Source organism: Micromonospora sp. NPDC005203 (genome assembly GCF_042872705.1).
In the GTDB taxonomy this organism is placed as follows: Bacteria; Actinomycetota; Actinomycetes; order Mycobacteriales; family Micromonosporaceae; genus Micromonospora.
In genome coordinates, this window is record NZ_JBIAKV010000001.1 from 763,189 (window position 1) to 819,520 (window position 56,332).

At 72.0% G+C, this 56,332-nt stretch carries 54 protein-coding genes and 1 tRNA gene (2 of these 55 running past the window's edge); 36 read left to right on the plus strand and 19 right to left on the minus strand.

Annotated features, from left to right (window positions below; all coding sequences use genetic code 11):
- Positions 1-217 carry the 3' portion of a hypothetical protein gene (locus ACFYPM_RS03745; protein WP_387190917.1) on the plus strand. 1,454 nt of this gene lie to the left of the window's left edge, so the window shows 217 of its 1,671 coding nt (coding positions 1,455-1,671); the start codon falls outside the window, past its left edge; it ends in the stop codon at positions 215-217.
- 31 nt (positions 218-248) lie between these two features.
- Here ACFYPM_RS03745 and ACFYPM_RS03750 read toward each other — a convergent pair whose 3' ends face one another.
- Complete coding sequence (locus ACFYPM_RS03750; RefSeq protein WP_387191462.1) at positions 249-1,187, minus strand: DMT family transporter; 939 nt, start codon at positions 1,185-1,187, stop codon at positions 249-251.
- Positions 1,188-1,216: 29 nt separating this feature from the next.
- Positions 1,217-2,248 (minus strand): class II fructose-bisphosphatase, encoded by a 1,032-nt coding sequence (glpX, locus tag ACFYPM_RS03755; protein ID WP_387190919.1) that lies wholly within the window; start codon positions 2,246-2,248, stop codon positions 1,217-1,219.
- 159 nt (positions 2,249-2,407) lie between these two features.
- On the opposite strand from glpX, the gene ACFYPM_RS03760 reads away from it, so the two are divergent.
- Entirely contained in the window at positions 2,408-3,070 is a 663-nt protein-coding gene (locus ACFYPM_RS03760) for a DUF4245 family protein (protein ID WP_387190921.1), read from the plus strand.
- A gap of 163 nt (positions 3,071-3,233) precedes the next feature.
- Positions 3,234-4,082 carry a hypothetical protein gene (locus ACFYPM_RS03765; protein ID WP_387190923.1) on the plus strand — a complete coding sequence of 283 codons (849 nt, stop codon included), beginning with the start codon at positions 3,234-3,236 and terminating at the stop codon, positions 4,080-4,082.
- A gap of 43 nt (positions 4,083-4,125) precedes the next feature.
- On the opposite strand, the gene ACFYPM_RS03770 is transcribed toward ACFYPM_RS03765, so the two are convergent.
- Both ACFYPM_RS03770 and xseA read right to left on the minus strand, forming a co-directional pair.
- Positions 4,126-4,347 carry an exodeoxyribonuclease VII small subunit gene (locus ACFYPM_RS03770; protein ID WP_357572502.1) on the minus strand — a complete coding sequence of 74 codons (222 nt, stop codon included), beginning with the start codon at positions 4,345-4,347 and terminating at the stop codon, positions 4,126-4,128.
- 30 nt (positions 4,348-4,377) lie between these two features.
- The gene (gene xseA, locus ACFYPM_RS03775; RefSeq protein WP_387190926.1) at positions 4,378-5,607 is read right to left on the minus strand and encodes an exodeoxyribonuclease VII large subunit; all 1,230 of its coding nucleotides are present in this window, start codon (positions 5,605-5,607) and stop codon (positions 4,378-4,380) included.
- A 150-nt stretch (positions 5,608-5,757) separates the two neighbouring features.
- Here xseA and ACFYPM_RS03780 point away from each other — a divergent pair, with 150 nt between their 5' ends.
- Positions 5,758-6,744, plus strand: a complete 987-nt coding sequence (locus ACFYPM_RS03780; protein ID WP_387190928.1) for a 4-hydroxy-3-methylbut-2-enyl diphosphate reductase — start codon at positions 5,758-5,760, stop codon at positions 6,742-6,744.
- Positions 6,745-6,784: 40 nt separating this feature from the next.
- The gene (locus ACFYPM_RS03785; RefSeq protein ID WP_387190931.1) at positions 6,785-7,219 is read left to right on the plus strand and encodes a hypothetical protein; all 435 of its coding nucleotides are present in this window, start codon (positions 6,785-6,787) and stop codon (positions 7,217-7,219) included.
- A 9-nt stretch (positions 7,220-7,228) separates the two neighbouring features.
- Here the strand turns inward: ACFYPM_RS03785 and ACFYPM_RS03790 are convergent, their stop codons facing one another.
- Positions 7,229-8,392, minus strand: a complete 1,164-nt coding sequence (locus ACFYPM_RS03790) for a DNA recombination protein RmuC (RefSeq protein WP_387190933.1) — start codon at positions 8,390-8,392, stop codon at positions 7,229-7,231.
- A 54-nt stretch (positions 8,393-8,446) separates the two neighbouring features.
- On the opposite strand from ACFYPM_RS03790, the gene ACFYPM_RS03795 reads away from it, so the two are divergent.
- Positions 8,447-9,277, plus strand: a complete 831-nt coding sequence (locus tag ACFYPM_RS03795; protein WP_387190936.1) for a hypothetical protein — start codon at positions 8,447-8,449, stop codon at positions 9,275-9,277.
- Positions 9,278-9,345: 68 nt separating this feature from the next.
- On the opposite strand, the gene ppc is transcribed toward ACFYPM_RS03795, so the two are convergent.
- Entirely contained in the window at positions 9,346-12,132 is a 2,787-nt protein-coding gene (gene ppc / locus ACFYPM_RS03800; RefSeq protein ID WP_387190938.1) for a phosphoenolpyruvate carboxylase, read from the minus strand.
- A 454-nt stretch (positions 12,133-12,586) separates the two neighbouring features.
- Positions 12,587-13,747 carry a serine hydrolase domain-containing protein gene (locus ACFYPM_RS03805; protein WP_387190941.1) on the minus strand — a complete coding sequence of 387 codons (1,161 nt, stop codon included), beginning with the start codon at positions 13,745-13,747 and terminating at the stop codon, positions 12,587-12,589.
- A 237-nt stretch (positions 13,748-13,984) separates the two neighbouring features.
- On the opposite strand from ACFYPM_RS03805, the gene ACFYPM_RS03810 reads away from it, so the two are divergent.
- Positions 13,985-15,259, plus strand: a complete 1,275-nt coding sequence (locus ACFYPM_RS03810) for a sensor histidine kinase (RefSeq protein WP_387190943.1) — start codon at positions 13,985-13,987, stop codon at positions 15,257-15,259.
- Between the two features lie 5 nt (positions 15,260-15,264).
- Positions 15,265-15,915 carry a response regulator transcription factor gene (locus ACFYPM_RS03815; RefSeq protein ID WP_387191464.1) on the plus strand — a complete coding sequence of 217 codons (651 nt, stop codon included), beginning with the start codon at positions 15,265-15,267 and terminating at the stop codon, positions 15,913-15,915.
- Positions 15,916-16,041: 126 nt separating this feature from the next.
- On the opposite strand, the gene ACFYPM_RS03820 is transcribed toward ACFYPM_RS03815, so the two are convergent.
- Positions 16,042-16,953 carry a cyclase family protein gene (locus ACFYPM_RS03820; protein ID WP_387191466.1) on the minus strand — a complete coding sequence of 304 codons (912 nt, stop codon included), beginning with the start codon at positions 16,951-16,953 and terminating at the stop codon, positions 16,042-16,044.
- 564 nt (positions 16,954-17,517) lie between these two features.
- Here ACFYPM_RS03820 and mfd point away from each other — a divergent pair.
- From mfd to ACFYPM_RS03840, 4 genes are all read left to right on the plus strand, one after another.
- Positions 17,518-21,204 (plus strand): transcription-repair coupling factor, encoded by a 3,687-nt coding sequence (gene mfd, locus ACFYPM_RS03825; RefSeq protein ID WP_387190945.1) that lies wholly within the window; start codon positions 17,518-17,520, stop codon positions 21,202-21,204.
- Positions 21,205-21,270: 66 nt separating this feature from the next.
- A complete protein-coding gene (locus ACFYPM_RS03830) occupies positions 21,271-22,077 on the plus strand; it encodes a hypothetical protein (RefSeq protein ID WP_387190948.1) in 807 nt (268 codons plus the stop codon).
- 2 nt (positions 22,078-22,079) lie between these two features.
- Positions 22,080-23,066, plus strand: a complete 987-nt coding sequence (locus ACFYPM_RS03835) for a nucleoside triphosphate pyrophosphohydrolase (protein WP_387190950.1) — start codon at positions 22,080-22,082, stop codon at positions 23,064-23,066.
- Between the two features lie 99 nt (positions 23,067-23,165).
- Positions 23,166-24,785, plus strand: a complete 1,620-nt coding sequence (locus ACFYPM_RS03840) for a DUF885 domain-containing protein (RefSeq protein WP_387190952.1) — start codon at positions 23,166-23,168, stop codon at positions 24,783-24,785.
- A gap of 23 nt (positions 24,786-24,808) precedes the next feature.
- Here the strand turns inward: ACFYPM_RS03840 and nudC are convergent, their stop codons facing one another.
- Entirely contained in the window at positions 24,809-25,675 is an 867-nt protein-coding gene (nudC, locus tag ACFYPM_RS03845; RefSeq protein ID WP_387190954.1) for an NAD(+) diphosphatase, read from the minus strand.
- Entirely contained in the window at positions 25,672-26,367 is a 696-nt protein-coding gene (locus ACFYPM_RS03850) for a hypothetical protein (protein WP_387190956.1), read from the minus strand. Before ACFYPM_RS03850 ends, nudC begins: the two co-directional genes overlap by 4 nt.
- A gap of 213 nt (positions 26,368-26,580) precedes the next feature.
- Here ACFYPM_RS03850 and eno point away from each other — a divergent pair, with 213 nt between their 5' ends.
- The 4 genes from eno to ACFYPM_RS03870 are packed head-to-tail and all read left to right on the plus strand — an operon-like array spanning position 26,581 to position 29,656.
- Complete coding sequence (eno, locus tag ACFYPM_RS03855; RefSeq protein WP_184181511.1) at positions 26,581-27,864, plus strand: phosphopyruvate hydratase; 1,284 nt, start codon at positions 26,581-26,583, stop codon at positions 27,862-27,864.
- A gap of 31 nt (positions 27,865-27,895) precedes the next feature.
- Positions 27,896-28,537: a septum formation initiator family protein gene (locus tag ACFYPM_RS03860; RefSeq protein WP_387190960.1), complete on the plus strand. Its 642-nt coding sequence runs from the start codon at positions 27,896-27,898 to the stop codon at positions 28,535-28,537.
- Between the two features lie 28 nt (positions 28,538-28,565).
- Positions 28,566-29,123: a DUF501 domain-containing protein gene (locus ACFYPM_RS03865; protein ID WP_387190962.1), complete on the plus strand. Its 558-nt coding sequence runs from the start codon at positions 28,566-28,568 to the stop codon at positions 29,121-29,123.
- Between the two features lie 35 nt (positions 29,124-29,158).
- Entirely contained in the window at positions 29,159-29,656 is a 498-nt protein-coding gene (locus ACFYPM_RS03870) for an amino-acid N-acetyltransferase (RefSeq protein ID WP_357242399.1), read from the plus strand.
- A 1-nt stretch (position 29,657) separates the two neighbouring features.
- Here ACFYPM_RS03870 and ACFYPM_RS03875 read toward each other — a convergent pair whose 3' ends face one another.
- Positions 29,658-30,530 (minus strand): alpha/beta hydrolase family esterase, encoded by an 873-nt coding sequence (locus tag ACFYPM_RS03875; protein ID WP_387191468.1) that lies wholly within the window; start codon positions 30,528-30,530, stop codon positions 29,658-29,660.
- 109 nt (positions 30,531-30,639) lie between these two features.
- Between ACFYPM_RS03875 and ACFYPM_RS03880 the strand changes: the two genes are divergently transcribed.
- The 13 genes from ACFYPM_RS03880 (at position 30,640) to ACFYPM_RS03940 (ending at position 42,640) form a co-directional block, all read left to right on the plus strand.
- Entirely contained in the window at positions 30,640-31,665 is a 1,026-nt protein-coding gene (locus ACFYPM_RS03880) for an ArsR/SmtB family transcription factor (RefSeq protein ID WP_387190964.1), read from the plus strand.
- Positions 31,666-31,687: 22 nt separating this feature from the next.
- Entirely contained in the window at positions 31,688-32,626 is a 939-nt protein-coding gene (locus ACFYPM_RS03885) for an exopolyphosphatase (RefSeq protein ID WP_387191470.1), read from the plus strand.
- Between the two features lie 211 nt (positions 32,627-32,837).
- Positions 32,838-33,170 carry a PadR family transcriptional regulator gene (locus ACFYPM_RS03890; RefSeq protein ID WP_030328782.1) on the plus strand — a complete coding sequence of 111 codons (333 nt, stop codon included), beginning with the start codon at positions 32,838-32,840 and terminating at the stop codon, positions 33,168-33,170.
- The gene (locus ACFYPM_RS03895; RefSeq protein ID WP_387190966.1) at positions 33,167-34,234 is read left to right on the plus strand and encodes an HAAS signaling domain-containing protein; all 1,068 of its coding nucleotides are present in this window, start codon (positions 33,167-33,169) and stop codon (positions 34,232-34,234) included. Before ACFYPM_RS03890 ends, ACFYPM_RS03895 begins: the two co-directional genes overlap by 4 nt.
- 293 nt (positions 34,235-34,527) lie before the next feature.
- Positions 34,528-35,133 carry a hypothetical protein gene (locus ACFYPM_RS03900; RefSeq protein ID WP_387190968.1) on the plus strand — a complete coding sequence of 202 codons (606 nt, stop codon included), beginning with the start codon at positions 34,528-34,530 and terminating at the stop codon, positions 35,131-35,133.
- A gap of 241 nt (positions 35,134-35,374) precedes the next feature.
- The gene (locus ACFYPM_RS03905) at positions 35,375-36,061 is read left to right on the plus strand and encodes a dienelactone hydrolase family protein (protein ID WP_357572514.1); all 687 of its coding nucleotides are present in this window, start codon (positions 35,375-35,377) and stop codon (positions 36,059-36,061) included.
- Positions 36,054-36,794 carry a uracil-DNA glycosylase gene (locus tag ACFYPM_RS03910; RefSeq protein ID WP_387190970.1) on the plus strand — a complete coding sequence of 247 codons (741 nt, stop codon included), beginning with the start codon at positions 36,054-36,056 and terminating at the stop codon, positions 36,792-36,794. Before ACFYPM_RS03905 ends, ACFYPM_RS03910 begins: the two co-directional genes overlap by 8 nt.
- Before the next feature lie 21 nt (positions 36,795-36,815).
- Positions 36,816-37,598 carry a DUF4129 domain-containing protein gene (locus ACFYPM_RS03915; protein ID WP_387190972.1) on the plus strand — a complete coding sequence of 261 codons (783 nt, stop codon included), beginning with the start codon at positions 36,816-36,818 and terminating at the stop codon, positions 37,596-37,598.
- A complete protein-coding gene (locus ACFYPM_RS03920) occupies positions 37,595-38,179 on the plus strand; it encodes a hypothetical protein (protein ID WP_387190974.1) in 585 nt (194 codons plus the stop codon). The genes ACFYPM_RS03915 and ACFYPM_RS03920 overlap by 4 nt, the downstream gene beginning before the upstream one ends.
- Positions 38,179-39,186: an AAA family ATPase gene (locus ACFYPM_RS03925; protein ID WP_387190976.1), complete on the plus strand. Its 1,008-nt coding sequence runs from the start codon at positions 38,179-38,181 to the stop codon at positions 39,184-39,186. Before ACFYPM_RS03920 ends, ACFYPM_RS03925 begins: the two co-directional genes overlap by 1 nt.
- On the plus strand, positions 39,186-40,646 hold the full coding sequence (locus ACFYPM_RS03930; protein WP_387190978.1) for a DUF58 domain-containing protein: 1,461 nt from the start codon (positions 39,186-39,188) through the stop codon (positions 40,644-40,646). The genes ACFYPM_RS03925 and ACFYPM_RS03930 overlap by 1 nt, the downstream gene beginning before the upstream one ends.
- Positions 40,646-41,206: a hypothetical protein gene (locus ACFYPM_RS03935; protein WP_387191472.1), complete on the plus strand. Its 561-nt coding sequence runs from the start codon at positions 40,646-40,648 to the stop codon at positions 41,204-41,206. The genes ACFYPM_RS03930 and ACFYPM_RS03935 overlap by 1 nt, the downstream gene beginning before the upstream one ends.
- Positions 41,207-41,308: 102 nt before the next feature.
- On the plus strand, positions 41,309-42,640 hold the full coding sequence (locus ACFYPM_RS03940) for an NAD(P)/FAD-dependent oxidoreductase (protein ID WP_357241758.1): 1,332 nt from the start codon (positions 41,309-41,311) through the stop codon (positions 42,638-42,640).
- A gap of 72 nt (positions 42,641-42,712) precedes the next feature.
- Here ACFYPM_RS03940 and ACFYPM_RS03945 read toward each other — a convergent pair whose 3' ends face one another.
- A complete protein-coding gene (locus tag ACFYPM_RS03945; RefSeq protein ID WP_387190980.1) occupies positions 42,713-44,563 on the minus strand; it encodes a hypothetical protein in 1,851 nt (616 codons plus the stop codon).
- 101 nt (positions 44,564-44,664) lie between these two features.
- Between ACFYPM_RS03945 and ACFYPM_RS03950 the strand changes: the two genes are divergently transcribed.
- The 4 genes from ACFYPM_RS03950 to ACFYPM_RS03965 all read left to right on the plus strand — a co-directional run bounded on the left by ACFYPM_RS03950 (position 44,665) and on the right by ACFYPM_RS03965 (position 46,965).
- Positions 44,665-44,745: transfer RNA gene (locus ACFYPM_RS03950), tRNA-Leu, on the plus strand.
- A gap of 107 nt (positions 44,746-44,852) precedes the next feature.
- A complete protein-coding gene (locus tag ACFYPM_RS03955) occupies positions 44,853-45,668 on the plus strand; it encodes a Bax inhibitor-1/YccA family protein (protein WP_357241764.1) in 816 nt (271 codons plus the stop codon).
- A 184-nt stretch (positions 45,669-45,852) separates the two neighbouring features.
- Positions 45,853-46,611, plus strand: a complete 759-nt coding sequence (locus ACFYPM_RS03960) for a Bax inhibitor-1/YccA family protein (RefSeq protein WP_387190982.1) — start codon at positions 45,853-45,855, stop codon at positions 46,609-46,611.
- A gap of 33 nt (positions 46,612-46,644) precedes the next feature.
- A complete protein-coding gene (locus tag ACFYPM_RS03965; protein ID WP_387190984.1) occupies positions 46,645-46,965 on the plus strand; it encodes a hypothetical protein in 321 nt (106 codons plus the stop codon).
- A 38-nt stretch (positions 46,966-47,003) separates the two neighbouring features.
- Here the strand turns inward: ACFYPM_RS03965 and ACFYPM_RS03970 are convergent, their stop codons facing one another.
- The 3 genes from ACFYPM_RS03970 to ACFYPM_RS03980 all read right to left on the minus strand — a co-directional run bounded on the left by ACFYPM_RS03970 (position 47,004) and on the right by ACFYPM_RS03980 (position 50,203).
- Positions 47,004-48,266 (minus strand): acetyl-CoA C-acetyltransferase, encoded by a 1,263-nt coding sequence (locus ACFYPM_RS03970; protein ID WP_387190986.1) that lies wholly within the window; start codon positions 48,264-48,266, stop codon positions 47,004-47,006.
- A gap of 78 nt (positions 48,267-48,344) precedes the next feature.
- Positions 48,345-49,157, minus strand: coding sequence for an SGNH/GDSL hydrolase family protein (locus ACFYPM_RS03975; RefSeq protein WP_387190988.1), 813 nt, complete (start codon positions 49,155-49,157; stop codon positions 48,345-48,347).
- Positions 49,154-50,203, minus strand: coding sequence for an SGNH/GDSL hydrolase family protein (locus ACFYPM_RS03980; protein ID WP_387190990.1), 1,050 nt, complete (start codon positions 50,201-50,203; stop codon positions 49,154-49,156). Before ACFYPM_RS03980 ends, ACFYPM_RS03975 begins: the two co-directional genes overlap by 4 nt.
- A gap of 150 nt (positions 50,204-50,353) precedes the next feature.
- On the opposite strand from ACFYPM_RS03980, the gene ACFYPM_RS03985 reads away from it, so the two are divergent.
- Positions 50,354-50,710, plus strand: a complete 357-nt coding sequence (locus ACFYPM_RS03985; RefSeq protein ID WP_357241782.1) for a YkvA family protein — start codon at positions 50,354-50,356, stop codon at positions 50,708-50,710.
- 72 nt (positions 50,711-50,782) lie between these two features.
- Positions 50,783-52,153, plus strand: coding sequence for a cystathionine beta-synthase (locus tag ACFYPM_RS03990; protein WP_179782191.1), 1,371 nt, complete (start codon positions 50,783-50,785; stop codon positions 52,151-52,153).
- Between the two features lie 134 nt (positions 52,154-52,287).
- On the opposite strand, the gene ACFYPM_RS03995 is transcribed toward ACFYPM_RS03990, so the two are convergent.
- The 4 genes from ACFYPM_RS03995 to ACFYPM_RS04010 all read right to left on the minus strand — a co-directional run bounded on the left by ACFYPM_RS03995 (position 52,288) and on the right by ACFYPM_RS04010 (position 55,252).
- Complete coding sequence (locus tag ACFYPM_RS03995) at positions 52,288-52,797, minus strand: GNAT family N-acetyltransferase (RefSeq protein ID WP_387190993.1); 510 nt, start codon at positions 52,795-52,797, stop codon at positions 52,288-52,290.
- Complete coding sequence (locus ACFYPM_RS04000) at positions 52,794-53,723, minus strand: ribonuclease Z (protein ID WP_387190995.1); 930 nt, start codon at positions 53,721-53,723, stop codon at positions 52,794-52,796. Before ACFYPM_RS04000 ends, ACFYPM_RS03995 begins: the two co-directional genes overlap by 4 nt.
- A gap of 368 nt (positions 53,724-54,091) precedes the next feature.
- On the minus strand, positions 54,092-54,754 hold the full coding sequence (msrA, locus tag ACFYPM_RS04005; RefSeq protein ID WP_387190997.1) for a peptide-methionine (S)-S-oxide reductase MsrA: 663 nt from the start codon (positions 54,752-54,754) through the stop codon (positions 54,092-54,094).
- Between the two features lie 75 nt (positions 54,755-54,829).
- Complete coding sequence (locus tag ACFYPM_RS04010) at positions 54,830-55,252, minus strand: HIT family protein (protein WP_387190999.1); 423 nt, start codon at positions 55,250-55,252, stop codon at positions 54,830-54,832.
- Positions 55,253-55,515: 263 nt separating this feature from the next.
- Here ACFYPM_RS04010 and ACFYPM_RS04015 point away from each other — a divergent pair, with 263 nt between their 5' ends.
- Positions 55,516-56,332, plus strand: the 5' portion of a protein-coding gene (locus ACFYPM_RS04015) for a hypothetical protein (RefSeq protein ID WP_387191001.1). 233 nt of this gene lie beyond the right edge of the window; the window shows 817 of its 1,050 coding nt (coding positions 1-817); the start codon lies at positions 55,516-55,518; the stop codon falls past the right edge of the window.

Below are 56,332 nucleotides of genomic sequence, written 5' to 3' on the forward strand. Positions count from 1 at the left end.
CCGGTTCGCGGTGGCGCTCGCCCTGCTGGCCACGGTGCCGGGCGTGCTGCTGGCCACCCGGATCGCGCGGCTGGTGGACCCGGCCCGTGGGTTCGAGCGCCGGTACCCACCGCGCCCGCCCTATCCGCCGCACGTGCCCTATCCGCCCGCGCCCTACCCTGCGCACCCAGCGAGGGTCCCTGATCCGCCGTACCCGTCGCAATCGCCGCCGCAGTGAACCTCCGACGGGCGGCTTGCGCGAGGTTGGGTCAGCGGCGGGCGGGTGGCGCCAAGGCGGCGATCAGCACCGCCACCATGGTCAGCGCTGCCCCGAGCAGGGTGTTCACACCGGGGTGGGAGGCCGCGGTGGGCAGCACCAGGTCCAGGAGGACCGCCCCCACGATCTGGCCGGCGATGGTGGCCAGACCGAGCAGCAGCACACCGGTGAAGCGGACGATCGCGGCGGCGATCGCGATGAACACGATGCCGATCGGGCCGCCCAGGTAGAGCCACGGCTCGCTCGGCGGGTCACCGTTCGGCCAGCCGCGTACGCCGATGTCGATGGCGAACGCGACGAGCAGGGTGACGGTGCCGACGGCGAAGTTGACGAGGGTGGCGGTCAACGCGCTGTCGGACGCCGCCCGGACCCGGCCGTTGACCGCCTGCTGCCAGGCGATGCCCACCCCGGCGAGCAGCGGCAGTAGGGCCAGCACCAACGCGCCCGGGTCGCCGAGTCGGTCGCCGACCGCCAGGCCGACCGCGAGCACGGTGAGCGCCGCGCCGGCCAACCGCTGCCGGGTGACCGGCTGCCGGCCGGTCGGCCCGATCCCGGCCCGGTCCACGACGAGGCTGCTGCCGGTCTGGCCGGCCACCACCGCCACGGTGAAGAGCGCCACGCCGAGCGTGCCGATGGTGAGCCCCTGGGTGGCCACGAGGAAAGCCCCGCACATCCCGCCGAGGCACTGCCACGGCCGCAGCGTTCCCGTCGCCAGGGCACGCCGCGTCGCGGCCAGCCCACGCCGCCCGCCGGGGGTGGCAGGCACCAGCACCAGGAGTACCAGCAGGCCGATGCCGAACGAGACGACCGCGGCGGCGAAGCCGTCGGCGAGGCGTACCCCCAGTTCGCCGTTGATCCGGGACTGCACCGCCACCGCGACCCCGGAGACGGACGCCAGCGCGACGCCGGTGATCCGGCGGGCGGCCGACAGGGTCTGCGGTGTCTCCGTGTTGGTGGCTGTCACTCCTGCTCGGCCAGCGGACGACCGTCGAAGTCGACAGCGGAGTAGAGCGCCAGCTTCTCCAGCCGGTGGTACGAGTCGATCACCCGGATGGTGCCGCTCTTCGACCGCATCACGATCGACTGGGTGTACGCGCCGCCGGCCCGGTACCGCACCCCGCGCAGCAGATCGCCGGAGGTGACCCCGGTCGCCACGAAGAAGCAGTTGTCACCGGTGACCAGGTCGTCGGTGCCCAGCACCCGGTCCAGGTCGTGCCCGGCGGCGAGCGCCTTCTCCCGCTCCTGCTCGTCGCGCGGCCAGAGTTTGGCCTGCATCGCACCGCCCATGCACTTCAGGGCGCACGCGGAGATGATGCCCTCCGGGGTGCCGCCGATGCCCATCAGCACGTCGACCTCCGACTCGCCACGGGCGGCCGCGATGGTGCCGGCGATGTCGCCGTCGGAGATGAACCGGATGCCCGCCCCGGTCCGCCGGATCTGGGCGACCAGGTCGTCGTGGCGGCTGCGGTCCAGCACACAGACCGTCACCTCGGAGACGTCGGTGCCCTTGACCTTGGCGATCCGGCGCACGTTCTCGGCCACCCCGGCGTTGATGTCGATCACGTCGGCGTACGCCGGCCCGACGGCGAGCTTCTCCATGTAGAAGACGGCACTGGGGTCGAACATCGCGCCCCGCTCGGAGACGGCGAGCACCGCGACGGCGTTCGGCATGCCCTTGCTCATCAGCGTGGTGCCGTCGACCGGGTCGACGGCGACGTCCACCTCCGGGCCGGTGCCGTCGCCGACGTGTTCGCCGTTGAAGAGCATCGGGGCGTTGTCCTTCTCGCCCTCGCCGATCACCACCACGCCACGCATCTGGATCGAGTTGATCAGCTTGCGCATGGCGTCGACGGCCGCACCGTCGCCACCCTCCTTGTCGCCCCGGCCCACCCACCGACCGGCCGCCATCGCGGCGGCCTCGGTGACCCGGACCAGGTCGAGGGCGAGGTTGCGGTCGAGATCCTGTGGGATCCGCGTCCTGGTGTTGGTCATGACGGCTGCTCCTCCTCGCGACGGTGCGGGGACGACCGGCGGCGGGGCGGTCCTCGCTGCCGGCTCTGTCGCTGATCCTCACACGATGGCCGACCGGGCGTTGGCGCGGGGCGGTGATGGCCTGGATACCGCCGGTCGGGCGGCTGCGAAGATAACGGGGTGGAGCCCGCACAGCCAGCCGACCGCGTACCCGCCGACCGCGTACCCGCCGACCGCACGCCACCCGACGGTCAGCCGCCGGTCGACGTCCCCGTCGCCCCCGGTGGCGAGAGTGCCGGCGACGACCCGACGCCACCGCCGCGGGCGGTGTCCGCCAAATCCGAGCGGTCGCCGAAGGACATGGCGATCTCGTTGCTGGTGCTGCTCGTTCCGATCGCGCTGCTGCTGGCGTTCTATCGGGGCTTTCTGGGTGGTGATCAGGCCACGACCGTCGATCCGGCCCCGGCCATCGAACAGGCCCGCTCGGCGAACGTGTTCCCGGTGAGCCAGCCGGAGGGGCTCGGCTCCGACTGGTCGACGGTCAGCGCCCGCTACCAGAGCGTCGACGGCGGTGCGAACCTGCGGATCGGCTACGTCACCCCGGAGGGGCGGGGCGTCCAACTCCTGCAGAGCAGTGTGCCGGCCGAGCGGCTGCTCCCCGCCGAGCTGACCGACCAGGGCCAGCCCCAGGGGCCGACCGAGCTGGCCGGGCGGACCTGGCAGCTCTACGCGGCCCGGGGCAACCAGCAGGCGCTGGTCCTGCTGGAACCGACCCGCACGGTGATCGTCATCGGCGATGCCGGGAACAACGAACTACGCGAGCTGGCCGGTTCGCTGCACTGATCGGACACCAGGGCGATTGTCCGACCCGTCGACAGGGAACAGAGAGGGAGTGATCCGGGCGCGCTGACTCGACCCGGATCGCGCGTCGCGGCAGACGGTGCTGCCGCGTCGCCCGGTTTCCGACGCCGTTCAGGTCGTCGGGTGACCCCCTTGGGAGACACGTATGACTGTTCGACGACTCGGCGCCGGTCTGGTAGCCGCCGCTCTGCTCACGCCCGCCCTGGCCGCCTGCGCCAGCGGTACGACCGGCAGCGCCGGATCGACCGCCACTCCGACGGCGACCGCCTCCGGTACGGCGAGCCCGTCCGGTGCCCCGGCGGCGGGCGACGCCAAGCAGGCCCTGCTCGACTCCACCAAGGAGATCAGCAACGGGAACTTCCGATTCACCCTCGCCGGTGCCGGCTCGACGGCGGAGGGCCAGGTGCACCAGCCGAGCCAGAGCGCGACGATGAAGGTTGCAATCGGTGGACCCTCGTCCGACCTGGCAATGAAGCTCGACGTGATCCACTACAAGCCGGACAGCTGGGTCAAGCTGGAGCTGAGCGGCCCCACCGCCAACAGCCTGCCCACCATCAAGCAGCTCAACCTCGGCAAGTACCAGCACCTGGACCAGTCCCGGATCAAGGACAACCGCAGCCTCGGGTTCGACTTCGAGAAGGTCGACCCGGCCGGTAGCGCGGTGCTCACCCAGGGCATCACCGAGGTCCGCGGCACCGGCACCGGCGCGTACGCGGGCACCATCGACGTGACCAAGGCCGCCGAGGCGGGCTCGCTGAACGCCGCCACGATCGCCGCGCTGGGCACCCAGGCGAAGACGGTCCCGTTCACCGCGAAGGTGGACCCGCAGGGCCGGCTCAGCGAGCTGGTGCTGCAGTTGCCGGCCGCCGGGCAGACCGCCGCCCAGGAGGTCAAGATGACGTACTCCGACTACGGCGCCGCCACCGCTGCCCAGAAGCCGCCGGCCGCCGAGGTCGTCGAGGCGCCGGCCGAGCTGTACAACCTGTTCAACTGACGCGTCCGCGTGGGGCGGCTCCGGCCGCCCCACCGGCGGTCGGTCAGGAAGCGGGCTCCTGCCGGACGGCGTCGATCCGCGCCCGCGCCCCATCCAGCCAGCGTTGGCAGATGACCGCCAGCGCCTCGCCGCGCTCCCACAGCGCCAGCGACTCCTCCAGGGACGTGCCGCCGGCCTCCAGCCGCTCGACCACCGAGGCCAGCTCGGCGCGGGCCTGCTCGTAACTGAGCCGTTCGTCCGGCCCGGCCTTCGTGTCGTCAGTCATCGCACCCATCTCAGCACACCGCTCGCCGGGTCACCGCGTCGCCACTGCGCCGTCGACCGTGGCGGCCAGTTCACCGTCGGCCAGCCGTACCCGTAACGGGTCGCCCTTGCCGACCTCCGCCGCCGCGCGCACCACGTGGCCGTCCGCGCGCTGCACGATCGCGTACCCCCGCTCCAGGGTGGCGGCGGGGGAGAGCGCGCGCAGCCGGGCGAGGGTGTGGCGCAGGTCGTCGTCGGCGGCGACGAGCCGGTGCTCCAGGCAGCGGCCGGCCCGCTGGCGCAACGCGGTCAGCTCGGTCGCCCGATGGTCCACCATCACCTGCGGTCGGGCCAGCACCGGCCGGGACCGCAGCCCGTCGAGCCGGTGGGTCTCCCGATCGACGAGGTTGCGCACCGCCCGTTCCAGGCGGTGCCGGGCCTGACCGATGAGGCGTACCTCCTCGGTGAGGTCGGGGACGACCCGCTTGGCCGCGTCGGTCGGGGTGGAGGCGCGGACGTCGGCGACGTAGTCGATCAGCGGCGCGTCCGTCTCGTGACCGATGGCGCTGACCACCGGAGTACGGCAGCCGAACACGGCGCGGCAGAGCGCCTCGTCGGAGAAGGGCAGCAGATCCTCGATGCCGCCGCCGCCCCGGGCAATGATGATCACGTCGATGCTCGGGTCGGCGTCCAGCACCCGGAGCGCGTCGACGATCTGCGGCACCGCGGACGGCCCCTGCACGGCCACGTTGACCGTGCGGAACTCCACCGCCGGCCAGCGTCGCCGGGCGTTTGTCAGCACGTCCCGCTCCGCCGCGGACGCCCGACCGGTGATGAGCCCGATCCGGCCGGGCAGGAACGGCAGTCGGCGCTTGCGGGCGCGGTCGAAGAGCCCTTCGGCGGCGAGCAGCTTCTTGAGCTTCTCCAGCCGGGCCAGCAGCTCCCCGAGCCCCACCTGACGGATCTCGTCGGCGCGCAGGCTCAACGTGCCCCGGGCGGCGTAGAACTCCGGCTTCGCGTGCAGCACCACCCGGGCGCCCTCGCGCAGCTCCGGTGCGCCGGCGTCGAGCACGTCGCGGTTGGTGGTGACGGTCAGGCTCAGGTCGGCCGACGGGTCACGCAGGGTGAGGAAGACAGTGCTGGCCCCGGGGCGGCGGCTGATCTGCGCCACCTGCCCGTCCACCCACACCCAGCCCAGCTTGGCGATCCAGGCCCCCACCTTCTGGCTGACCACCCGAACCGGCCAGGGCTCCTCCGCGCTGCTACGCGCCCCCTCAGTCACAAGCCCACCCTACGGATACTCGCGGTGATCAAGAAGTTTGCGTCAGCCCAGGGCGCGTTTCTGACGCAAACCTCTTGATCACCGGGGTGGGCCGCGCGGTCGCTGGCGCGGGCGGATGGTCTTGGAGACGCTGGCACGTACGATGGGTTCGTGACTGAGGCTGAGGCGACTCCCCGGACCGGTAAGCGCGTGCTCCTGGCGAAGCCCCGGGGCTACTGCGCCGGTGTCGACCGCGCCGTGCAGACCGTCGAGGAGGCACTGAAGCTCTACGGTGCCCCGATCTACGTACGCAAGCAGATCGTGCACAACAAGCACGTCGTGCAGACCCTGGAGGCCCAGGGCGCGATCTTCGTGGAGGAGAACGAGGAGGTGCCGGAGGGGTCCACCGTCATCTTCTCCGCGCACGGCGTCGCTCCCGAGGTCTACGAGCAGGCCAAGCAGCGTTCGCTGAAGGCGATCGACGCGACCTGCCCGCTGGTCACCAAGGTGCACCACGAGGCGAAGCGGTTCGCCGCCGAGGACTACGACATTCTGCTCATCGGCCACGAGGGGCACGAAGAGGTCATCGGCACCGCCGGCGAGGCCCCCGCGCACATCCAACTGGTCGACGGCCCGGACGGCGCGGACAAGGTCACCGTCCGGGATCCGGAGAAGGTCGTCTGGCTCTCCCAGACCACGCTCTCGGTCGACGAGACGTTGGAGACCGTGGCCCGGCTCAAGCAGCGACTGCCGCTGTTGCAGTCGCCGCCCAGCGACGACATCTGCTACGCCACGTCCAACCGGCAGCACGTGGTCAAGGAGATCGCCCCCGACTGCGACGTGGTCATCGTGGTCGGCTCGACGAACTCCTCCAACTCGATCCGCCTGGTCGAGGTGGCCCTGGACGCGGGCGCGCGCGCCGGCCACCTGGTGGACTTCGCCCACGAGATCGACGACGCCTGGTTGGAGGGGGCCACCACGGTCGGCCTGACCTCCGGCGCGAGCGTCCCGGACGACCTGGTCCAGGACGTGCTGGCCTTCCTCGCCGCGCGGGGCTTCGCCGACGTGCAGGAGATCACCACCGCCAACGAGCGGCTCGTGTTCTCGCTCCCGCAGGAACTCAAGCGGGACATGAAGGCCGCGGCGGCGCGCGGCTGAACACGGGAACGAACCCGGCCCGGGGTACGTCAGATCTGGCATGAGGACCTTTCGGCTCGTCGTCCCCGCGCTGACCATCTGCGTGGCGCTGAGCGCGTGCGGCGGCCAGGACGCCAAACGCGGCAACCCCCCGCCGACGCCGATCGGAACGCAGCCGGTGACCAGCTCGCCCACCCCCGACCCGACCAGCACGCCGTCGATCGTCGACCCCGCACCGACCGCCCGGCAGTCGAGCCCGAAGCCGGGCGGGCCGAGCACGCCCCCGGGAGTCCGGGCCACCACCCTGACCGGGGTGGTGCAGAGCGGGGTGGAGCCCAACTGCGTCCTGCTCGGCGATTACCTGCTGCTCGGAGGGCCGCGGGACGTGCTGACCCCGGGCGCGCGGGTGGAGGTCACCGGTCGGGCCGAGCCTGGCATGATGACCACCTGCCAGCAGGGCATCCCGCTCGTCGTGTCGAGCGCCATCCCGTCCTGACCAGCCCGGCTAGCGGGCCGCGATCTCGTCGTCGGCCGGGTCGGCCAGCTCGGGCGCCTGCGGCTGCCGGGGCGTCAACTCGACCTGCGCGGGCGTGGCCAACTCGTCGTCCGAGACACCCAACTCGGCGAGCTTGCGCGCGCTGACCAGCACCCGGGCCTCCAACGAGCCGACCGCCCGGTTGTACGCGGTCACCGCCCCGGCCAGCGAGGACCCGAGCTTGCCCACGTGGTCGCCCAGCGTGGAGAGCCGCCCGTACAGCTCGCGGGCGAGGGTGTGCACCGCCAGCGCGTTGCGGGCCAGCGCCTCCTGCCGCCACGAGTAGGCGACAGTGCGGAGCAGGGCGACAAGCGTCGCCGGCGTGGCCAGCACCACGTTGCGGGTGAAGGCGTGCTCCAGCAGCGTCGGGTCACGCTGGAGCGCGACGTCGAGGAACGGGTCGGCGGGGACGAACAGCACCACGAACTCGGGTGAGTTGTCGAACGCCGACCAGTACGACTTGGCGGCCAGCGCGTCCACATGCCCCCGCAGGTGCCGGGCGTGCGCGTCGAGGTGGGTGTCGCGACCCCGCTCGTCACGGGCCTCCATGGCCGTCAGGTACGCGTCGAACGGCGCCTTGGCGTCCACCACCACCGACCGGCCGCCGTGCAGCCGGACCACCAGATCCGGTCGGACGACCTGCTGGTCGGTGGCGGCGGTGACCTGCTCGGAGAAGTCGCAGTGCTCCAACATCCCGGCCGCCTCGACGATTCGACGCAACTGGTGCTCACCCCACCGGCCCCGCACCTGCGGGGCGCGAAGCGCCGCCACCAGTTGCTTGGTCTCGGTGCGCAGCTCACCGGAGACGGCGGTCATCGACCGGACCTGCTCGCGCAGCTCGGCGTACGCGTCGACCCGGTCGTGCTCCAGGTCGGCCACCCGCTGCTCGTAGCGACGCAGGGTGTCGTGCAGCGGCGCGACCGCTCGGGCCACCGCCTCCTGGGACTGCGCGGTGGCCTCGTAACCCAGCGCCCGCATGGACTGCTCCAGCCGGCCCTCGCCCTCCCGGGTGGCGGCCAGGGTGGCATCGAGGCGGGCGATGTCGGCCGCTGACCGGGACCGGGCCGCCAGCCAACCGACCGCTCCGCCGGCGCCGAGGCACACGACCACCACGAGCAGCGTCGAGACGTCCATCACCGGAGCTTGCCAGACCGGTACGACGTGCGAGGCGGGGGTACGTTCGTTGGCATGGAACTTGTGCTCTGCCTCGTCGTCGTGCTGGTCGGCGCGCTGGGCGCCGCGGCGCTCGTCCGCGCCCAGGCTGGGGCTCGCCAACGGACCGCGCTCGGCGACGCCCGCGCGGAGGCGCAGCGGTGGTACGAGCGCCTCGGCGGCCAGTTGATGAACCTGCAGGGCGAGGAGCCAGCGGTACGTCAGGCGCTGGCCGACGCCGGTGAGCGGTACAACGCGGCCGGCTCGCAGTTGGAGCAGGCGCGTACGCCGAACCAGTTCGCGCTGGCCCGGGAGACCGCGCTGGAGGGGCTCGCGTACATCCGGGCGGCGCGTACCGCGCTGGGCATCGACCCGGGTCCCGAGGTGCCGGCGCTGGCTGCCGCCCGTGGCGTGGGCCAGCTCACCAGGGAGCGCGAGGTCGACGTGCAGGGGCAGACCTTCCGGGCCGGCCCGCAACCCGGCCGGGAAACGCCCTACTACTACCCGGGTGGGCGTTATCAGGGTCGGCCGGTGCCGGCCGGCTGGTATTCGACGCCGTGGTGGAAGACGGCGCTTGGTGCGGGCGCCGGTGTGCTCGGCGGCATCCTGATCGCCGACGCGCTGTTCTCGCCGGCCTTCGCCGACCCCGGTTACGGCTATGACGCCGGCTACCAGGAGGGCTTCGGCGACGGTGTCGATCAGGGCGGCGACGGCGGCGACCAGGGCGGCGACTTCGGTGGCGGCGACCAGGGTGGGGACGGCGGCGGCGACTACGCCGGCGGCGACTTCGGTGGCGGCGACTTCGGCGGTGGCGATTTCGGTGGCGGGGACTTCGGCGGTGGCGATTTCGGCGGTGGCGACTTCTGACCGCCGGGCGGATCTGACGGAACGGACCCCGGTCGTAGCGACCGGGGTCCGTTCCGCGTTCGACCTGATCAGCCGGTGTTGCGCATCCCGGCGGCGATGCCGTTCACAGTGGTGAGCAGTGCCCGTTCCAGGGCGGTGCCGTCGCTCGGTGCGCGTCGGCCGCCCGGCGCGGTGGCGATCGCCCGACCGGCGGCGCCGGACTCCCGGTACTGCCGCAGCAGCGCCACCTGAAGGTGGTGCAGCGGCTCGAGGTAGGTGTCGCGGACGGCGAGGGTGCGCTGGAGCACCGGCGAGTTTTCCAGCAGGGCGGGCGAGGCGGTCACCGCCAGCACCTCCCGCTTGGTCAGCTCGTACTCCTGCTCGATCTGCTCGAAGATCGGGTGCAGCTTCTTCGGGACCAGGGTCTCGACGTACCGGCGGGCGATGCTCAGGTCGGTCTTGGTCACCATCATCTCGACGTTCGACAGGAACGTGCGGAAGAAGTGCCAGTTGCGGTGCATCTCGGCGAGCACGTCCGCCAGCCCGGCCTCGCGGGCGGCGGCCAGCCCGGAGCCCACGCCGAACCAGCCCGGCACGATCTGCCGGGTCTGCGTCCACCCGAACACCCACGGAATGGCCCGCAGACCGGACAGCCCGGCGCCGGTGTTCGGGCGCTTCGCCGGCCGGGAGCCGATGTTCAGCGCGCCGAGCAACTCGGTGGGGGTGGACGCCCAGAAGTACGCCGGCAGGTCCGGGTCCTCGACGAGCGAGCGGTAGGACCGGTACGCCGACTCGGACACCACGTCCATGGTGGCGTCCCAGCGTTCCAACATCTCAGCCGGCTGCCGTGGCGCGGTGTGCAGCAGGGTCGCCTGGAGCACCGCCGCGAGGGTGAGCTCCAGGTTCTCCCGGGCCAGGGACGGCAGGGTGTACTTGTCGGAGATCACCTCACCCTGCTCGGTCACCTTGATCGCGCCGTCCAGCGTGCCGTACGGCTGAGCCAGGATCGCCTCGTGCGTCGGCCCGCCGCCGCGCCCGACCGTGCCGCCCCGGCCGTGGAACAGCCGCAGGTGCACCCCGTGCCGGGCGGCCACGTCGCGCAGCGCGCGCTGCGCCCGGTGGATCGACCACTGGCTGGTGGTGATCCCGGCCTCCTTGTTGGAGTCGGAGTAGCCGAGCATGACCTCCTGTACGTCGCCTCGGGCTCTCACCAGGGCCCGGTACGCGGGCAGCGACAGCAGGTCGTCGAGGAGTTCGCCGCCGGCGTTCAGCTCGGCCGGGGTTTCCAGCAGCGGCACGAACCCGATCCGCGCCCGCCCGCTGTGCACGTCCACGAGACCCGCCTCGCGGGCCAGCACCACCGCGGCCAGCACGTCGTCGACGCCCATGGTCATCGAGATGATGTACGACTCGATCACCTCGGTGCCGAACCGGTCCTGGGCCTCCCGGATCGTGCTGAACACGTCGAACGTCTTGCGGCTCGGCTCGGTCAGCGCAGTGTCGAGGGTGGACAGCGGTCGACGGCCGGTCAGCTCGTCGGCCAGCAGCTTGGTGCGCTCCAGCCGGGTCAGCGACGGGTAGTCGGAGACCTCGCCGACGGCCTCGTAGAGCTGGGCGAGCACCGCGTGGTGCGCCTCGGCGTGCTCCCGAACGTCCATGGTGGCGAGGTGCAGGCCGAACGCGGACACCGTACGGATCGTGGAGGCCAACCGGCCGACGGCGGTGAGCTGCCCGGAGTTGCGGGCCAGCGAGGCGCGCAGCAGATCCAGGTCGGCGATCAGCTCGGCGGAGCCCTGGTAGTCCCGGCCCGGCACGTGCGCGGTGCCCTGGCGCAACCGCTGCCGGCTGTTGGCGAGCTTCGCCTTCACGCAGCGCGCCTTGAGCCGGTACGGCTCCTCCGCGTTGACCCGGCGGAACCGCGACGCCACCTCGGGCAGCGCGTCCAGGTCGGCGGCGAGGCTGGCGGAGAGGTCGAGCGACACCCCGCGCAGCCGGCGGGAGACGGACACCTCGTTGATCAGGTGGTCCATCGCCTTCTCGGTGGCGGCGATGCCGTGCTCGTGCTGGATGGTCAGCACCTCGCGGGTGACCGCCGGGGTGACGAACGGGTTGCCGTCGCGGTCGCCGCCGATCCAGGTGCCGAAGCTCAGCGGCCGGGCCGTCGGTGAGGTCTCCACGCCGAGGGTGCGCAACGTGTCGGCCAGGTCGTCGAGCACCTGCGGGGCGGCCTCGGCGTAGAGGTCGCGCAGGTAGTAGATGGCGTTGCGGGCCTCGTCGGTCGGGTCCGGCCGGTCGAGGCGCAGCTCGTCGGTCTGCCACATCAGGTCCAGCAGCTCGGCCAGCCGGCGGTTGGCGGGACCCTCGTCGCTGGCGCCGTAGAGGATCGCGTTGGCGGTCTCGGTGTCCAACTCGTCGGCGATGGCCCGCAGCTTGGACAGGATCGAGCGGCGGGCCGCCTCGGTCGGGTGGGCGGTGAAGACCGGGCGCACCGCCAGCCTGCGTGCCGCGTTGGCGATCTCCTCGGCGGGTACCCCGCGCTCGGCGATCATCCTGGCGGCCTGGTCCAGCCAGCCGCCCTGTACGGCGCGGCGGCGGCGCAGGTCCCGCGCGCGGTGCACCTGCTCGGTGATGTTGGCGAGGTGGAAGTAGGTGGAGAAGGCGCGGGCCAGCTTGGTGCCGGTGGTCACGTCGAGCCCGCCGAGACGCTGGGCGGCCGCCGGGGCGTCGGTGCGGACCTGGGCGCGGATCTCCTCGACGAGGTCGAGCAGCGGGCGACCCTCCTGGCGGGCCAGCGTCTGCCCGAGCAGGGTGCCGAGCCGGCGGATGTCGGCACGCAGCGCGGCGTCGGGGCCGTCGTGGTCGTGCTGGTCAGTCACGGTGCGCTCCCTCACGTGGATACGAAGGACAGCGCTGTCCGACTTACTGGATGGTATCCGCGCGCACCGGGTGTCTGGAGGGCCCCCTGGTGATCCACTGTCTCCGAGGTGGTGTTTTCGGGCGTGATCTCAGCCACCGTCTCGGGCTGATCCGGGGCCGTCGGAGGCGGACCCGGGGCCGGAGGCGCTGGCGGCGGTGCGGAGCAGGCCGGTGTCGGGGCCGGTGCTGAGCTACGCGTACACCCCGCGGCTGAGCAGGCCGCCCTCGGCGGCGCCAGCGTCGTCGTACCGGATTGTCCTTGTATAGGTAGTTTCGCTGTTCATCGGGCGAGAACCGTACGGGGCGAGATCCGGGTCGATGCCGTCGACCGCCGGATCTCGGTGCGCTACTGACGGGACCTGCGCGTGGCGCACGCACCCGGTCAGGAGGTGCGTGCGCCGGAATCCGCAGGTGTCAGTCGGTCGCGCAGAACACCGATCGCAGCGCGGCCAGGGCGCCCGCGCTCGCCGGCACCGGCGGCAGCCCCCGAACGTCGGCGTCGATGTCGTAGACGTTGCCGGCGAGGACGAACTGCCGGGAGTTGTCCAGGCTGGTCGCCGCCATGCTGGTGAAGCCCGGCCCGCCGCCGTCGGTCGTCCACACCGACGTCGGGCCCTCGGCGCAGGGGACAGTCATGCGTTGCACGCCCAGCCCGTACCCGTCCGGCCCGTCGTCGGTGGCCACCAGCGTCTCCAACGCCCGCTGCTGGGCCGGCCCGAGCAGTCGCCCGCCGAACAGCGCCCGGTGGAACCGCGCCAGGTCCGCCGCCGTCGAGATCATCGCTCCGGCGGTCCAGTCGTAGGACGGGCTGAAGGTGGTCACGTCTCGCCCGCCCAGGTCGTAGCCGTGCAGGTGCCGGCCGTGGATCTCCGGGTCGGTGATCGGGAACGAGGTGTGCCGCAGACCCAGCGGACCGATGATCCGCCGCCGTACCTCGCTTGCCGCGTCCCGGCCGGTGACGGCCTCGATGATCAGACCGGCCAGCAGATAGTTCGTGTTCGAGTAGCCCCACGAGGCGCCGGGGGCGAAGTCCGGTCGGTGAGCCACCGCCAGGGCGATCACCGTGCGGGGTGCGATGACCCGGTCCCAGTCGTGGTCGTCGAGGTAGGGCGCCCAGAAGCTCCGTTCGCCGGTCGGGTCCCAGAGCCCGCTCGTGTGGTTGAGCAACTGCCGGACGGTGATCGTCGAACCGTCGTTGCCGTTACCCCGCACGACCCTCGGCAGCCACCGCTCGACCGGATCGTCGAGGGTCAACCGACCCTCACCCACGAGCTGCAACAGCACCGTCGACACGAACGCCTTGGTGTTGCTGGCGATCCGGAACCGGTCGTCCGGCCGGGCCCGCGCCCCGGTGGCCCGATCGGCGACGCCGGCGGCGACCTGCCACCGTCGGCCGTCCACCCGGCCGTACGCCACCGCACCGGGGAAACCGTCGGCGACCAGTTGGTCGAGCGCGGCGGCCATCGCCTGACGTTCCGACCCTGGTTGGCCGGCACGAGCCGGCACGGGTGCGACGGCGAGTGTGGCGACCAACGAGCCGACCGACACCACCACGGTCCACAGCTGACGAATCACGATCGTGCTCCCATCGACGTGACGACTTCTGTCCCCGTCGACCCTGTCGGCCTACGGCCCGCAGGTGAATGCGGCTCTCCCGCCGGTCGGGTGGGGTTAACCCGACAGATCACGACGGGTTGACCGGCTGGGCGGGTGGCGTGCGCGCCGAGCATGCTCGGCGGGGCACCCGGCGCTGGCCCCCGTCCGGGACGATGGCAGCCGGCGTGACGTCGTCCGGCAGGTCGGGAGGATCAGATGACACGTCTCCGGAAACTCCGCCACCAGGTCGGGTACGTGCTGGTCGGCCTGCCACTGGCGGTCGCCGGCTTCGCGTACGCCGCTCTCACGGTCGTGGCCGGCGGCCTGTTCTCGCTGACGCTGCTCGGCCTGCCTCTGCTGTCCTCCGGCGTCCTCGGCGCTCGCGGCTGGGGCCGGCTGCACCGCGCTCTTGCCCGCGCGGCGCTCGGGCTGCGGATCGCCGCGCCACGCCCGGTCCGCCGACGGCCCGGCCCGGTGGGGTACGTCCGCACCGGCCTGGGCGATGCCACCGGGTGGCGGGCGATGGCCTACCTGATCGTCAAGCTGCCGGTGACCGTGCTCGCGGCGGCGGTGGTCGCGGTCTTTCTCTGCTACCCGGTGTTCCTGCTCAGCCATCCGCTCTGGTGGACGTTCGTCCAACCGGTCAACACCGACAGCCTGGGCCGGCCGCACCGCGCCGCCCTGCAACTCGGGGACTTCTTCTTCGACACGTGGCCCCGATCGTTCCTGCTGGCCGGGATCGGCGCCGGGATGCTTCTCGCCGGTCCCTGGCTGCTGCGCGCCGTGCTGCTCCTGGACGAGCTGCTGATCCGCGGCCTACTCGGCCCGACCAGCCTCGACGACCGGGTCGACACCCTCGAACGGACCCGTGCCCTGGCCGTCGACGACGCCGCCGCGCTGCTGCGCCGCATCGAACGCGACCTGCACGACGGCACCCAGGCGCAACTGGTCGCCCTGGCCATGAAGTTGGGGATGGTCAAGGAGAAGCTCGCCGACGGGGCCGGGCCGGAAGCCAGGGCACTCGTGGAGACCGCCCACCGGGACGCGAAGACCGCGATCACCGACCTTCGGGACCTGGCCCGGGGCATTCACCCGCCGATGCTCGACAACGGGCTGGAGGCGGCGCTGGCCACCCTCTCGGCCCGGGGCGCCGTACCCGTGGAGGTGCGTGTCGCGTTGCGCGCGCGGCCGTCGCCGGCCGTGGAGACGATCATCTACTACTGCGTCGCCGAGCTGCTCACCAACGTCGCCAAACACTCCACCGCCCGGCGGGCGACAGTCGAGGTACGCGAGGAGGGCGGCCTGCTGCGGGTGCAGGTCTCCGACGACGGTGCTGGAGGTGCCAGGGTCGGGTCGACGGCCCACGCCCTGCCCGGCGGCGGGCTGGCCGGCCTCCGTGACCGAGCCCGTACCGTGGACGGCACGATGCGGATAGACAGCCCACCCGGCGGGCCGACGCTGGTCACCGTGGAACTCCCGGTACGGCCATGAGCGGGCTGCGAGTGGTCCTCGCCGAGGACTCCGGGATCCTGCGCGACGGGCTCACCTACCTGCTCACCGACCGGGGACACCTGGTGCTCGCCGCCGTGGCCGATCCGGAGGCGCTACGGGCCGCCGTCGATGAGCACCGGCCGGACATCGCGGTGATCGACATCCGGATGCCACCCACGTACACCGACGAGGGACTGCGGGCGGCGCTCGCCGTCCGCGCGGCCCATCCCGGCACGCCGGTGCTGCTCTTCTCCCAGTACGTGGAGACCCGGTACGCGGCGCAGCTGCTCGCCGGTGGTGCCGGGGGCGTCGGTTACCTGCTCAAGGACCGGGTGGCCGAGGTCGGCGAGTTCGTCGACGCGCTCACCCGGGTCGCTGCCGGTGCGACAGTGCTCGACCCGGAGGTGGTGACCCAACTGCTCGGTGCGGCTCGCGGTGGCGAGGACCTGGCCCGCCTCTCCGAGCGGGAACGGACCGTCCTGGCCCTGATGGCCCAGGGGCGCTCGAACGTGGCGATCGCCGCAGCGCTGTTCCTCAGCGTGGGGGCGGTCGAGAAACACATCACCAGCATCTTCGGGAAGCTCGGCCTGCCCCCGTCCGAGAGCGATCATCGCCGGGTCATCGCGGTCCTGCGTCACCTTCAGTCCGGGTCCTGACCCGCCGCTTCGCTGACTGCTCCACCACAACCTCCGCCGATCTTGCACCTTCTGTCGTCGAACTGGGCGGGTTTGCCACTTTTGTCGGGACAGAAAGTGCAAGATCGCGGGGGTGGAGGGCGGAGTTCAGGGGGTTACGAGGGCGAAGGCGCGGACCGGGAAGGTGCCCATGCCGGCCACCCTCGGGGGGGTCGCCGTGAACCGGAATCCGCTCGGCGGCAGCGCGTCCAGGCCGGTCAGGTGCTCCACGATCGGGATGCCGGCGGCGAGCAGGGCGCTGTGCGCGGGGCGTACGCCGCCGGCCGCTGGACTCATGTCGTCGATGTTGATCGAGTCGATGCCGACCAGCGCGGCACCGGCGTCGGCCAGTGCCTGGGCGGCGTCCCCGGTCAGGTAGGGCGCCTCCGGCGCGCCGTACCGTTCGGTGGCGAAGTGCACGTCCCACCCCGTCTGCAGCAGCACCGCACACCCCGCCACCTCGTACGGCGCCAGCATCAGCCGGTCCACGGCCCGTGTGCCGGCCGGCACCCGAACGACCACACCGGGCAGGTCGGCAAGGCGGCTCAGTGACACCCCGGCCAGGTCGTCACCGCCGACCCAGCGGTGGGCGGGGGTGTCCAGGTACGTGCCGGTGTTGGCGATCATGTCGATCCGGGCCACGTGGAACTCGGTGCCCGGCGCATAGTTCGCCCGGGACGCCGCGAAGGTCAACCAGTCACTGATCTGCGGTGCCGGCCAGCCAGGTAGGGTGATCATCCCGTCGCTGATCACGTGGCTCAACTCGATGAGTCGACGATCGGAGCCGGACTCCTCGACCGCGACACCCCGGCCGCCCTTGTGCGGCTCTTCGATGATCGTCTTCGCGCTGATCCGGATCTCGGCGACCATCAGCAGCCCGAGGTGCCGGACGAACAATGCCGCCAGGTCGTCGTCGCTGATCTCCGGACCCGGAATGTCCAGCCGGAACTCCTCGGTACGCAGCCCACCGCCGTTTGCGAAGCTCACCTGCGCGTCGAACTGTGCCCGCCACTGCCGCATCACACCCGCAACCCGACCACGGCAGCCGCCGATCGGTCAAGATCTACGTCCGGCCGTGCCGCACTGGGTCATATGTCCTGCTTCGTCGGTAGTCCGTGTCCGCCAACTGGCCAAGATCGTGTTCGATCCAGGAAAGAGTGGGATCCGTCGGCCCCGAGACCCCTGCATCCTGGGTCGAGCACGATCATGATCGGTGCTGCCCGCGTCAAGGCGGCGACGCGGATCGTCCCGCGTGGCGCGGATCGTCCCGCGTGGCGCGGATCGTCCCGCGTGGCGCGGATCGTCCCGCGTGGCGCGGATCGTCCCGCGTGGCGCGGCGCGATCGTCCCGCGTGGCGCGGCACGGATCGTCCCGCGTGGCGCGGCGCGGGCCGGTGCGCGCGGCGGGGGCATGGCGCGGACCTGGGCGGATGGGTCCGCGGGTGGGGTGTCGAGCGCGACGCGACGCGGACCTGGGCGGAAGGGGGTGTGTGTCGGTGGACGGGGATAGGCTTGCGTGGTGCCCCCCCGTCCGGCTGGACGAGGGGCCGCCGTCGTGTGCGTCGACTCCCCAGGAAGGTTTCCCTTGCTCACCGGTCTGTTCTCAACCGCCCTGGCCGACCCCGGGCTGACCCGGGCGCGTGACCTGGCGCGCTCCGGTGCCGCCCAGGTCGACGGCCTCGACATCACCGCCCCCGCCGCACTGCGCCCGTTCGCGGTCGCGGCGGTCGCGGCCGACAACGACGGGGCCGGGCGGCCCGTGCTGGCGGTGACCGCCACCACCCGCGAGGCCGACGACCTGGCTGCCGCGTTGGGTGGGCTGCTGCCGGCGGATCAGGTGGTGGTCTTTCCCTCCTGGGAGACGCTGCCGCACGAGCGGCTCTCCCCACGCTCGGACACCGTGGGTCGCCGGCTGGCTGTGCTGCGCCGCCTCGCGCACCCCGAGTCGACCGACGCGCACGGCGGCACCGGGCCGCTGCGGGTGGTCGTGGCCCCGGTCCGTTCGCTGCTCCAACCGCAGCTCAAGGGGCTCGGCGACCTGGAGCCGGTGCAGCTCGCCGCCGGCGAGGAGGCCGACCTGGAGGAGGTCACCCACCGCCTCGTCGACATGGCGTACGCGCGGGTCGACCTGGTCACCAAGCGCGGCGAGTTCGCCGTGCGCGGCGGCATCCTGGACATCTTCCCGCCCACCGACGAGCACCCGTCGCGGGTCGAGTTCTGGGGCGACGAGGTGGAGGAGATCCGCACCTTCGCCGTCGCCGACCAGCGGACCATCGAGCAGGTCTCGTTGCTCTGGGCGCCGCCGTGCCGTGAGCTGCTGCTGACCCCCGCGGTCCGCGACCGGGCCGCCGCGCTCGCCGAGCAGCACCCCGAGCTGGCGGAGATCCTGGACAAGCTGGCCGAGGGCATCCCGGTGGAGGGGATGGAGTCCCTCGCTCCGGTGCTGGTCGGCCCCGACTCGCTGGAGCTGCTGCTGGACGCCATGCCGGCCGGCACCCACGTGCTGCTCTGCGATCCGGAGCGGATCCGCACGAGGGCGCACGATCTGGTGCGTACCTCAGAGGAGTTCTTGCAGGCCAGCTGGGCCGCCGCCGCGGTCGGCGGCTTGGCCCCGGTGGACGTCGGCGCCGCCGCCTTCCGCACCCTCGGCGAGGTACGCGCCGCCGCGGGCAGGCTCGGCCAGCCGTGGTGGACGCTGTCCCCATTCGGCCTTGTGGACGACCCCCATTCGGTCCGGAGTGCCGGCTCCCGGCGCGGAGGCCGAATTATGGTCGAGGGGGAGACCGCCGAGGCGCGGCAGCCCTGGGAGGACGCGCCGGAGCAGGCCGCCGTGACCCCGGACGACGCCATCGCGGTGACCCTGTCCGCCCAGCCGGCGCCGCTCTATCACGGGGAGACCTCGCGGGTGGTCGAGGACCTCAAGCGCTGGGCCGGCGAGGGTTGGTCGATCGCGCTGGTCTTCGAGGGGCACGGCCCCGCCCAGCGGGCGGTGGAGGTGCTGCGCGACGCCGGCCTGGGCGCCCGGTTGACCGAGGAGGTGCCGACCGCGCCCGTCCCCGGCGAGCTGGTGGTGACCTGTGGTGCGCTGAGCAGCGGGTTCGTCGACGAGGCGTCCCGCTTCGTGCTGCTCACCGGCAACGACGTGACAGGCGGTCGGGGCACCTCGACGCGGGACATGCGCAAGATGCCGAGCCGGCGGCGCAACACCATCGACCCGCTGGAGTTGAAGGCCGGCGACCACGTGGTGCACGAGTCGCACGGCATCGGCCGGTACGTCGAGCTGGTGCAGCGCACCGTCAACGGCGCCAGCCGGGAATACCTGGTGATCGAGTACGCGGCCAGCAAGCGGGGCCAGCCCGGCGACCGCCTGTTCGTGCCCACCGACCAGCTCGACCAGCTCAGCCGCTACGTGGGCGGCGAGCAGCCGACCCTGCACAAGATGGGCGGCTCGGACTGGCAGAAGTCCAAGGCCCGGGCCCGCAAGGCGGTCCGGGAGATCGCCGCGCAGCTCATCCAGCTGTACGCCGCCCGCAAGGCGTCCAAGGGCCACTCGTTCGGCCCGGACACGCCGTGGCAGCGGGAGCTGGAGGACGCCTTCCCCTGGCAGGAGACGCCGGACCAGCTCGCCGCGATCGACGAGGTCAAGCGGGACATGGAGCAGACCGTCCCGATGGACCGGCTGATCTGCGGCGACGTCGGCTACGGCAAGACCGAGATCGCGGTACGGGCGGCGTTCAAGGCGGTGCAGGACGGCAAGCAGGTGGCGGTGCTGGTGCCGACGACGCTGCTGGTGCAGCAGCACTACAACACGTTCGCCGAGCGGATGAGCCAGTTCCCGGTGCAGATCCGGCAGCTGTCGAGGTTCCAGACCCCGAAGGAGACCGAGCGGACGCTGGAGATGGTCGCCGACGGCACCGTCGACATCGTCATCGGCACCCACCGGCTGTTGCAGACCGCCACCCGGTTCAAGCAGCTCGGGCTGGTGGTCGTCGACGAGGAGCAGCGCTTCGGTGTCGAGCACAAGGAACACCTGAAGACGCTGCGGGCCTCGGTCGACGTGCTGAGCATGTCGGCCACCCCGATCCCGCGGACCCTGGAGATGGCGATCACCGGCATCCGGGAGATGTCCACGATCGCCACCCCGCCGGAGGAGCGCCACCCGGTGCTCACCTTCGTGGGCGCGCAGGACGACCGGCAGGTGGCCGCGTCCATCCACCGCGAGTTGCTCCGCGACGGGCAGGTCTTCTACCTGCACAACCGGGTCGAGTCGATCGACCGGGCGGCGCGGCGGCTGCGGGAGCTGGTGCCCGAGGCGCGGGTCGCGGTGGCGCACGGCCAGATGGGTGAGGACGCCCTGGAGAAGGTCATGGTCGGCTTCTGGGAGAAGGAGTTCGACGTCCTGGTCTGCACCACGATCGTGGAGTCGGGCATCGACATCCCGAACGCCAACACGTTGATCGTGGAGCGGGCCGACCTGCTCGGCCTGGCCCAGCTGCACCAGATCCGGGGCCGGGTCGGCCGGGGCCGCGAGCGGGCGTACGCGTACTTCCTCTACCCGCCGGAGAAGCCGCTCACCGAGCACGCCCACGAGCGGCTGGCGACCATCGCCCAGCACACCGAGTTGGGCGCCGGCATGTACGTGGCGATGAAGGACCTGGAGATCCGGGGCGCCGGCAACCTGCTCGGCGGCGAACAGTCCGGGCACATCGAGGGTGTCGGTTTCGACCTGTACGTGCGGATGGTCGGCGAGGCGGTCTCCGCGTTCAAGGGTGAGCGGTCGGAGGACGAACCCGACGTCAAGATCGACCTGCCGATCGACGCGCACCTGCCGCACGACTACGTGAGCGTGGAGCGGCTGCGCCTGGAGATGTACCGCAAGCTCGCCGAGGCACGGGACGAGGAGCGGCTGACCGAGGTGGTCGCCGAGATGACCGACCGGTACGGCGAGCCGCCGGCCCCGGTACAGAACCTGGTGGAGGTGGCGCGGTTCCGTCTGCTGGCCCGCCGGTACGGCCTCACCGACGTGTCCATGCAGGGCAAACACGTGCGGTTCGGTCCGCTGCCGTTGCCGGATTCGAAGCAGCTGCGACTCAAGCGCTACCACCCGGACGCCGTCTACAAGCTGGCCACCGACCAGGTGAGCGTGCCTCGGCCGAGCACCCGCCGGGTCGGCGGGGAGCCGCTGCGGGACCAGGCGCTGCTCCAGTGGTGCGCGCAGTTGCTCTCCGATGTGCTGGGTGCCCCCGCCCCGCTCGCCGTCGCGGCGAGCTGAGGGGTGGGGCCCGGGGTGAGGTGGGGGCCGTCCCAACACGGACGAGGGCATGAGAGAGTGACGGGCATGCGTGCTCGCCGTGTGATTGCCGCCGCCAGCGTCGCGGCCCTGGGTGTCCTCTCCCTCGCTGCCTGCGGTAAGTCCGCACCGGACGTCGCCGCGTACGTCGGTGACACCACCTATTCGTTGGAGCGGGTCGACGCGATCTACGCCGACGTGCAGACGAAGTACGGCGACGCCATCCGGCAGCAGGCGGTCCAGGCGGGTGCGTCGCCGTCGCCGGAGCAGTTGCGTTCCACGGTCACCCGTCAGGACGTGGTGAACCTCCTGGTCAGCCTGGAGCTGGGCAAGCGGGTGGTAGCTGCCAAGAACCTCCAGGTTCCCGACGAGGTCACCCCGCAGCAGTTGGAGCAGAACCTGCGGGTGCCGGCCACCACCGAGTACGCCCAGCTCTGGGGCGAGTGGGTCGACCTGCTTCAGGTGCTCAACCAGCAGCTTCCGCCCGCCGATCTGAGCGACGATTCGCTGATGGCCGTCTACGGCGCCCTGGTCAAGACCGGGGCGATCGACGCCGGCATGTCGGTGGCCGACGTCCGCAAGGCGTTCGGCGACGGCGGTTTCGTCCGCACCGCCACCGCCCTGGGCGCCGCACTGGGCGAGGAGGCCGACCGGGTCGACGTCTCGATCAACCCGCGCTTCCGGGCGATCGGGGTGCCGTCGTTGGTGAGTACCGGCCAGTCGGTGGTCTTCTACTCGCTGCCGTACATCAACGAGGACGGCACCGTCACCGACATCTCCACCCCGGAGCCGCTGCCGTCGACCGACTCCCCGAGTGCCGAGGGCCCAGCGCCGGACCAGGGCACGGCCAGCTGAGCATGACGGCACGGATCGTCCTTCTGGTCACCTCACCCCGGCTGCCGGCCGGCCTGTTGACCTCGGCCGCCTGGGACGTCGTACGCGGGCACCAGGTGTTGACCGGCGCGGAGAGCGAGTTGGCCACGGCCGTGCGCCAGGCGGGCGCCGAGGTGACAGTGGTGGACGGTCCGGCGACGCAACCGTTGCTGGACGCGCTGGCCACGCACGGCACGGTGGTGTGGTTGGCCGGCCCCGCCGGCGACGAGGCGCTGGCCCGGGAGTTGGGTCTGCGGCTGGCCCGCCAGCCGGGGTTGGCCGAGATGGAGCTGATGTACGGGTCGTGGGACCCGCCCGGCGCCCGGCTGCTCGACGCGGTGGCCGTGCTGGACCGACTCGCCTCGCCGGGTGGCGACCCGTGGAAGAGGGCGCAGACGCACCGCAGCCTCGCGGGTTATCTGCTGGAGGAGAGCTACGAGGCGTACGACGCGATAAGCGCCGACGACACCGACGCGCTGCGCGAGGAGTTGGGCGATGTCCTGTTGCAGGTGGTCCTGCACGCGCGGCTCGCTGAGGAGTTGCCCGAGGACGAGCGGTGGACCATCGACGACGTGGCGGGTGGCCTGGTCGACAAGATGATCCGGCGTAATCCGCACGTCTTCGCCGGTGCCGAGGCGGGCACCCTGGAGGAGATCACCGAGAACTGGGAGCGGATCAAGCGGGCGGAGAAGGCACGGAGTTCGGTGCTGGACGGGGTGGCCCTCAGCCAGCCCGCGCTGGCCCTGGCCGCGCAGATCCTGGACCGCGCCGCCCGCAGAGGCATCGAGGTCCCACCGCCGTTGGCCGCCACCCAGGTGGATGCCGAAGCACGGTTGGGCGCGAGCCTCCTGGCCACGGTAACGGCGGCCCGCGAGGCAGGAATCGACCCCGAAGCAGCCCTCCGCCGCGCCACCCTCGCCTACGCAGAAGCCATCCGCGCCGCCGAGACCGAGCCCTCAGACCAAGGCTGATCATGGGTTCGTTGCCACGACAGGCCGAGGTCGGCGGCAATAACCTCATGATCGACGTAACAGGTGGCAGTGGGTGGGCCGGTCGGTAGGGTGGGCCGGGTGGAGGCGTTTGGGGTACTAGCTGAGCGGGTTGTCGAGGCGCTGCTGGAGTCGCGGCCGGGGGTTGCCACCTCGGCAGGGGATCACCGGTTTGACGATCGGCTACCGGACCTGTCCGCCGATGCCGTGGCCGCCGACCGGTTGATGCTCTCCGACGCGGCCAACGCACTGTCCGAGCTGGACCCAGACTCGCTCGACGTCGACGAGCAGGTCGACCACGCGCTGCTCAGCTCATTCGTGGACCGGGAGCTGTTCGAGCTGACGGAGATCCGGTCGCACGAGTGGGATCCGCTGTCCCACAACCCCGGCCCGCTGCTGCATGCGCTACTGGCCCGCCCGTACGCCCCGGCGGAGGTGCGGCTGACCCAACTGGCCGGCCGGCTCGCCGCCGTACCGGACGCTCTCGCCACCGCCCGCGCGACGCTGCGGGACATGCCGCGGATCCACGCCGAGACGGCGGTCGGGCAGTTCACCGGCACGGCCGCGCTGATCCGCGACGAACTGCCGGCACTGCTCGCCCAGGCGCCGAGCACCCTCGACCGGGTCGAGCCGGCGGCGACCGCGGCGATCGCCGCGCTGGAGGAGTTCGTCGCCTGGCTGCGCGTCGGCCTGGCCGACGACGCGGCCCCGGGCCGTGACCCGCGACTGGGCCGACGCCGCTGGGAGGCCCGCCTCTGGCACACCCTCGACACCGAGTTGAGCGCCGCCGAGATCCAGCGCCGCGCCTGGGCCAACCTGGACCGGGTCACCGCCGAGATCCGCCAGGCGGCAGTCGAGCTGGTCGGTGGCCCCGCCGACGACGCGGCCGTCCGCCGCGCGCTCGACGTGCTGGCCGCCGAGCACCCGAACGACGCGACGATCGTCGACCTGGCCGGCATCACGCTGGACGAGGCCACCGACTTCGTGCGCGCGCACGACCTGGTCACCCTTGTCGACGACCGGTGCGTGATCCAGGAGATGCCGGAGTTCGCCCGGGGCGTCGCGGTGGCCTACTGCGACTCGCCAGGTCCGCTGGAGACCGCGCCCGTGCCCACCTTCTACTGCATCGCGCCCACCCCGTCGGACTGGCCGCCGCACCGGGTCGAGTCGTTCTACCGCGAGTACAACGACCACATGATCCGCAACCTGACGGTGCACGAGGCCATGCCGGGGCACTTCCTCCAGCTCGCCCACGCCCGCCGCTACGTCGGCGGCACCCGGGTCCGGGCACTGGCCGAGTCCGGTCCGTTCATCGAAGGTTGGGCGGTGTACGCGGAGGAGTTGATGGTGGGGCTCGGCTTCGGTGGCCTCCCGGTGCGGTTGCAGCAGCTCAAGATGCAGCTCCGGATGACCATCAACGCACTGCTGGACCAGCTGGTGCACGCCGAGGACCTCCCCGAGGCCGAGGCGATGGCGTTGATGACCGAACGCGGCTTTCAGGAGGAGGGCGAGGCGGCCGGCAAGTGGCGCCGGGCGCTGCTCACCTCCACCCAGCTCTCCACCTACTTCGTCGGGTACAGCGAGGTGGCCGAGATCGCCGCGGCCCGCCCGGACGGGGTGTCGGTCCGCGACTGGCACGACGCGATGCTCGCCCACGACTGCCCGCCCCCGCGCCACCTGCGCACCCTGCTGGAGATCTGAGCCCGCCGCGCCGCGCGCGGCGGTCAGCGCCGCCGGGCGGTCACCGTCGCGTCGATCAGCCAGCGCGAGATGGAGTACGCGGGCGGCAGTTCCGCCGGCAGCGCATCCAGGCCGAACCACCGGGCCTGGGTCAGCTCCTGGCCATCGACCACCGGCTCGGCGTGCGGGTCGGCGGCCCGGGCGGTGAACCCGGCGAGCAGCACACCGGGGCCGGAGATCGCCCACGGTTGGCTGCCGAAGTAGGTCAGGCGGTCCACGGCCAGCCGGACCTCCTCGCCAACCTCCCGGTGCACCGCCGCCTCCAGTGCCTCGCCGGCCTCGACGAAGCCGGCCACCAGTGCCCACAGCCCGGTCGGCCCGGCCGCGTGCCGGACCAGCAGCAGCTCGTCGGCGCGACCGGCGGGGCCGGGCCGGGTGATCGCCACCAGTACCGCGGCGGAGAGCTGCATCGGCACGTACAGACCGCAGGCGGGGCATCGCCGGGCGGTCTCGCCGGGCAGGTCGGTCAGCTCCGCCCGGCAGGCGCCGCACCACCGGTGGGTACGCCGCCATGTCAGCACCGCCAGCGCCCGGCCGGCGAGCGTGGCGTGTGGCTCCGGCACCTCGGCGGCGAGCGAGGCCCAGTCGCGCGCCAGGCCGGGCAGATCGTCGGCGCTGGTCACGTCGGTGGCCCACACGGGTGTTCCGTCGAGGGTGCCCAGCGGCACCCAGTCGGTGTCGGCCGGCAGGTCGACCACTCGGAGCGGTCGGCCGTCGGCGCTGGTCAGCAGCTTCGCGCCGGTCACCGGCAGGGCCAGGTCGCCGGGGGCGGGCGGCCGGCTCCGGTCGGCTCCCGGCCGGAACCCGTCGGGCGGTGCGCTGGACGGGTGCACGACCGTCCGGTCGGTCACGAGCCGCCGGGGCGGCGGTCCACGACACCGGCGCCGGCGGGCGGGTCGAACGCGCCCGTGTCGACGGTCGCGGAGTAACGGCTCAGCGCCAGGTCCACCGGCTTACCGTCGACCGGTCCGGTGAAGCTGCCGAGCACGCCCTCGGTGGTCACGCAGGCGGTGAAGTCGCCTGCCGACGAGCCCTGCACCTCGACGCAGGCGGCGTGGTGCCCGGCGACCGTGGTGTCGCTCTGCTTGATGACCACCTGCGGGTCGAGCGCGGCGGCGGTCAGCAGCCCGATCACGACGGGTGGGGTGGCGAGGCCCTGCTTGTTGGCCTCGCCGAAGAGCGTCACCGTGGGCTTGCTGCCCGGGGTGGGCGGGGCGAGCACCGTGCACTCGGGGCGGGCGCCTGTCGTCGTACACCTGGTGATGGCCTCCGGGGTGACGGTGAGTCGCCCGCCCGGGTAGGTGTACGCGGACCGGGCCGGATCCTGGGCCTGCACGATCGCGGCGCTCTGGCCGCCCGGGAGTTGGTAGTCGGCGGAGTAGGTCAACTCCAGCGCCCGGTCGAGGCGGGCGGCGAGGTCGTTGACGAGTTCCGAGCGACCCATGGCGACTCCGGCGTCCTCGAATGTCTGACAGCCGGTGACCGTGAGCGACGCGATGACCGACACGGCGAGCATGCGGAGGGTGGTCGAGGCGGCGGGCATGACGACCAGCCTGGTGGATCCGGTCCGCGCAGCGCAAACCGGTTGCCGGTTGACGCCCGGAAATCCGGGAATGTCCGTCACTGTGGGGCGTCTCGGGTGCGCGGGCGACGCCGTGCCCGTTCGCGCGGCCCGATACGCTGCGTTCAACACCTGCCTCAGCCGCACCGTCGCGGCCCACCCACGGACGTGATCACAACAACGAGGAGCGACTTAGTGGCAACCATCGAGGGAATCGTCGCCCGGGAGATTCTCGACTCGCGGGGCAACCCCACGGTCGAGGTCGAGGTCGGCCTGGACGACGGCACGGTCGCCCGCGCCGCCGTGCCCTCCGGCGCCTCCACCGGCGCCTTCGAGGCGATCGAGCTGCGCGACGGTGACGCCGACCGCTACCAGGGCAAGGGCGTGGAGAAGGCGGTCTCCAACGTCGAAGACAAGATCGTCGACCAGATCATCGGGTACGAGGCCAGCGAGCAGCGGCTGATCGACCAGAAGATGCTCGACATCGACGGCACCGACAGCAAGTCGGAGCTGGGCGCGAACGCCATCCTCGGGGTCTCCCTGGCGGTGGCGAAGGCCGCTGCCGGCAGCGCCGAGCTGAGCCTCTTCCGCTACCTGGGCGGCCCGAACGCGCACCTCCTGCCGGTGCCGATGATGAACATCCTCAACGGTGGCGCGCACGCCGACTCGAACGTCGACATCCAGGAGTTCATGGTCGCGCCGATCGGCGCACCCACCTTCCGCGAGGCGCTGCGCTCGGGTGCGGAGGTCTACCACGCGCTGAAGTCGGTGCTGAAGAAGAAGGGCCTGTCCACCGGGCTCGGCGACGAGGGTGGCTTCGCGCCGAACCTGCCGACCAACGCGGCAGCCCTGGACCTGATCGCCGAGGCGGTCGAGAAGGCCGGTTACCGGCTCGGCACCGACATCGTGTTCGCGCTCGACGTGGCGGCCACCGAGTTCTTCGACAACGGCACCTACACCTTCGAGGGTGCCGCGAAGTCCGCCGAGGAGATGAGCAACTACTACACCAAGCTGGCCGGTGACTACCCGATCGTGTCGATCGAGGACCCGCTGGCGGAGGACGACTGGAGTGGCTGGCAGACGCTGACCGCCTCGATCGGCGACCGGGTCCAGATCGTCGGTGACGACCTGTTCGTGACCAACCCGCAGCGCATCGCCCGCGGCATCGCGGAGAAGTCCGCGAACGCGGTCCTGGTCAAGGTCAACCAGATCGGCTCGCTGACCGAGACCCTGGACGCCGTGGACCTGGCCCACCGGGCCGGCTTCAAGTGCATGATGAGCCACCGTTCCGGCGAGACCGAGGACACCACCATCGCCGACCTGGCGGTGGCCACCGGCTGCGGCCAGATCAAGACCGGCGCGCCGGCCCGCTCGGACCGCGTCGCGAAGTACAACCAGTTGCTCCGGATCGAGGAGGAGCTGGCCGACGCGGCGCGCTACGCCGGCGCCGGCGCGTTCCCGCGCTACCGTTCGGCCTGAGCGCGCGAAGCCTCGGGGGAGGGGTGTGACGATGCAGCAGCGCCGCACACCGGGTGGTCAGCGTCCCGCCCGCCGGCCGGGTCAGTCCGGTCGGTCGGGTGGCGGCCGGGCCACCCGGGGATCGGTCCGCGAGACCGGCGTCCGCGCCGAGTCGCGCGGCACCGCTGGTCGGGCTCCGGGCGCGGCCCGGGGCACCGAGGGCGTCCGCTCCGCGAATCGTCCCGCCGCCGCTCGGCGTACTGCCGCCGGTGGCGCCGTCAAGCGGCTCACCGCACCCCACCCCCGTCGCTTCACCGGTCGGGCCACCGTGCTGTTCGCGGTGCTCATCGCGCTCGCGCTGGCCTACACCTACCCGGTCCGGGTCTACCTGGACCAGCAGGCCGACATCGAGCGGATGGAGGCCGCGCAGGCGGTGCAGGAGCAGGAGATCGCCAAGCTCGCCGCCGAGGCTGCCAACTGGAAGGACGACGAGTACATCAAGACGCAGGCCCGGGAGCGGTTCTTCATGGGTCCGCCGGGCGAGAAAATGATGGTGGTGCTGCACGACGCCGAGGGCGCCGCTCGGGACGCCGGGAAGTCGGCCGGTTCGGCCGCCCCGGCGGGACCGGCGACGTGGTACGACACGCTCTGGTCGAGCGTGCAGGCAGCCGACAGCCAGCAGCCGGGCAAGTGAGCCACCGATCAACGCACCAGGAGAGACCGTGACTGTCGTACCACCGTCGGAGCCGGCGGCGGACTCCGCACCCCTGCCGCAGCGTGAGCCGGCGACCGAGGCGGACCTGGCCGCGGTGGCCGCGCAGCTCGGCCGGACGCCCCGGGGCACCCGGGCGGTGGCCCACCGATGCCCGTGCGGACTCCCGGACGTGGTGGAGACGACTCCCCGTCTCGCCGACGGCACGCCGTTCCCCACGCTCTACTACCTGACCTGCCCCCGGGCCACCGCGGCGTGCAGCCGACTGGAGTCGGCAGGGCTGATGAAGGACATGGCGGAGCGGTTGACGACGGATCCCGAGTTGGCCGCCCACTACCGGGCCGCGCACGAGGACTACCTCACCCGCCGGGAGGCGGTCGGCGAGGTGCCCGAGATCGCCGGTATCTCGGCGGGTGGCATGCCGGGCCGGGTGAAGTGCCTGCACGTGCACCTGGGTCACGCGCTGGGTGCCGGCCCGGGCGTGAACCCGTTCGGTGACGAGACGTTGGCGCTGGTCGAGCCCTGGTGGACGGCCGGCCCGTGCGTGGACGTCCCGGCGGCCGAGTGAACGCCCCGGCCGGGTCCTCGGCGCCCGAGAGTCAGATCCTGGTGCGGCGCGCCCGCACCGGCGACGTGCGCGGCATCCGGCAGCTGGTCGACACCTACACCAACGACCGGCGGTTGCTGAGCAAGGCGACGGTCACCCTCTACGAGCAGGTGCAGGAGTTCCGGGTGGCGGTCCGCCCCGCCGACGGCGCGGTGGTCGGTTGCGGTGCGCTGCACGTCATGTGGGAGGACCTGGCCGAGATCCGTACGGTCGCGGTGGATCCGGTCTGTCGGGGCCGACGGATCGGGCACCGGCTGGTCGGCGAGCTGATCGACGCGGCCCGCGAGTTGGGGGTGGCCCGGATCTTCGTGCTCACCTTCGAGACGCGGTTCTTCGGCGCGTTCGGCTTTCAGGAGATCGACGGCGCACCGGTGCCGCAACCGGTGTACGAGCAGTTGCTGCGCTCGTACGACGAGGGTGTCGCGGAGTTCCTCGACCTGGAGCGGGTCAAACCGAACACGCTCGGCAACACGCGGATGCTGCTGCGCCTGTAGGTCAGGCCTTGCGGGGGTGCGCGGCGAAGAACTCCCACATCAGGTCGGTGGCCGACAGCCCGGCGGAGGAGTCGGCGAGCGAACCGGTCGTCGCCCCCGGCCAACTGTGGCCCATCTCGGGCAGGGTGTAGACGCTCACCTCGCTGCCGTCCTTGCAGCTCGCCAGCGTGTGCGTCACGCCCGGCACACCGGACGCCCTCGGGCTGGGCCGGCAGGAGAGCCGCTGCTGCCAGGTCTTCATGCCGGCCTGGAACGTCGAGGCGTACCGGTCCTGGCCGCCGATGAAGGTGATCACGGAGACCGGGCTCTTCGGCACGTAGGTCTCGGCCGTGGTCAGTTTTCCGCTGTACCCGCCGCTGACCGCCCCGATCGCGGCGAACTTGCCGGTGCTCTCCACCGCCGCCCGGAAGCTCATGTCGCCGCCGTTCGAGATGCCGGTGAGATAGACCCGATTCGCGTCCGCGTGCCAGGTCTGCACCAGGTGGTCGGTGAGGGCGCTGAGGAAACCGACGTCGTCCGCGTTGCCGCAGCAGATCAGCGCGTTGAAGCCGCCGGCCACCCCGTCCGGGTAGGCCACCAGCACGTTGTCCTTGTCGGCCTTGGCTTCCAGGCCGGCCAGCTCCTGGATGCCGGCGCCGCTTCCGGGATAGAAGTGCAGCGCGATGACCAGCGCGGGTGACCGGCTCGGGTCGTACCCGGGTGGTGCGTGCAGCAGGTAGGTGCGCTCCTGGCCGTTGTGGTTCAGGGTGAGGTCGTGGTCACCCGGGGCCGGGGATTCGCTGGTCGCGGAGGGCGGGGCCGGCGCGGGCCGTCCCCGCCCTCCGCAAGCCGCAACCAGGACAATGAGGCAGAGCCCCGTTAACACCGCCATCATTCGCCGCACGTCGGCCACCCCCCCCCGTAGACCCGCGGTCCACTCTGGAGGCGGCCCGCTGGTGGATCAACCCTTTCGGCCGTGGGCGAAGGGAGGCAGGCTGTCCCTCATGCTTCGTCTCCAGCTCGGGCCGGCCGACCTCTGCCGGGTGCGGTTCGCCGACCGGCTGCATCCGGTCGGCACCGCACTGCTGGCCGGTCAGTGGCTACGGGACCCGACGGTTGCGGCGTTGGCACCGGCGCTGGCCGATCGGGCGGCGACGGTCGAGCGCACGGGCACCGCACGGGCCGCCACCGCGACGCTGCGGCACCTGCTCCCCGCCCGGGGGCGCCTGCCGGACTTCGTCACCCCGTGGGCCGGCCTGGAATCGGTCGACGCCGGTCTGGAGGCGATCCGGGCCACCCCGGCAGGGCGGATCCGGGCCGAGGCCACCGCGTCGTACGCGCAGACGGCCGTCACCCCGCTGCGGCGGCGGTTCGCGGACGCCGACCCGGAGGTGTTGGGCCTGTTCGGCGGGGCCGTCCGGACCTGGTTCGACGCGGTCCTGGCACCGCTCTGGCCCGCTCTGACCGGCGCGTACCGCCAACAGGTGACCTCTGCCAGCCATCGGCTGGCGCAGCATGGCCTGGACGGCCTCTTCGCGGGGTTGCATCCGGCGATCCGGTGGCGGGAGCCAATGCTGGAGGTGCGGACGTGGTGGAGCGGGGACCTGCCCGGCACCGGCCACGGGCTGATCCTGCTGCCCTCCCCGTTGGCCGGACCCCGCCCCCGGGTGCTGGTCCAGCCCGGTTACCCGATCCTGCTCGTCTATCCGACGGTGCTGCCCGCGCTCGGGGCCACGGCCGGGGGTGATTCCCTCGGTCGACTGCTCGGCGCCACCCGGGCGCTGGTGCTGCGTCGGCTGGCGGTCGACGGCGGGATGACCACCACCGTGCTGTCCCGGGCCGTCGGGATCAGTCTCTCCTCGGCCTCGGAGCACGCCACCGCGCTGCGGTCGGCCGGTCTGGTGGCCAGCGAGCGGGAGGGTGGGGCGGTTCGGCATCACCTGACCGCGCTCGGTGCGCAGTTGTCGAGCGGCTCGTCCGAGGGGCGGCACCCCGGCCACGCTCCTGGGTGGCCGCCCGTCCTGCCGTAGGGTTGCTGCCGTGACGACGCGTGTGGCGGCCATCGACTGCGGGACCAACTCGATCCGACTGCTGGTCGCGGACCTGCCCGAGGAGTCCACCGGGGCACCGCTGACCGACCTGACCCGGCGGATGGAGATCGTCCGACTCGGCCAGGGTGTTGACCGCACCGGCCGGTTGGCGCCGGAGGCGATCGAACGGACGCGGGTGGCACTGGCGTCGTACGCGGTCGACATCGAGAAGCTGGGCGCGGAGCGGGTGCGCATGTGCGCCACCTCGGCATCCCGGGACGCCGCCAACGCCGACGACTTCACCGAGATGGTGCGGGGCACCCTCGGCGTCGCGCCGGAGGTTGTCACCGGCGACGAGGAGGCCCGGCTGTCGTTCATCGGCGCGGTGCGTGGCCTGCCGACCGACGCGAAGGAGCCGTTCCTGGTCGTCGACATCGGCGGTGGTTCCACCGAGTTCGTGGTCGGTGACCGGGCCGCGGGGGTGCGCGCGGCGATTTCGGTGGACATCGGCTGTGTGCGAATGACCGAGCGGCACCTGCCCGGCGACCCGCCGACGCCCGAGCAGGTCAGGGCGGCAGAGGCCGACATCGCGGCCGCGGTGGACCGGGCGCTCGCCGTGGTGCCCGGCCGCGAGGCGGCCACCCTGGTCGGCCTCGCCGGGTCGGTCACCACAGTGGTCGCCATCGCGCAGGGCCTGCGGGAGTACGACCCGGAGCGCATCCACCACGCCCGGGTGTCGTACGAGGCGGTCGCCCAGGTGACGGCGGACCTGCTGGGCCAGACCCGTGCGCAGCGGTTGGCGATCCCGGTGATGCACCCGGGCCGGGCCGACGTGATCGGCGCGGGAGCGCTGGTGCTCCGCGTGATCATGGAGCGGGCCGGGATGCCGTCGGTGGTGGCCTCGGAGCACGACATTCTCGACGGCATCGCCTGGAGCCTCCAGCCAACCACCGAGCGCTAAGCCGACCACCGCGCGCCAGGCCGACCACCGCGCGCCAGGCCGTGATCAACGCGCGCCAGGCCGTGATCAACTCGACTTCATTGAAGTTGCGGTGTCCGGGTCGTGTTGACAGCCCGTTCTTAAGGAAATCGAGTGGATCACGAGCGGGTGCCCCGGCGTGTCGGGGCGTAATCGTTGACGGTACTTCGCATTGCGCAGTAGTGTGCATTGCGTGGACACCACACAGTTGCTGAAGGGCGTGCTCGATATGGCCGTCCTGGCCGTGCTCCGAGAGGAGGACGGTTACGGTTACGACATCCTGCGCCGGTTGCGTGAGGCCGGCCTGGAGGAGGTCGGTGACGCCTCGGTCTACGGGACGCTGCGCCGCCTCTTCGCCGCCGGCCTGCTCACCACCTATGTCGTGCCGAGCGAGTCCGGGCCGCACCGCAAGTACTACTCACTCAACGCCGCGGGGCGCGACCAGTTGACCCGCTCCGGCAAGCTCTGGCGCTCGTTCGCCACCACCATGGACAGTCTGCTCGACGATCGGGGGATGGCGGCATGACCGTCGCGGAGCAGGAGATCTTCGACTATGTGGCGCGGGTGCGGGCCGCTCTGGCCGACCTGCCGGCCACACAACGCGACGAGCTGACCGAAGACCTCGCCGACCACCTCACCGAGGTCGCCGCCGAGGCCGAGGGCACCCTGGTCGAGCGGCTGGGCGAGCCCGAGAGGTACGCCGCCGAGCTGCGCGCCGCGGCCGGCGCCGCCCCGGGCGGCGGTGGGCGCAATCTCGACCAGCGGGTCGCCGCCGCGCTGGTCCGGCTGCGCAGCCGGCTGAGCGCGATCGACTCCCGGCTCGGTCCACCCCTGGGGTACGCGCACGCCAGCGACTTCCTCCGCCTGCTGCGCCCCGGCTGGTGGGTGCTGCGCGGCTACCTGGCGGCGATGCTTGTCACCGTGATCAGCACCGGCGGCAGCTTTGGTCTGCTGCCCCGCTTCGGTGGCGAGCTGCTGGCCGGCCTGATCATGCTCGTCGGCTTCGTCCTCGCCTCGATCTGGCTCGGTCGCCGGTCCGCCCAACTGACCCGCTGGCCACGATCAGTCGTGCAGGTGGGCAGCGCGGTGCTGGTGGTCTTCGCGCTCTTGGGACTGGTCGACGCCGAGGGTCGGCACGCCGACGACTACTACTACGACCAGACCTCGGTCGACAGCCAGTACAGCCAGGTCCGGGACGTCTTCGTCTACGACAGTGAGGGCCGGCTGGTGGAGAACGCCCGGCTCTTCGACCAGGACGGCAACCCGATCCGCCTCGGCTACCCGGACTGTGGTCCAGTCAGCGAGAACGGCAACCCGCTGCTGCGGCCGTACCCGTACTGCGTGGGCCGGGCGCCCTTCGGCCCCCGCGGTCCGGCCGGGTTCAACCCCACCGTGACGACACCGCCCGCAACCAGCACGCCGCCGGCCGGGCCGACCAGCACGCCTACGGCGGAGCCGACCAGCACGCCTACGGCGGAGCCGACCAGCACGCCACCGGCCGGGCCGACCAGCACGCCGTCGGGCGCAACGACGACCGGCGAGTCCTCGGCGGAGCCCACCACGACACCGAGTCCCACCCCCACGAGTTGAGTCACGGTGTGTGAATTGGATCATGCGGGCGAGGCTGGAAATAACTGAACGGACGAGGCGGGCGGGACGGCACCGGAAATCAATGATCGTTACGGTGTCGTCTGCTCATCCACCCCTCGGAAGGAACCCCCGTGCCAGAGCAGGTCGCACCGCAATCCGCGTCTGACGCCGCACCGGCTGAGCCGGCCGTCGGGACGCCGCAGCCGACCGAGCCGCAGGCGGCGGTGTCACGTCCGGCCGAGTCGGAGTCAGCCGAGCCGCGTGTGGCCGAGTCGAAATCGGCCGGTGCGAGTGTGCCCAAGCCGCGTGTGGCCGACCCGGAGTCGGCCGACCCGGAGTCGGCCGGGTCGGAGTCGGCCGCGTCGCGCCCGGCAGACCCGCAGTCGGCCGAGCCGGAGTCGGCCGAGCCGGAGTCGGCCGAGCCCGAGTCGGCCGAGCCGCAGTCGGCCGAGCCCGAGTCGGCCGAGCCGCAGTCGGTCGAGCCGCAGTCGGCCGAGCCGGAGGTGAAGAAGTTCGGTGCGATGAAGGTCCTCGGCATCGTCGGCGCGATCCTCGCGGTCGCCGTCGTCGCCGGCCTGAAGTTCGGTGTCGTCTCGGCGATCGGCAACGTCATCAACAAGGACGAGACGGCTGCCGCCAGGGCCGGTGACTGTATCGCCAAGTTGCCCGAGGTCACCGGCACCAAGGAGGAGAAGGTGACCGACGCCAGGATCGTCGGGTGCACCTCCACCGAGGCGGTGTACAACGTGGTCGGTCGGGTCGACGACCAGACCCAGGCCCAGGCCAGGGCCGGCACGGCCTGCGAGCAGTACTTCAAGCCGGACGAAGAGGGTTACATCTACTCCACCATCCTGCCCGGCAAGACGGGCTACGTGCTCTGCCTGACCAAGAAGGCCTGACCACGAAGGCGTGACCAAGAAGGCCTGACCACGAAGGCCTGAACACAGCGGTGGATCGGCATCGACGGCGGCGGGGAACCCACCCCGCCGCCGTCGGCGTATCCGGAGTCACCGGGGGGCGAACAGGAGGTGAATGCCACTGTTCCGGCGTCTTCCCGGCGGCGGCGCGGCATGGCAGGCTACCGGCACTGGAACCACTGGGCGACCAGCCAACGATGACTGACCGCTAGGAGGACGGCCCATGGGTGAAATGGTGACCTACCGCAGCAACGGGGGTACGAGCGAGGGGTATCTCGCGATACCCGCCAGTGGTTTGGCCAGCCCCGCCGTCATCGTCATCCAGGAGTGGTGGGGTCTGGTTCCGCACATCCGGTCGGTCGCGGAGCGGTTCGCCGAAGCCGGCTTCGTCGCTCTCGCCCCGGACTTCTATCACGGTGAGACGACAAGTGAGCCGGACGAGGCGCAGCGACTGCTGATGGCGATGCGGATGGACGAGGCGGCGAAGGACATCGCCGGCGCGGCCGACTATCTCGCCGGACGGCCGGAGGTCACCGGTAAGGTCGGCGCCGTGGGCTTCTGCGCTGGTGGCAGCCTCGCCCTCTGGTCGGCCACCGTCTCCGAGCGGATCGTCGCGACCGCCGGTTTCTACCCGGTGCTGCCGTGGGAGTCGATGCGCCCCGACTGGGCCGACTACGCCGGCAAGGCCGCGGTCGTCCACTGCTCCGAAGAGGACGGCACCTCGGCCGCCGAGGGTGTGCAGACCGCCCGCCGGGCCATCGAGGAGGCCGGCGGCGACTGCCACCTCTACGACTACCCGGGCACCTCACACGCCTTCTTCAACGACGACCGACCGGAGGCGTTCGACCAGCGTGCCGCCGCCAGCGCATGGGCCCGCACCCTGGAACTCTTCCGGGCCAAGCTTGGCTGAGCCCCGTACCCCCGAGCAGGTGGTCGCCCGCGCAGCGCGGGCGACCGACCTGGCCGACCTGGACGCGGCGGTGAGCGACTGTTTCGCCTGCCCCCGGTTGGTCCGGTGGCGGGAGGAGGTCGCCCGCACCCGCCGGGCTGCCTTCCGCGACCAGGAGTACTGGGGTCGCCCGGTGCCGGGCTTCGGCACCGGGGACGCCCGGATCGCCGTACTCGGGCTGGCACCCGCCGCACACGGCGGCAACCGCACGGGCCGGATCTTCACCGGTGACCGGTCCGGTGACGTGCTGTTCGCCGCGCTGCACCGGGCCGGGCTGGCCAACCAACCGACAAGCGTCGCCGCCGACGACGGGCTCGCCCTGCGGGACCTGCGGATCTTCTCAGCCGTCCGTTGTGCACCTCCGGACAACAAACCGACCCCGCCCGAGCGGGACAACTGCGCGCCCTGGCTGCACCGCGAGGTCACGCTGATCCAGCCCACGCTGCGTGTCGTCGTCGCGCTTGGCGCGTTCGCCTGGGCCTCGTGGTGGCCGGTGCTTCACGAGGTGTACGGGCAGCGCCCGCCCAGCCCGCGACCGCGGTTCGGTCATGGGGCACACTGGTCCGGCACGGCCGCTCCGGACTTGCTCGGCTGCTACCACGTCAGTCAGCAGAACACCTTCACCGGGCGGCTGACACCAAAGATGCTGGACGACGTCTTCGGCCAGGCTAAGCAGCTGGCCGGGGTGGACTGAGACGCGCGTGGGGTGGTGGCGATGACCGACGGAACACGCGCCCCCACTTCGTTGCCGGCCGCCGAGCCGGGGGTGTCGCGCTCCGCGCTCGGTCTGCTTCGCCGGTGGTGGCCGGTCGCCGCGGTCGCCGCACTGCTCGCCGGTGCCGCGCTGGCGTCGGGGCACTCGTCGATCGGGGCCAGCCGGATCCCGCCAGCCGCGGAGAACGTCCCGTGGGTGCCCGAGTACCCGACCGCCGAGCCGTCGCGGTCCAAACCGGTCGAGCCACGCACTGCCGGTGAGGCCACCCAGGCACACATCCCGGAGTGGGTCGCCACCGTGGCGATGGTCCTGCTCGGGCTGGCCATCCTCGCCGCCCTCGGTTACCTGTCCTGGATCCTGATCCGGGGCGCACTGAAACGCACCACCCGGGCCCTGCCGGCGCAGCGGGCCCGGCGTACCGCCGAGGGCACCGCCCGGGAGGTGGTCGCCGCCCTCGACGCCGGCCTGGTGGAACTCGACGACACCGACACCGACCCCCGGGTGGCGGTGATCGCCTGCTGGGTGCGCCTGGAGGAGGCCGCCGCCGCGGCCGGTGTGCCTCGGCTCGCCGGGGACACCCCCACCGACCTGGTCAGCCGGCTGCTGCACGGTGACCCGGCGGCCGGGGTTCCGGCGATCGTCAGCACCGAGGTGCTGGCTGAGTTCGCGCACGTCTACCGGGAGGCCCGCTACGCCACCCGCCCGGTCGACGAACGCACCCGCGACCAGGCCCGCGCCGCTCTTCGTCGGCTGCGCGGAGAGCTCACGGCGGTGGTCGCATGAGCAGCACCAGCATCGACGACCTGCTCGCGTTCGACGAGGAGGCGGCGCCGGCCGCCCCACAGGCGCGCCCTTCCCGGTGGCGTCCGGTGCTGCGCTCGCTCGTGTGGGCCGCCGCGGTGGTCGCGGTGTTGCTCGTCGGCCTCCGCGCAGTCGGTCTCCAGGTCTCGCTGCCCGTACTCATCGCCGGGGTGCTCGCCGTGCTGGGGGTCCGCCGGATCACCGCGCTGCTCGCGCCGCCACCCCCGCCGCCGCCGGCTCGTCGGGCCGGTACGGGTGAAGAGGACGGCAGCTACAACTGGGCAACCCGGGACGCGCTGCGTGGCGCGATCAACCAGTGGGAACGGCCGCTGGACTGGTCCTCGAACCGACCCGAACGTTTCACCGGGGTGGTCCTGCCCCGGATCGGTGAACTGGCCGACGAGCGGATGCGCCTGAAGCACGGCGTCACCCGCGAGTCGGACCCGGCCCGCGCCCGTGTCCTGCTGGGTGACCGGCTGTGGACGTTCCTGGAGACCCCGCCTCGCCGCACTCCGTCGCCACGCGACCTCGCGGTGATCGTCGCCGAACTGGAGAAGATCTGATGAACGACGTGGACCGGAGCATTTCCCCCGCCGAGGTCGGCCACCTGGCTCGGGCGGTCCTGGACGCGGTCGGCACCGTCGTGGTCGGCAAGCGGGACGCGTTGGAGTTGGTCCTCGCCGGCATCCTGGCGGGTGGCCACGTGCTGCTGGAAGATCTGCCGGGGCTGGGCAAGACGCTCACAGCTCGCTCGTTCGCCCAGGCGCTGGGCCTGGACTTCCGCCGGTTGCAGTTCACCCCCGACCTGCTCCCCGCCGACGTCACCGGCTCGTTCCTGTACGACCAGCGCAACGGCGACTTCACCTTCCGGGCCGGGCCGGTCTTCACCAACCTGCTGCTCGCCGACGAGATCAACCGGACGCCGCCAAAGACGCAGTCCGCCCTGCTGGAGGCGATGCAGGAGAAGCAGGTCTCGGTGGAGGGGGTGACCTACAAGCTGGACGAGCCGTTCCACGTGCTGGCCACCGCCAACCCGATCGAGTACGAGGGCACGTACCCGCTGCCCGAGGCCCAGCTGGACCGGTTCCTGCTGCGGGTCTCCTTCGGTTACCCGCAGCCCGAGGAGGAGTGGGAGGTGCTCCGCCGCCGGATGAGCCGTCGCCGCGAGGAGGCGGACATCAAGCCGGTGGTCGACGCCGCCACGCTGCGGGCCATGCAGGCCGCCCTGGAGGACGTGGTGGTGGAGGACTCCATCGGCCGCTACATCGTCTCTCTCACCGCGGCCACCCGGGAGCACCCGTCGGTGCTGGTTGGCGCCTCGCCGCGCGGATCGTTGGCGCTGCTGCTGCTGGCCCGGGTCCGCGCGGTGTTCGGCGGACGGGACTACGTGGTGCCGGAGGACGTCAAGGAGGTGGCCGCTCCCGCCCTGGCCCACCGGATCACCCTGCGCCCGGAGATGTGGTTGCGCCGGGTCGACCCGGCGTTCGTGGTCGGCGAGGTGCTGGAGGCCACTCCCGCTCCGGCGAGTGGCGCGCTGCCCAGCTACGCCGCGGGCGGGCCTCGGCACTGATGACCGGACCGACCGTGCCGATGGCCACCGAGCCGGAACCGGCTGCCGGCTGGGCACCCACCCGGGCGCTCGGCCGGGCGGTGCTGCTCGCCGGCCTGCTGCTGGTGGCGGGGGTGCTGCTGGGGCGGGTCGACCTGATCGTGCTGGCCGCCCCGTTCGCGCTGGGCACCGCGTACGCGCTACGCCGGCGGCCCACGGCGCTGCCGCAGGTGTGGATCAGCCAGGATGAGGACGGGCCGCTGGTCGAGGGCGGCGACGTGACGGCGGCGGTGAGCGTCGGCAACCCGGACAGCGTCGACTACGACCTGGTGGTGGTGCGTTCCCGCGTGTCGCCGTGGCTGCGCATCGCCCGGGCCGGTTTCGCCCGGGACGGGGCCGAAGACGACGTGCCGTCCGCCGCCGCGACGCCGGCCGACGGTGGGGCTCCGGCCAACGGTGGGGCTCCGGCCAGCGGCAGGGGCCGTTCCATCGCCGACCGGCCGTTCGTCACAGCGGTGCCCACCGGGACGGTGGCGGATCTGGAACTCGCCGGGCGCGCCGTGCGCTGGGGTCGGCATCCGGTGGGACCGGCCGGTGCGCGGGTGGCCACGGCGGGCGGTCTGCTGGTCTCCCGGGCGGTGCTCACCGAGCCGGTACGGGTGCGGGTGTACCCGCGCACCGAGCCGTTCGAGGCTGTCGAGGCCATGCCCCGCGCCGCCGGGCTGGTCGGAGCGCACCACTCCCGCCGGCCCGGCGAGGGCGGCGAGCTGGCCGGCGTGCGGATCTTCGCCCCGGGGGACCGGCTACGCCGCATCGACTGGCGGGTGTCGTTGCGCGCCCGGCAGCTGCACGTGGCAGCCACGCTTTCCGACCGCGACGCGGAGGTGGTGGTGCTGCTCGACGTGCTCGCCGAGGCTGGCCGTTCCGGTGGGGTGAGCGGCGCCGCCTCGGTGCTGGACACCACGGTCCGGGCCACGGCCGCGATCGCGGAGCACTACCTGCACCGCGGCGACCGGGTCTCCCTGCTGGAGTACGGGCCGGGAGCTCGCCGGCTGCGTCCGGCCGCCGGGCGTCGGCAGTACCTGACCGTTCTGGAGTGGCTGCTCGACGTGCACGTCCATCCGTCCTCGCACGAGCCGTACGACCAGGTTTTCGGCCCGCAACTGCTCTCCTCGGACGCGCTCGTGGTGGTGTTGACTCCGCTGCTGGACGAACGGTCGGCGCAGATGCTCGCCCGGCTGGCCCGCGCCGGGCGGTTCGTGGTGGCCGTCGACACACTGCCGACCGACCTGGCGTCACCGAAGGACCTGGGCTGGGCCGAGGTGGCGTACCGGCTGTGGCGCCTGGACCGGGAGGTCATGATCGGGCAGCTCCGGGAGCACGGCGTACCTGTGGTGCGCTGGGCCGGTGCCGGCAGCCTGGACCAGGTGTTGCGGGACGTGGCCCGGTTGGCGACGGCGCCGAGGGTTGGTGGCAGATGATCGACGCGGTGACCGGGCGGGTTCGGGCCGCCCAGAACGCGGTGGCCCGCATCAGTGTCACCCCGCTGCTGGTTCGGGCCGGGATCTTCCTCATCGTGTTTGCCGGGTTCGTCCTGGCCTTCCCCTCCGAGGTGCTTTCCGGCCGGCAGCTCCTCTTTCTGGCGGTCACCGCGCTGCTTCCCGCTCTCGGTCCGCGCCGGGTCTGGGCGGTCTTCACGGCGTTGGTCACGGTCGGCGGTTGGCTGCTCGCCACCGACGGGTACGGCCGCCCGGTCGCCCTCTGGCGGCTGCTCGCCGTCGCCGCCCTGCTCTACCTGTCGCACACCCTCTGCGCGCTGGCCGCACTGTTGCCCTATGACGCGGTGGTGGACCCCGCGCTGATCAGCCGGTGGTTGTTGCGGGCCGGCGGCGTCCTGCTGGGCACCGCGGTGCTGGGGGTGCTGTTGTTGCAGGCCGCGGGCATGGGTGGGGAGGCCGGATATCAGTGGGTGACCCTGCTGGGGCTGCTGCTGGCCGTGGGGACGGCGGCGTTGCTGGGCTGGCTGCTGCGACGGCGGTGACCGCTGCGACGTGAGGGTTACGCAGGTCACACGGGTTGTGCTCCGTCACAGATGGGGGCCGCGAGCGGCATTACCTGAGCCGGCCGGGGAAAGATAGACAACGTGAATCCGAAGCGGATCCTTGTGGTGGGTGCCGGGCACGTCGGTCTGTACGCGGCGCTGCGCCTGTCGAAGAAGCTCAGCTCCCGTGAGGCTGAGGTCATGGTGGTGGACCCCCAGCCGCACATGACCTATCAGCCGTTCCTGCCCGAGGCCGCGGCGGGCAACATCTCCCCACGGCACTCCGTGGTGCCGCTGCGCCGGGAGTTGAAGCGGTGCAAGATGGTTGCCGGCACGGTCACGCGGATCGAACACGACCGCAAGGTGGCCACCGTCCAGCCGATCAGCGGCCCGGCCCGGGAGATCACCTACGACCACGTGGTCGTGGCCCCGGGGTCGGTCTCCCGCACCCTGCCGATCCCCGGTCTGCACGAGCAGGGCATCGGGTTCAAGACCATCGGTGAGGCGATCTACCTGCGCAACCACGTCCTCGACCGGCTCGACGTGGCGGCCGCCACGGCCGACGCGGACGTCCGACGGTCGGCGCTGACCTTCACCTTCGTCGGCGGTGGGTACGCCGGCATCGAGGCGCTCGCCGAGATGGAGGACATGGCCCGTGACGCCCTGCGCTACTACCCGGAGCTGAACCAGGACGAGGTTCGCTGGGTGCTGGTCGAGGCGACCCAGCGGGTGCTGCCCGAGGTCGACCGGGACATGGGCGCGTACACCGTCCAGCAGCTGATGAAGCGCAACATGGACATCCGGCTTGACACCCGGCTTGAGTCCTGCGTCGACGGGGTGGTCAAGCTCTCCGACGGTGACAGCTTCCGGTCCGACACGATCGTGTGGACCGCTGGCGTGAAGCCGTCGCCGATGCTGGACGCGACCGACTTCCCGCGCGACGACCGTCGGCGGATCACCTGCCTGCCCACCCTTCAGGTGGTCGACGGTGACCAGGTGGTCGAGGGCGCGTGGAGCGCCGGTGACTGCGCCGCCGTGCCCGACCTCACCAAGGAGCCGGGCAACTTCTGCTCGCCGAGCGCCCAGCACGCCGTGCGTCAGGCCGCCCGGATGGCCGACAACATCGTGGCAGTGGTCCGGGGCCGCGAGCCGGTCAACTACAAGCACAAGCACGTCGGCAGCGTCGCGAGCCTCGGTCTGCACAAGGGCGTCGCCCAGGTGTACGGCATCAAGATGACCGGCTGGCCGGCCTGGGTCATGCACCGGACGTACCACATGAGCCGGATCCCGTCGTTCAACCGCAAGGTCCGGGTCGTGGTGGACTGGTCGTTGGCGTTCTTCCTCAAGCGTGAGGTGGTCGCCCTGGGGCAGTTGCACGACCCGCGCGAGGAGTTCGTCGAGGCGTCCCAGCCGGTCGGTGCCCCCCGCGTCTGACCCGATCACGCACGAGGAAGGCCCCCTCACCGGTTCCGGTGGGAGGGGCCTTTCTTGGTGCGACGGCGGTGGTCAGACCCGCCAGATCCAGGCGTCGGCCATCCGGGTCGCCGGGCCGTAGAGCTGCTCGAGGGTGTTTCGCAGGCTCTCCGCGTGGGGGGCGTCGTCGGCCAGCGCTACGCACGATGCGCCCCAGAAGTCCGCGTCCACGGTGGCCTGCCGGCGCTGCTCCTCGCCGATGGCCGGTTGGTCACCACGTCGGGCGACGTCCGCCAACAGGGCGGACGTGGGCTGCTTGAAGGTGCCCATCGCCGCGTTGCCGCGCCGCCCGTACGGACCGATGAAGAATCCCTCGGGCAGGCTGAAGGCGGCGTTGGCGGCCGAGGCCCAGCGCATCGGCCCGGGTTCCTTGGGCGTGGGCAGCGGCACCGGAACCAACACCCCACCGGGTGGCACGCACTGCCGCCAGTGGCCGCCGGTGACGAACTCCGGCACGGCGGGCCGTTCGGTGGTCGGCAGGGGAGTGGGGAAGATCGGCAGCAGTGCCGCGCCGACGGCCAGGGGCACCAGCCGTCGGGCCCGACCGGTGCCGCGCAGAGCCCGGTCGACAGCCAGCACGAGCAGCGTCGCGACGATCGGCAGCAACGCCAACGCGAACCGCATCGGCAGCGCGCCGTCCACCACCGGCAGCCCGCCGATCAGGGCGTACGGGCCGGGAATCGCGGTCCTGGTGCCACCGAGCACCACCTCGGGGCCGAGCGAGAGCGCACCCATCACCAGGCCCGCCACGACGCACGCGAAGACCAACCGTCGATGCCGCCCGGCCCAGATCGCGCAGGCCACGGTGACCAGCAGGAGGGGCCAGCCGAGGAAGGTGTTGTACTCGGCCGGACCGGTGGTCAGCCGGGCCGCCTCGGCGCTGCCGGCCACCGACAACGGGGAGACCGCCCACCAGCTGCTCAGGTCGGCGGAGAAGTAGGCCGGGGTGAACATGCCGTCGGCAACCCCCTGCGGGCCGGCGAACTGGAACCACAGCGGATAACCGAGCACCAGCACGGACAGCCCGGCGGCGATGGCCAGCCCACCGGCGAAGCCGGGCAGCACCCGCCGGGCCAGGTCCCGGTCCGCCACGGCGTAGCTGATCAACATCACCAGCAGCGTGACGGCGGCGAGGAAGAGCACCTCCTCACCGATGAACACCTGCGCGCTGACCGCGCCGGCCAGCCCGGCCGCCGAGGTGACCATCCGTCGGCGATCCGGGCCGCCGGGTCGGGTCCGTCCGGTCTCGGGCGGTGTCACCGGCCCCGGGTCGGCCGCCCGCAGTAGCCGGACCACCAGCCAGACGATCACCGGTACCAGCCACTGGGCGGTCATGTGCAGGTGGCTGTTGGTCTGCGAGACCATGCCGGGACCGAAGCCGCACAGGCCACCGCCGAGCGCGGCGGCGAGCCGGCGGGCGCGCAGCATCCGGTGCAGCAGCAGGTACCAGGCGACAGCGGTGCCGGCGAGGTTGGCGGCGGCGAGGAGCGCGAAGCTGACAGGTGCGCCCAGCAGCAGGGTGACCGGCGCGACGACGATGCCGAGCGCGATCACCGTGGTGTTGGCCATCAGGTTGACGCCGTCGGGCGCGTTGAGCCGCTCGGTGAGCAGGTCGAAGTCCCCGAGCAGCGCGCGGGCGTCGACCGCCAGGAACCATTCGTAGAGGGTCTGGTCCTCCGGGTTGAGCGCCAGGGTGCGGCCGGCTGGATCGGGCCACAGCCCGTGGGTGAGCCACCCGGCGAGCGCCACCCAGGCCAGAGCGACGAGCAGATCCGCCCGGTGTCGGTGGACGGTGGCCAGCAGGCGGGCCGCCCGAGGCCGGCGGTCGCCCTGACGGTCGAGGCGGAAGGCCTGCTCAGGGGCCGTGGGGGCTGCGCTGCTCACGGCACCGACCCTAATGTGGCCAGCCCTGCTGGGTACGTCAGGTCGCCGCTAACCGGTTACGGTGACACTGCACCTCGCGTGTCGACGCGCCGGTGCCACCCGCCCGGGTGGTGGAAAGGCAGACACGGCCGCCTTAAAAGCGGCTGCCGCAAGGCGTGCGGGTTCGACCCCCGCCCCGGGCACCCCCCAGCTCGACACATTCTCATTCGTGATCACCAGGACTTGGCCGTGCCGTCTACTCTTGAAGGGCACGTTCACGTGCAAACGACCCCCTGAGGGAGGCCAGACAGTGAAGACCTCGAACCCGGTGCTCGCCCGGCTCGGCCAGGCGGCCGAGCGGGAGCGTTCCGCCGGGTACGCCCCGGCCGGGCCGTACGGACAGCCCGGCATTCCCCAGCAGTACCCGTCCCAGGCCGGTTACCCGGCCGCGCCGCCCACCGTGGCGCCGATGACTGTCGACGACGTCGTCGTCAAGACCGTCGCCCTGCTCGGCATCCTCGGCATCACCGCCGCGGCAGCCTGGGTGCTCGTGCCCGACGCGCTCGTCGGCACCGCCTGGATCGGCGCGGCAGTGGTCGGGCTGGTCCTCGGTTTGATCATCTCGTTCTCCCGGATGGCCAACCCGGCCCTCGTCATCGCGTACGCGGTCGTCGAGGGTGTCTTCGTCGGCATGGTCAGCAAGGCGTTCGAGACGCTCTACGACGGCATCGTGCTCCAGGCGGCGGTGGCCAGCTTCGGCATCTTCTTCCTGATGGCGATGCTCTACCGGGCGAAGGTCATCCGGGCCACCCCGGCATTCGTCAAGGGCATGATCGCGGCAATGGTCGGCCTCTTCGCCGTCATGATGATCAACCTGGTGCTGGCGCTGTTCGGCGTCAACACCGGCCTGCGCGACGGCAGCCCGCTGGCCATCGGCTTCAGCCTGGTCTGCATCGTGGTCGCCTCGCTGAGCTTCGTGCTCAGCTTCAAGGAGATCGAGGACGGCGTCCGGATGGGCCTGCCGCAGCGCTACTCCTGGGTGGCCGCGTTCGGCATCCTGGTCAGCCTGGTCTGGCTCTACATCGAGATCCTGCGCCTGCTGAGCTACTTCCAGGGCGACGACTGACCTCGTCCGCACTGCCGACCGGCGCCCGCTCCCGCTTCGGCGGGGGCGGGCGCCGTCGTCAGCGCCGTTTTCCCGCCGCCGTCGGTCCGCCCGGGGCAGAGTGACTGCGAGGGCTGGTGTCGAAGCCTCGGCTCGACCGAGCTTCGACACAACCCCTGGGGGTACACGGGCGAAGGAGGCGGCGGTGCGCAGCAACAACCCGGTGCTCAACCGGCTGGACGAGACCGGCCGGGTCGAAGCCCGGGTGCTCGGCGCCCGCGACGTCGAGCCGATGACTGTCGACGACGTGGTGACCCGTACCGTCGGGTTGCTGCTGGTCACCGGTGTGGCGGCGGCGGTGTCCTGGGCGGTGATCCCGGACGCGGCCTGGCTCGGCGCCGCGCTGGCCGGCAGCGCGCTCGCCTCGATCGCGCTGGTCCTGGTCATCTCGTTGCGGGGCATCACCAACCCGGTGCCGATCGTCGGCTACGCCGTGCTCCAGGGCCTGCTGCTCGGGGTGGCGAGCCGCACCTTCGAGCAGGTCTACCCGGGCATCGTGGTGCAGGCGGTGGCCGGCACGTTCGGCGTCTTCCTCGGCATGGCGGCGCTCTACCGGGCCCGGGTGATCCGGGCGACGCCCCGGCTGGCCCGCCTGGTGATCGGGACGTTGCTCGGGATCGCCGTGCTCAGCGTGGTCAACCTGGTGTCGTACCTGATCTCCGGCCAGCCTGGTCTGGCGGTCTACAGCGTCAGTGGTCAGGTGGGCTGGCTGCCGTACGCCTTCTCGGTGGTGGCCATCATCGCCGGGGCGTTCAGTTTCATCCTGGACTTCGACCTCGTCGAGCGCTCGGTACGCGACGGTCGCCCCCGCCGGTACGCGTGGCTGAGCGCGTTCGGCCTGCTCACCGGTCTGGTCTTTCTCTACTGGCAACTGCTGCGGCTGCTCAGCTACCTGCGTCGCTGACCGGCGCGCCGGTCAGCCGTAGACTCGGCGGCGATGAGCGCAGCGGAGTTGGAAGAGGCCGTGCGGTTGCTGGTCGGTCAGGTCGGGCACTGGCAGCAGCCGCGCTGGGCGGCCGTCGCGACGACCGGCAACGTGCCCCGCGCCGACCTGGTGCACCGGTTGGTGCAGGAGATCGCCAACCTGGCCGCCGACGCCGAGGGCACACCGCGCCGGAGCGTGCCCCGCCTGGACAACGACCTGGCGCTGCCCGACCAGTTGCGGGTGGTGACGGCCGACCTGCGGGCCGCCGAAGCCGGCGACGAGGTGTTGGCGCGGGCCGCCGCCGAGGTGACGGCGACCCGCAGCGCGCTCTGAGGCCCACCCCGCGAGCCTCGGGGCAGGCCTGCCTCAGCTCAGTTGAGCCGTTCGAGCACCATGGCCATGCCCTGGCCGCCGCCCACACACATGGTCTCCAGACCGATGGTCTTGTCGTGCCACTCCAGGGCGTTGAGCAGAGTGCCGGTGATCCGGGCGCCGGTCATGCCGAACGGGTGACCGACCGCGATCGCGCCGCCCATCACGTTCAGCTTCTCCTGCGGGACGCCCAGCTCACGGTAGGAGGGGATGACCTGCGCCGCGAACGCCTCGTTGATCTCGACGAGGTCGACGTCGTCGATGGTCATGCCGGCCCGTCGCAGCGCCTGCCGGGACGCCTCGACCGGCCCGAGGCCCATGATCTCCGGTGACAGGGCGGTCACCCCGGTGGAGACGATCCGGGCCAACGGGGTCAGCCCCAACTCCTCGGCCCGCTGGGCGCTCATCACCACCACGGCTGCCGCGCCGTCGTTGAGCGGGCAGCAGTTGCCGGCGGTGATCCGACCGTCCGGTCGGAACACCGGCTTCAGGCCGGCGACCGCGTCCAGGGTGACGCCGGCTCGGGGGCCGTCGTCGGTGCTCACCACGGTGCCGTCCGGCGTGGTGACCGGGGTGATCTCCCGGGCCCAGAAGCCGTCGGCGATGGCCTTCTCGGCGAGGTTCTGGCTGCGTACGCCGAACTCGTCCATGTCGGCGCGGGTCACGTCGTGCACCTGGGCCAGGTTCTCCGCGGTCTGCCCCATGGTCAGGTAGATGTCGGGCAGCGCACCGGCCTCGCGCGGGTCGGTCCACACCTCGGCGCCACCCTGCGCGCGCTGCTTCGAGCGCTCGCCGGCCGCCGCGAAGCGCGGGTTCTCCCAGCCGCCGCCGACCAGGGCCTGCGCCTCCGGCGGCAACCCGTCGGAGCTGCCCCGGGCATAGCGGGAAACCATCTCCACACCGGCGGAGACGAACACGTCGCCCTCGCCGGCCCGGATCGCGTGCATCGCCATCCGGGTGGTCTGCAACGACGAGGCGCAGTAGCGGGTCAGCGTGGCGCCGGGCACCGTGTCCAGACCGAGCAGGGTGGACACCACCCGGGCCATGTTGAAGCCCTGCTCGCCCCCGGGCAGGCCGCACCCGAGGTAGAGGTCGTCGATCGTGGTCGGGTCGAGTTGGGGGATCTTGTCCAGGGCGGCCTGGACGATTGTCGCGGCGAGGTCGTCGGAGCGGACGTCGCGCAGGGATCCCTTGTGCGCCCGGCCGATGGGGGAGCGGGCGGTGGCGACGATGACGGCGTCGCGGGACGACTCAATCGGCATGAGCCAACGTTAACCCGCTAGTAACATGGCGCGGAAGAAGCCGACGCGGCGGGAAATGTCACCCTGGCCGGGGACGATCTAGCGCCGGCTCGCGACCGTCGCCGCGGCGACGATGGCGGGCAGCAGCGCGTGCGCCCACACCCGGTAGCCGTCGGCGGACGGGTGGAAGCCGTCGTGGCAAAGCGTCCCCGCGTCAGCCCGGAACACCGGCCCGGTCTCGGTGGCGAGGTCGACCACCGAGCCGCCCGCGTCCAGCACGGCGGCGGTCTGCGCGTGGGCCATCCGACGCCCCGACCAGCCGACCACCTGGCGCAGCGGCGGCGCGATGGCACGCACCGCGCCGAGATCGGGGCAGGTGCCCACCACCACCTCGACCCGCGCCTCCCGCAGCCGATGCACAGCGGCGGCGAGATAGGCCGCCGCGTCGCAGGGGCGGCGCAGCCCGGTGGCGTCGTTCGCGCCGATCAGGATCAGCGCCACGTCGGGCCGTTCACCGAGCAGGGCCCGGGCCACCTGGGTGGCCAGATCCGTCGAGCGGGAGCCCGAGACGCCGACGCTGGACAGGTGCACCCGTCGGCCGGCCGGACCCTCGGCGAGCAGGTTGGCCAACTGCCCGCCGATGGTGTCGTCGAGACGGTCGACGCCCACGCCGAGCGCCGACGAGTCGCCGAGCAGCACCAACCGCAGCGGCGGAGCGCCAGCCCGGCCGATCGTGGCCCGCAGGGCCAGCCCCAACTCCGGTTGGGCGTAGCGCCGGTGCCGGGCGACGAACGCCTCACCGGCCAGGACGGCAGCGCCGCCCACGGTGCCGGCGAGCAGCGAGAACGCCGCTGCCCGACCCAGTCGGCCGGCGAGGCCGGCGGTCACGCCCCGGTCGCTGCGCTCGTTCATGCCAGTCCCTCCACTGTCGAGGTGTCGGGGGCGGATCCGTGTTGCGGCACCGCGACGACACCGAAGAACGCCCGGCGGCGCAACTGCGCCCACCGGCCGGCCGGCCCCCGGTCGCGGCCCCGGACCTGGGTGCCACTGACCTCGGTGCCGGCGTGCCGGGCCGCCTCCTGTGCGGCCTCCGGCAGCGACCGTACGCCCTCTCCCCACGTCGGTGTGGCCCGGCGGTCCTGCCCCGCGCCGAGCGCGGACAGCATCGTCGGCAGGAGAGCGGCGGCGCACATCGCGTACCCCTCGGCGGAGGGATGGAACCGGTCCCACGCGAACATCCGGGTCGGCTCCGCCGCGAACCGGGGGCCGAGGAGATCACCGAGGGAGACCGTCCACCCGCCCGCCTCCACCACCGCGACCGTCTGGGCTGCGGCGAGTTGGCGGCTCCACCGATGCGCCAGCCACCGCAGCGGAGGCTGGATCGGGCGGATCGCCCCCAGGTCGGGGCAGGTGCCGACGACCGCCTCGCAGCCGTTGTCGCGCAGCTTGTGCACCGCCTCGACGAGGTAGCGCACCGCCAGCCCACGCGGGGTCCGGTTGGTGATGTCGTTGCCGCCGATGAGGATCACCGCGATGTCGGGTCGGCACTCCAGCGCCGCCTCCACCTGGTGGCGGAGTGCCGACGAGATGGCACCGACCACCGCGAAGCGGTGCAGTTGCACCGGCCGGTGCAGTCGACGGGACAGGCCGGTGGCGAGCAGCGCGCCGGGCGTCTCCCGACGGCGGTGCACCCCGTAGCCGGCGGCCGACGAGTCACCGAGCACGACCATGGTGAGGGCTGAGCCGGGGAACTTCGCGCCGTAGATCCCGTCGCAGCGCGGTGGCGGTGCCTCGGCCATCGGGATGGTGCGTCGGGCCTGCCGGGCCTGGCCGAGCAGCACCCCGCCGGTCGCCACCGCGGCCGCCGCGGTGGCGCCCGTCCCGATCGCCGCCAGGCGGGCGAACCGCCGGGTCTGCCGCCAGCGCTCACCGGGTACGACGGAATCAGCCACCCCCATACCACGACATTATCGCGCCGGTCCGACACGCCGCTGTCGTCGTGACGGCTCCCGAGTGCCTGGAAACCGACGCGGCGGGGTATCGGTACGGCAGAGGCCGGCCGAGTTGCGCCGACCCGCCACGCTGATCCGGCGGAGAGGAGCGCGACGATGGGGAAGACACTGAAGCGCAGCGCGGCCTTCGCGGCCCTGGCACGGGCACTGACGGCCGGGGCACGCGGGGGGCCGTCGCTGGGCACGCGGTTGGCTGCGTTGCCCCGGATGATCCGGGCCACCACCAAGGGGGAGTACGACGGCGGCCTTCGGCTGGCCCTGATGACGGCGGCGACGGCGTACATCGTCTCGCCGATCGACCTGCTCCCGGAGATCCCGCTGGCGATCTTCGGGCTTGCCGACGACGCTGTGATGATCACGTGGTTGGCGGGCAGCGTGCTCGCCGAGACCGATCGCTTCCTAGAGTGGGAGGCCCGCCGCAGCTCGGTCATCCCCGGGGGGCTGGTGCCCTGACGGCACGTACGCTGGGCGACGAGGAAACGTCTGCCCGGCCGCCGTTGCCGGCGCCGCAACGAAGGGCACACCGTGCAGTACTACGACAACGTCGTCGACATGATCGGCAACACCCCGCTGGTACGTCTGCGTAACGTCACCGAGGGCATCCAGGCCACCGTGCTGGCGAAGGTGGAGTACGTCAACCCGGGCGGCTCGGTCAAGGACCGGATCGCGCTGCGGATGGTGGAGGACGCCGAGGCCGCCGGCCTGCTCAAGCCCGGCGGCACCATCGTCGAGCCGACCAGCGGCAACACCGGCGTCGGGCTGGCCCTGGTGGCCCAACTCAAGGGCTACAAGTGCGTCTTCGTCTGCCCGGACAAGGTCAGCCAGGACAAGCAGGACGTGCTCCGGGCGTACGGCGCCGAGGTGGTGGTCTGCCCGACCGCCGTCGCCCCGGAGGACCCGCGCTCGTACTACAACGTCTCCGACCGGCTGACCCGGGAGATTCCTGGCGCCTGGAAGCCCAACCAGTACAGCAACCCGGCCAACCCACGCTCGCACTACGAGACCACCGGCCCGGAGCTGTGGAAGCAGACCGAGGGTGGGCTGACCCACTTCGTGACCGGCGTCGGCACCGGCGGCACCATCTCCGGCATCGGGCGCTACCTCAAGGAGGCCTCCGAGGGTCGGGTGCGCATCATCGGGGCCGACCCGGAGGGTTCGGTCTACTCCGGCGGCACGGGGCGCCCCTACCTGGTGGAGGGCGTCGGCGAGGACTTCTGGCCGGAGACGTACGACCAGGGTGTCGCCGACGAGATCGTCGAGGTCTCTGACAAGGCCTCCTTCGAGATGACCCGGCGGTTGGCCCGCGAGGAGGGGCTGCTGGTCGGCGGCTCCTGCGGCATGGCCGTGGTCGCCGCGCTGGAGGTCGCCCGCAAGGCCGGCCCGGACGACGTGGTGGTGGTGCTACTGCCGGACGGCGGCCGGGGCTACCTTTCCAAGATCTTCAACGACTCGTGGATGGCCCGGTACGGATTCCTCGACAACTCCGGCGCCGAGCCGACCGTTGCCGACGCGCTGGCCAGCAAGCCGGGCGGGCTGCCCGAGCTGGTGCACGTGCACCCGACCGAGACGGTCCGCGACGCCATCGACTACATGCGCGAGTACGGCGTCTCGCAGCTGCCGGTCCTCAAGGCCGAGCCGCCGGTGGTGACCGGTGAGGTGGCCGGCTCGATCGCCGAGCGGGACCTGCTCGACGCGCTCTTCACCGGCCAGGCCCACCTGCACGACACGATCGAGCGGCACATGGGCGACCCGCTGCCGATGATCGGTGGCGGTCAGCCGGTGAGCGAGGCGGTGGGCCTGCTGGAAAAGTCCGACGCCGCCCTGGTCCTGGTCGACGGCAAGCCCAAGGGAGTCCTGACCCGCCAGGACCTCCTGTCCCACCTCGGCGCCCACTAGCTCCCCACCCCGTTCACCGCGTCGATCTTGCACTTTCTGTCGTGGATATGTCGTTGATGCGGCATATGCGGGGACAGAAAGTGCAAGATCGCCGGGGTGGGGTGGGGTGGGGTGGGGTGGGGTGGGGGTGGGGGTTAGAGGGGGCGGGTGTAGCGGAGTTGGCGGGTCGGTGCTGAGCCGATCGCCTCGTCCCGTTCGTCGCCCGTCGGGGTCCAACCGCCGCGCTCGTAGAAGGCGCGGGCGTGCGCGTTCTCCCGCAGCACCCAGAGCACCGCGCGCCGCCAGCCACGGGACCGCATGGCCGCCAACGTGTCGACCATGAGCGTGCGACCGGTGCCCCGGCCCTGCTCGGCAGGGTCGAGATGGATCGCGTTGAGCAGCCCGGTGACGGGGTCGTCCTCGTCGTCCGGACCCAGGTAGCTGAACCCGACAAGCGTCCCGGCCCGCTCGGCCACTGTCATCCGGTGGTTGTCCCGCTCCCACTGCCACCGCTCCGCCCAGTACCGCCCCATCGCCTCCGGCGTCGGGTCGGCCAACGCCTCGGCCGGCAGGAAGGCCGAGTACGCGGCGATCCGGGAGCGCTGGTGCAGGGCTCCCACCGCCATCATGTCGCGAGCGGTCGCGGGTCGGAGCGAGACGGTCATCCGGCCGAGGCTACCCGGCGGGGTGGGACCTGCACCGTGGTCAGGTCCTCGGCGATGATCAGGTCGCCGTCGAAGTGCGCGCGGGCCTCGTCGTGGAACCGGCGCGGGTCCGAGTAGCGCTGGGAGAAGTGGGTGAGCACGAGCCGGCGTACCCCGGACTCGGTCGCCACCCGGGCGGCCTGCGCCGCGGTCAGGTGGCCGACCTCGGCGGCGAGCGCGGCCTCCGACTCCAGGAAGGTCGACTCGATGACCAGCAGGTCGGCGTGCTCGGCGAGGGCGTACACCCCGTCGCAGAGGCCGGTGTCCATCACGAACGCGAACCGCTGGCCCGGCCGGGGCACGCTCACCTCGTCGCGGGTGACGCGACGCCCGTCGAGGTCCAGGTGCCCGACGCGGATCAGCTCGCCGACAGCCGACCCCCCGATGCCGTACACGGCCAGTTGCTCCGGCAGCATCCGGTGGCCGTCCGGCTCGACCAGGCGATAGCCGTACGCCTCGATGGGGTGCCGCAGCCGGCGTGCCTCCAGCGTGCCGCAGCGCAGCGCGATTCGCTGCCCGTCCTCCTCGATCGGGGTGACCTGCAACTCGGCGGTCTCGTAGAAGGAGGTGGCGTGCCGCAGCCGGGCGAAGTACTCGGCGCCGCCCGCCGGGAAGTGCACGGCGACCGGGTGCGGCACCCGGTCCAGGGAGAGCCGCTGAATGGTGCCGGGCAGGCCGAGGCAGTGGTCGCCGTGGAAGTGGGTGACGCAGATCCGGGTCAGGTCGGTGGCCGTGACCGTGGTGTGCAGGAGCTGACGCTGGCTGCCCTCACCCGGGTCGAAGAGGATCACCTCGTCGTCCCAGCGCAACACGTACCCGTTGTGGTTGCGCTGACGGGTCGGCGCCTGGCTGGCCGTTCCGAGGATCACCAGCTCGCGCATGGACATCGCCGCTCCCCCCGGAGATGGAGCGACCCCCGGGGCGCTCCGCGCAGGTGCGCGGGCCGGCTGGACTTGGCCGGCACCCCGGGGGTCGGGTGGCTGTCGTGGATTCGCCGCACCGCTGCCACACGGTCTCGACGATGGTGCTTTTGCCCGCCTCGCGGCGAGCCGATCACTGTCGAGGACAGCGGCTAGCTGACAGCCACCTCACGAGTCCGATTGCTATACAAGTCTGGACCACCTCCCTTCACGTGTACGGCCACGTTATCGAGTCCTCGGTGGGCTCTGCAACGGATTTCGATCACATGGCCGAACGGGAATGCCCGGCCACCCTCTCGGCGGCCGGGCATCACGCGTGTGCGGGGTGGTGGTGTTCAGCCGCCGACCCGGGCCACGCCGACCGGGCAGCTCAGCCCGTTCGGACCGTGGTTGCAGTAGCCGTTCGGGTTCTTCGTCGGGGCCAAGTACTGCTGGTGGTAGTCCTCGGCAAGGAAGTAATCGCCGAGCGGGGCGATCTCGGTGGTGATCTCACCCTTGCCGGCCCGGCTCACGATCGGCTGGAACGCGTCCCGGGACGACTCCGCGATGGCCCGCTGTTCGTCCGTGGTCGTGTAGATCGCCGAGCGGTACTGGGTGCCCACGTCGTTGCCCTGGCGCATGCCCTGGGTCGGGTCGTGGTTCTCCCAGAAGACCTTCAGCAGGTCCTCATAGTTGATCTTGCTGGGGTCGTACACCACCTGGACGACCTCGGCGTGCCCGGTCCGGCCGGAACACGTCTCCTCGTACGTCGGGTTCTTGGTGATGCCACCCGCGTAGCCGGCGGAGGTGGTGTAGACGCCCGGCAGCGTCCAGAACAGCCGCTCGGCTCCCCAGAAGCAGCCCATGCCGAAGACCGCGACCTGCAGGCCCTCCGGGAACGGGCCCTTCAGCGGGGTGCCCAGCACCTCGTGGCGGTCGGCGACCGGCATGGCGATCGGACGGCCCGGCAGGGCCTGGTCGGGCGAAACCATCTCAGCGTTCATACGGCGCAAAAACACGTGGGGATCTCCTCTCGTACCTCTCCCAGCGTGTAACACCGGTGGGTCCACCTTCCTTACCCGCACCGGTGTGAGTCAGGCCCCGTCCGGGAGTGCGGCGGCCACGCGGTCCGCGTAGGCGCTGGCCTCGGCGTCGTCCTCGTAGCGGGTGCGCGGCCAGAAGAAACCCCGCAGCCCGTCCCGCCCGGTGCGCGGGACCACGTGGGTGTGCAGGTGCGCGACGGACTGGGACACCTTGTTGTTCATCGCCACGAACGTCCCGCCGGCGCCCAGACCGGTCTCCACGGCCACCGCCAGGCGCTGGACCAGCGCGAAGTAGCCGGGCAGCAGGTCCGCCGGCAACTCAGCCAGGGTCACCAGGTGGACCCGGGGCACGACCAGCACGTGTCCCCTGAACACCGGCCGGGTGTCCAGGAATGCCACCCCGTCCGGGGTGTCGGCGACCCGGAACGCCGGCACCTCACCTGCCACGATCCCGCAGAACACGCACCCACTCATCCGCTCAGGCTATGCCGACGGGCCGACAGGCCGACGGGCCGACGGATCACGGTGCCCCCCACGCACGCATCGACTGTGATAATCATGGACCGGTCTGAATAAGCACACGGGGGTGACGTGCTGTCGCGACAGTGCCGCCCGGCCCGTCGGCCGAGGCGGGCTGCCGCATGGACTGCGCCCCACGACGACGATCCGATTCCGTTGCGGCCTCAGGACCCCGGGCCGTCGCGGTCTCGCTCGTCGAGACTCCGAAAGGACGCACCTTGCAGATCAGAAGAGGTCCGACCCTGGCGCTGGCCGCCCTGACCGTCGGGCTGCTGACCGTCGCGATATCGACTCCCGCCCAGGCTGCTCCCGCGCAGACGGCCACCCCGCTGTCACTGCCGGGCGTGGCCGACGTGGTGTCGGCCGGTGACCGGGTCTTCGTCAGCGGTGGCTACTCCTCGACCGAGGTCGTGGTGACCAGCGCGACGGGCACGGTGGTCGGCACCCTGTCGGGGCTTCCCGGCCCCACCGACCTGCTGCTCAGCGCCGACCGGCAGACGCTCTACGTGGCGCTGCCCAGCGCCAACGCCATCGCCGCCTTCAACGCCGGTTCGCTTGTCGAGTCGGCCCGCTACGACACCGGCGCGGGGGAGTGCCCGTCGTCGCTCGCGTTGACCGGGCGGTACCTGTGGTTCGGTTACGGCTGTGACCAGTGGGGCGGCAACATCGGCCGGATCGACCTGGGCCGGCAACCGGCAGTGGTGAGCACCGGGGTGGCCACCGGTCAGGACTTCTACGACGCCCCGCTGCTGACCGCCGCCAGCCAGAATCGTTCGGTGCTGCTGGCCGGGCAGCCCGGGCTGAGCCCCGCGTCGGTGTACGCGTACACGATCGGCACCGGGGGCGCACTGAGCGCGCCCAGGGAGAACGACTTCATGGCGGTCGGCAGCAACCTGCAGGACGTCGCGCTCGACCCCACCGGCACCACCGTCTTCACGGCGTCCGGCGCCCCGTACGTGGTGCAGGCGTTCCCGTTCGCCGACATCAGCACCCCGTCCGTGACCTATCCCACCGGTGCGTACCCGAATGCGGTCG

Excerpts from the sequence above, each read along its gene's own strand:
- ACFYPM_RS03905 (WP_357572514.1), top strand. The coding sequence starts at position 35,375 with ATGGGTGAAATGGTGACCTACCGCAGCAACGGGGGTACGAGCGAGGGG.
- ACFYPM_RS03875 (WP_387191468.1), bottom strand. The coding sequence starts at position 30,530 with ATGATGGCGGTGTTAACGGGGCTCTGCCTCATTGTCCTGGTTGCGGCT.
- ACFYPM_RS03795 (WP_387190936.1), top strand. The coding sequence starts at position 8,447 with ATGGAACTTGTGCTCTGCCTCGTCGTCGTGCTGGTCGGCGCGCTGGGC.
- ACFYPM_RS03965 (WP_387190984.1), top strand. The coding sequence starts at position 46,645 with ATGAGCGCAGCGGAGTTGGAAGAGGCCGTGCGGTTGCTGGTCGGTCAG.
- ACFYPM_RS03770 (WP_357572502.1), bottom strand. The coding sequence starts at position 4,347 with ATGACTGACGACACGAAGGCCGGGCCGGACGAACGGCTCAGTTACGAG.
- ACFYPM_RS03880 (WP_387190964.1), top strand. The coding sequence starts at position 30,640 with ATGCTTCGTCTCCAGCTCGGGCCGGCCGACCTCTGCCGGGTGCGGTTC.
- ACFYPM_RS03810 (WP_387190943.1), top strand. The coding sequence starts at position 13,985 with ATGACACGTCTCCGGAAACTCCGCCACCAGGTCGGGTACGTGCTGGTC.
- ACFYPM_RS03925 (WP_387190976.1), top strand. The coding sequence starts at position 38,179 with ATGAACGACGTGGACCGGAGCATTTCCCCCGCCGAGGTCGGCCACCTG.
- ACFYPM_RS03765 (WP_387190923.1), top strand. The coding sequence starts at position 3,234 with ATGACTGTTCGACGACTCGGCGCCGGTCTGGTAGCCGCCGCTCTGCTC.
- ACFYPM_RS03785 (WP_387190931.1), top strand. The coding sequence starts at position 6,785 with ATGAGGACCTTTCGGCTCGTCGTCCCCGCGCTGACCATCTGCGTGGCG.
- ACFYPM_RS03980 (WP_387190990.1), bottom strand. The coding sequence starts at position 50,203 with ATGGGGGTGGCTGATTCCGTCGTACCCGGTGAGCGCTGGCGGCAGACC.
- ACFYPM_RS03985 (WP_357241782.1), top strand. The coding sequence starts at position 50,354 with ATGGGGAAGACACTGAAGCGCAGCGCGGCCTTCGCGGCCCTGGCACGG.
- ACFYPM_RS03995 (WP_387190993.1), bottom strand. The coding sequence starts at position 52,797 with ATGACCGTCTCGCTCCGACCCGCGACCGCTCGCGACATGATGGCGGTG.
- ACFYPM_RS04010 (WP_387190999.1), bottom strand. The coding sequence starts at position 55,252 with ATGAGTGGGTGCGTGTTCTGCGGGATCGTGGCAGGTGAGGTGCCGGCG.
- ACFYPM_RS03860 (WP_387190960.1), top strand. The coding sequence starts at position 27,896 with ATGCAGCAGCGCCGCACACCGGGTGGTCAGCGTCCCGCCCGCCGGCCG.
- ACFYPM_RS04000 (WP_387190995.1), bottom strand. The coding sequence starts at position 53,723 with ATGTCCATGCGCGAGCTGGTGATCCTCGGAACGGCCAGCCAGGCGCCG.
- ACFYPM_RS03975 (WP_387190988.1), bottom strand. The coding sequence starts at position 49,157 with ATGAACGAGCGCAGCGACCGGGGCGTGACCGCCGGCCTCGCCGGCCGA.
- glpX (WP_387190919.1), bottom strand. The coding sequence starts at position 2,248 with ATGACCAACACCAGGACGCGGATCCCACAGGATCTCGACCGCAACCTC.
- ACFYPM_RS03850 (WP_387190956.1), bottom strand. The coding sequence starts at position 26,367 with ATGCCCGCCGCCTCGACCACCCTCCGCATGCTCGCCGTGTCGGTCATC.
- ACFYPM_RS03835 (WP_387190950.1), top strand. The coding sequence starts at position 22,080 with ATGACGGCACGGATCGTCCTTCTGGTCACCTCACCCCGGCTGCCGGCC.
- ACFYPM_RS03895 (WP_387190966.1), top strand. The coding sequence starts at position 33,167 with ATGACCGTCGCGGAGCAGGAGATCTTCGACTATGTGGCGCGGGTGCGG.
- ACFYPM_RS03920 (WP_387190974.1), top strand. The coding sequence starts at position 37,595 with ATGAGCAGCACCAGCATCGACGACCTGCTCGCGTTCGACGAGGAGGCG.
- ACFYPM_RS03915 (WP_387190972.1), top strand. The coding sequence starts at position 36,816 with ATGACCGACGGAACACGCGCCCCCACTTCGTTGCCGGCCGCCGAGCCG.
- ACFYPM_RS03790 (WP_387190933.1), bottom strand. The coding sequence starts at position 8,392 with ATGGACGTCTCGACGCTGCTCGTGGTGGTCGTGTGCCTCGGCGCCGGC.
- ACFYPM_RS03830 (WP_387190948.1), top strand. The coding sequence starts at position 21,271 with ATGCGTGCTCGCCGTGTGATTGCCGCCGCCAGCGTCGCGGCCCTGGGT.
- ACFYPM_RS03930 (WP_387190978.1), top strand. The coding sequence starts at position 39,186 with ATGACCGGACCGACCGTGCCGATGGCCACCGAGCCGGAACCGGCTGCC.
- ACFYPM_RS03970 (WP_387190986.1), bottom strand. The coding sequence starts at position 48,266 with ATGCCGATTGAGTCGTCCCGCGACGCCGTCATCGTCGCCACCGCCCGC.
- ACFYPM_RS03820 (WP_387191466.1), bottom strand. The coding sequence starts at position 16,953 with ATGCGGCAGTGGCGGGCACAGTTCGACGCGCAGGTGAGCTTCGCAAAC.